This is a genomic window from Kribbella sp. NPDC050124 (assembly GCF_044460355.1).
In the GTDB taxonomy this organism is placed as follows: domain Bacteria; phylum Actinomycetota; class Actinomycetes; order Propionibacteriales; family Kribbellaceae; genus Kribbella.
Window position 1 is genome coordinate 110,860 of the sequence record NZ_JBITJU010000001.1, and the last position, 55,411, is coordinate 166,270.

Genomic DNA, 55,411 nt, shown 5'->3' on the forward strand with positions numbered 1-55,411 from the left:
TGCTGCCGTACTCCGCGGACGCCGAGGACGCGGCCCAGGAAGCGCTGCTGAACATCGCCACCAAGATCCACACGTACTCCGGGCGCAGCAGTTTCTCCACCTGGGTGCACTCGGTCGCGGCCAACTCGGCGCGGTCGACGTACCGGAAGCTGAAGCGCAGCGCGCAGGCGGCGCACAACCCGGAGACGATGGAGAAGCCGGACCCGCGCACCACCAGCGTGATCGCCGGCACCCGGCTGGACCTGCTCGAGGCTCTGGAGACCCTGGAGCGCGACCGGCCGCAGATGGTGACCCCGCTGGTACTGCGTGATGTCTACGGGCTGTCGTACGAGGAGATCGCCGCCGAGGTCGGCGCTCCGCTGGGCACGGTGAAGTCCCGTATCCACGACGCCCGCGAGGTCGTCCGCCCCCTGCTCCGCCCGAAGGACTGAGCACTCGGGGGTAGGTTTGGGGGCTCCCGCAGGCGGGCTGGGGTGTGCTCAGATGGGGGCATGAAGAAGCTCATCAACGAACCTGGTGATGTTGTGAGTGAGGCGCTGCGGGGGATGGCGGCAGCGCATCCGGACCGGCTGCGGGTGGATCACGAGAACCGGATCGTGTACCGCAAGGACGCGCCGAGACCCGGCAAGGTGGGGCTGATCTCCGGTGGCGGGTCGGGACACGAGCCGATGCACGGCGGGTTCGTCGGGCTCGGGATGCTGGACGCGGCGTGCGCGGGCGAGGTGTTCACCTCGCCGGTTCCCGACCAGATGATGGCGGCGACCAAGGAGGTCGACGCGGGCGCCGGTGTGCTGCACATCGTGAAGAACTACACCGGCGACGTGATGAATTTCGAGATGGCCGCCGAGCTCGCCGCGGCCGACGCCGGCACCGAGGTGCTGTCGGTGGTGACGAACGACGACGTCGCGGTCCAGGACAGCCTCTACACCGCCGGTCGCCGCGGGGTCGGTGTGACCGTGCTGCTGGAGAAGATCGTCGGCGCCGCCGCCGAGGAAGGCCGTCCGCTGCAGGCGGTCGCCGACCTGGCCAAGAAGGTCAACGACAGCGGCCGCAGCATGGGGATGGCGCTCACCTCGTGCACCGTCCCGGCGGCCGGCAAGCCGACCTTCGAGCTGGCCGAGAACGAGATGGAGGTCGGCATCGGCATCCACGGCGAGCCCGGCCGGCAGCGGTTGCCGCTGGCACCGGCGAAGGACATCGCGGCGATGCTGGTCGACCCGATCGTCGGCGACCTGCCGTACCAGCAGGGCGACTCGGTGATCGCGTTCGTGAACGGCATGGGCGGCACGCCGCTGATCGAGCTGTACCTGATGTACAACGAGGTCGCGCAGCTGCTCGACCGGGCCGGCATCACCGTCGCCCGCTCCCTGGTCGGCAACTACATCACCTCGCTGGAGATGGCCGGCTGCTCGGTCACCCTGCTCAAGGCGGACGACGAACTGGTACGGCTCTGGGACGCACCGGTGAACACCCCCGGCCTACGCTGGGGCGCGTGAGCATGGGAGTCGACAACTTCGTCAACTGGCTGCGCGACACCGCGGGAACCCTGCACGACAACGCGGCGTACCTGACCGAGCTCGACTCGGCGATCGGGGACGCCGACCACGGGGCCAATATGGACCGCGGGTTCCAGGCGGTCGTCGCGCTGCTGGACGAGTCCTCGTTCGACTCGGTCGACGAGTTGATGAAGAAGGCCGGGATGACGCTGGTCAGCAAGGTCGGCGGGGCGAGCGGGCCGCTGTACGGCACGTTCTTCCTGCGCTTCGGGACCGCGCTGGCCGGAGCCGACCTCACCCCCGCGACGATCGGCGAGGCCTTCAAGGCCGGGGTCGGCGGCATTCTCGCGCGTGGCAAGGCGGAGCTCGGCGACAAGACCATGTACGACGCCTGGGCGCCGGCCCTGGACGCGTACGACGCTGCCGTCGCGGGCGGATCCGATCTCGCCGAGGCCCTGAACGCCGCCGCGGAAGCGGCGGCCAAGGGGCGGGACGCGACAGTTCCGCTGGTCGCCCGGAAGGGTCGCGCGAGCTACCTGGGCGAGCGCAGCGCCGGGCATCTGGACCCGGGTGCGACGAGCACCACCCTCCTGCTGGAGTCCGCCGCGCGTACTCTCGCATGATCGGGATCGTGGTGGTGTCGCACAGCCACGCGCTGGCGACCGCCGCGGTCGGCCTGGCCGCCGAGATGGTTGCCGACGACAACCGTCCGGTGATCGCGGTCGCGGCCGGGCTGGACGAGAAGACCTTCGGCACCGACGCGATGGCGGTCTCGGAGGCGATCACGGCGGCCGACAGCCCGGACGGCGTACTCGTCCTCCTCGATCTTGGCAGCGCTGTGCTGAGCGCTGAAATGGCGCTGGAGTTCGTGGATCCCTCCTTGGTTGAGCGGGTGCGGTTGTCCAGCGCACCGTTGGTCGAGGGTTTGGTCGCCGCCGTGGTGACTGCATCAACTGGCGCCTCGCTCGACGCGGTAGTCGCGGAGGCGAGTCGCGGCCTCGCCGCCAAACAGGAGCACCTTGGCGACTCAAACGCCTTGCAGACCGAGGCTCTCGCCGCTTCTGACCAGACCATTGAAGTTGCAGTGAGCAACGAACACGGGTTGCACGCGCGTCCGGCGGCGCGACTCGTCGCCCTGGTCAACTCCTTCGACGCGGTGGTCACGCTCACCGACCTGGACACCGGCCGCGGCCCGGTAGACGCAGGCAGCCTGAGCATGGTCGCCACCCTGAACGCATTGCAGGGCCATCGGCTTCAGGTCGGCGCGAGCGGCCCACAGACCGCGGAGGCACTCGCCGCGATCGCGAACCTGGCCGAGCAGAACTTCGGTGACTCGCCACCCGCAGGTGACGCGACGGACAGTGCCGTGGGAGCCAGCGGTTCCGGGCTTGATGTGGCGATCGGGCCTGCAGTGGTTGTTGATGCGGAGGTCGATCTCAGCGGCTACAGCCCTGGCGACGACGAGCAGCGGCGGCTCGAGGAAGCCTTGGATGTGGCTGGTGGGCAGCTCGAGCGGCTTCGGGACGGCAGCACCGAGCACGGTGGCATCTTCGATGCTCAGTTGGCGATGTTGCGCGATCGGAAGCCGCTGGGAGACATCCGGGCGGCGATCTCGGCGGGCGAGTCCGCGGTCGCAGCGTGGAAACAGACGTACGACAAGCTGGCGAGGGTGTTTGAAGGGCTTGACGACGCGTATCAGCGGGAGCGGGCGCAGGATGTCCGGTCCGTGCGGGATCGGGTTCTGCGTGTGCTCACGGGTGACGTGGTGGAGGGGCCCGCGGAGGGGATCCTCGTTGTGCCTGAGTTGGATGCGGCGACGGCGGCGACTGTGGACGCCGGGCGGGTGGCCGGGATTGCGGTGCGGGCGGCTGGGACGACTGGGCACGGCGTGATAGTGGCGCGGTCGCGCGGGATTCCGTTGATCACCGGGATTGGTGACGTCGCCGTGCCGGCGGGCGCAATCGTGGCGTTCGACGCGCGGTATGGATCGTTCGAGGTCGCGCCCGACGAGGTGACGATCCAGGCCACGATCGCCGAGCGACGAGCCGAGCGCGACCAGGCCGCCGCGCTTGCCGATCGGCCCGCGACCACAGTAGACGGCCGGACGGTCGACGTACTCGTGAACGTCGGCTCCGTGCAGGATGCCGTCGACGCCCGCGGGGCGGACGGATCGGGTCTGGTGCGGACCGAGGTGCTCTTCGGCGACCGCCGTACGCCGCCGTCAGTCCTGGAGCAGGTCGAGCGGTTCCGGGCGGTCGCGACTGCGCTGCAGGGGAAGCCGATCACCATCCGCACCTGGGACATCGGGGGTGACAAGCCGTTGCCGTTCCTGCCGCAGGACCACGAGGCCAACCCGTTCCTGGGCGAACGCGGCATCCGCGTCTTCCGGCGCCGGCCACAACTGTTGCGCGAGCAACTGGAAGCGATCCGCCAGGTGGCAACGGAAACCCCGGTGCACGTGATGTTCCCGATGGTGACGACGGCCGACGAAGTCGCCTGGGCACTCGACGAACTCGGACCACGCCCCGACGGGCTCGAGGTCGGCATCATGGTCGAGGTCCCCGCCGCCGCCCTCCGGATCGAGACGCTTGCCAAAGGCCTCGACTTCGTCAGCATCGGCACCAACGACCTCACGCAGTACACAACCGCTGCCGACCGCACCAACTCGGCTGTCGCCCCACTGGCCGACGGTCTGGACCCCGCCGTACTGCAGCTGATCGACCACGTGGTCCGGAACGCCGGCGTGCGGGTCGCGGTCTGCGGAGACCTGGCCAGCGACCCACAGAGCGCCGTACTGCTGGCAGCCCTTGGTGTGCAGGAGCTCAGCGCGGTCGGACCGCAGATCCCCCTCGTCAAGGCGCTACTGCGCCAGACCGACCTCGCCCAGGTCCCAACAGCCCAGGCCCTCAAGGCCAGGGACGCCACAGAGGTGCGTCAGCTGGTACGGCGGTAGTACAGCAGCTCGACCAGGTTGAAGCCGGACGTCCGCGTCGCCTTGGTGGGCAGCGTGTAGCTCTGACCGGGCTCCAGATAGGTCACGTCCGGGCTGTCCAGGTCCAGGTCGACCACGAGCGCCGGATACGCACCTGTGTGCCACGTGTAGGACTCCCCTGCGTCCGGCGTGACGTGCTGGACGCGTACGTCGTCCTCGTCCACGACCACCTTGACCGGGACCTCGCCGACCTGCTCGAACCCGGCGTCGGCCGGCACACCGGTGATCCCGAAGTACGGGTCGCCGGACGCCTCCTCGCCCAGGTCGAGCACCTCGATCAGGCGGTTGACGTAGAGCGACTCGCCGTCGTTGGTGAGCATGTGCACCAGCGACACAGGCCGGTAGACCGAGCCGCCGACTGTCTCGTTGAGGTGGCGCGCCGGGCTGCCGTCGAGCCAGTCCATGTGACACGGGGATGTCGACAGGCAGAGCACGACGTACGGGTTGTGGTGCAGGTGCCAGCCCTGGGCCTCGCCGGGAGCGAGCGAGACCTCCCAGACGCGGACGCGTGAGTTCTTCAGCAGCACGCGAGTACCGATCTCACCGAGGACGACCTCGGTCCCGTCCGGGGCGAGGACAGTGGTGCCTGCAGTCATGGGGCGTTCTCCTCATCGATGGGGCGTTCCATGGCTACACCACCGAGCAGTACACCGTCCGGCATGGGCAGCTCGACGGTCTCGACCTCGGTGAATCCGAAGGCCCGGTACAGCGGTACGCCGGGCAGTGTGGCCATCAGTGCGAGTCGGGTGAAGCCCTCGGCCTTGGCAGCGTCGGCACAGGCGGTGAGGATCGCCCGGCCGAGTCCACGCCGGGTCCAGTCGCTGCGCACGAACATCGCCCGGATCCGGGCCGGCTCGGTCGCCGGGTCCAGGAGTCGCTCGTCGGCTCCCGCCGTACTGGCGTTGAAGAGCTTGTTGCGGCGACTCCAGCCGCCGCAGGAGACGACCTCGCCGTCGGCCTCGTGCACGTAGTACGTGCCGTCCTCGATCAGCGCCAGGTCCAGCGTGGTGATGTGGTCGGCCGCGCTCGCGGTCTGCTCGGCGTCGTAGTACGCCGGGAACAGGTCCAGCACCGACGCCCGCGCCAGCTTCGCGATCGCCGGACCGTCCGCACTCACCGCGAGCCGCAACACAGCCTCCACGGACCACAGGCTAGTTCCGCAACACCCGCACGGTGAAATGGATTGGCCCGGACCCCATCGGCCTCAGGGTCGGCGGGAGCGTTTGGACTTGCCTGCCGCCCACCGGTACGCCACCAAGGTCCACAGCAGCGCGGGCAGCCCGAAGATCGCCGCGGCGACCTCCCGGCCGAACACCAGCAGCACCAGCCCGGTCAGGAAGAACGGCGCAGCCAGCCAAACCGCTCCGGCGAACGCAGCCCACCGCCACCGACTCGGCTTCCGCGGCCCCGGCTGGTACAGCGACGGCGTCGGGAGCCCGGCGAAGACCGGCTGCAGATCCGCGTGCGTGACGGCGTCGTTCAGCCGGTCGATGCGCGCGTGCAACTCGTCCTCGTCCAGCCGCCCGACGGCGAACTGCTCGGCCAGCTCGTCGGTGCAGATCCGGCGCTCCTCCTCGGTCAGCCGGATAGGGGCCATCCTGCGCCGCGCAGCCGCGACCCGAGCCTCCTGCCCAGCCGCAGCCGCAAGCCCCATCAGCTCCCCCGGCTTGACCGGCCGCCGCTCCACCATCCGCCTCACCTCACTCGTCCCCATCGAGTGTGCCAGACCGTCCCCGACGCTCAACCGACTCGACAATCACATCAGCCAGCCTCGCCAGGCCTTCCGGATCCAACCGGGCCAGCTGTGGCAACGACTCGTACCAGGGCGCATCCAGCATCGCGCGAGCCAGCAATCGCCGGGCCCGCTCCGGCTCGGCAACCTCCGCGATCCGGCTCAATGCCGTCCCCCGATCCTCCGGATACCTGGCCCCCATCGCAGCCTTCTCCGCCTGTTCCAGCCAGCGCTTCACCCGGGCGTCGGCCGGGTCTCCCACGGTCTCCGCCAAGGCGCACAACAGCTCGGCAGACGTCGCGTCCGGCAGCTCCCGCTGTTCCTCGAGCCGGACGATCTTCTCCTCGGCGAACGCGAAGTTTCCGGCTTCGCCCGCGGCCCGGACGACAGCAGCTGACAAGCTCCGGCGAACCAGCGAACCGCCTCGGTCCGCGAGCCGATCCGCCAGCAGGTAGTCACCGCTCTCGGCGGCCGCTTCCGCCACCGACCGCCAGGCGAGGTTCTGATCCACATCGTCGATCGAGGCGATCAGTCGCTCGACCAGGGGCAGGTCCCCGGCGAGGACGGCGTCCTCCGCCCAGGAAGTGATGGCCCACCGCCGGTCTGAGTTCCGGACGATCCGATGGAATGCGGCCAGTGCCTGCTCCGGCTGGGACAGTTTGCGGTAGGCGTCGCCCAGAGTCCGCCACCCCCGGTCCGCCGCGTCGTCATCGGGCAACGACTCGACCCCGGCTTCCAACGGGGCTAGCAGCTCGGTGACTCGCTCCTCCAGACCCGCCACGACGGCCGCGGCGACGATGCGTTCCCAGATCGGGAGCCGGGCGCTGTCCGGGACAACGGCCTCCGACTCCGCGATCGCCTGCCCCACGAACTCCGTGACCTGCTCCGGCCGACCCTTCTCGGCTGCCGCCGTCATCCTGTCGACGAGAGCCAGCGCGCGATCCGCAGGGTCCGTCAACCGGGCGACCAATCGCTCGGCGTCGTCGTGTCCACCCCGTGCCGCCGCCCCGCGGACCGCGGCGAGCATCCGCTGCCGCCACTCGGGATCGGCCAGGCCGGCGACCAGCCTTTCCGCGGCTTCATGGCTGCCCGCAGCGGCGAGTGCCACCAGGGCGGACCGCCGCGCCGCGGCCTCCGCCGGCGGGATCCCGCTGCCGTCCGCCGCGGTCAGAGGTCCGCACAGCTCGGCAGCCAAGGCCTCGCCGTCCGCGCGGTGCCGGATGACGCGGACCAGCAGTTCTATCCGGCTCAGGGGGTATTGGACCCGCCGGGCAACGGCCTCGGCACGCTCGTCCTCCCCGGCCACGAGCAGCATCGAGACCAGCTGCCACTGGATCGGTTCCCGCCGATTCTCCGGGGAGATCACCAGCACGACGGCCGCGGCGCGTGCCAGGTCGCCGGACCGCGCCAGGATCTCGACCAACCGCTGCAAACCGCCGTAGGTAGGATGCTCGACCCCGCGTGCGGCGCCGTCCTGGACCCAGGTCGCGAGTTCGGCGCCCCGATCCGGCCGGCCGGCCGCGACAGCCACGGCCGCCAGCCGCACAACTTCCCGGTACAACCTCTCCTCGTCAACCACATCGACTTCCGGACCAGCCGCGAGCCGGTCCGCGATCGCCGCGCCCTCGTCGACGATCCTCAGGGCTTCGTCGTCGTCACCGGCAGCCTGTACCGCCGCCGCGACCTCGGCCAGCGCCTCGAGCCGGACGAAGTCATCGGCCAGGCCGACGACAAGGGCCCGCGCCCGCGGTAGGTCTCCCTGCCGCGCAGCGCGGCGGGCGAGGCCGGTCACCAGCCGGTTCCGGGTGCTTCTGTCCGTCACCTGGGCGAGCACGCTGCCGGCAGCGTCGAGACATCCGCCGCTGATCAGGCCCTGGACGAGCGCTTCCGTCGCCCGCTGCACTGCACCGTAGTCACCATCACGCCCGAAGCGCGATCGACCCGCGTCGATCAACGACAGTGCCCGAGCTGTGTCGCCGAGCCGGCCGAGAGTCTCGACGACGTCTCGCAGTCGCGACCAGAAGTGGTCCTCCGGAGTGAGACTCTCGAGCAGACGGGTCGCGGTGTCGACGATCGCGTCTGCTGCCGCCTGGTCACCGTTCCGATAGAGCCGCTCCGCCCCGTACATCAGGGTGTCGGGCAGCTCGACGGGCGCCTCGGCCGTCGGCTGCTCCGGACCCTGGCCAGGAGCTGCCGGTGAGATCGACAACTCCTGCTCAGCCCTGCGCCGATGCTGTCCGGTGAGACCGCCGATCATCGACTGCGCTCGCTCGGCCAACTGCCCGGCCAAGGCGCGGTCCCCGGCGATGTGCGCCTTCCACACTCTGCCGAGCAGAGCGAAGACACCCAGGTACGGATCACCGATCAGCTGCTGTGCCTGCTCCGCAAGGCCGTCGCCGACGTTCGCCAGTCTCGTCATCGCGTCCCGGACCTGCTCCTCATTGGTGGCTGCAGGCAACACTGTGAGAATGCGAGCGGTCAGTACGTCGATGCGCTCGTCGTCCCCGGCACGCTGGGCTTCCTCGAGGAACGCGATGAGCACGCGGAGAACCTGATCGGGGTCGTCGCTGGTCTGCACCAGGCGCTCGAGGCGGCGTACGTCGCCGATGTCGCGCAGGGCCTGCGTGACCCGGTCGACAGCTCGCCGCCGCTCGGAGTCGGCGCTGATGCCGTGGGCGAGCTCGTTCGCCTTCTCGTCCTCCCCGAGCCGGACCCACAGGGCCGGGAGATCCGTCGGCAGCCGCGAGCTTCGTTCCTCGAGGTGTTCGCGGTGCAGGGCCAGTCGGGCCAGGAAGCCCAGGTTCGGGCGGTCGGTGGCGAGGACAGCGTTCACGATGCCGGCGAGCTCGATGCGAGCGCCGTAGTCGCCGCCGGTGATGCTGAGCAGGCGGTCCATGCGGGCTTGGTCGGCGGTGAGCGCGACCGCGCGATCGAGGTCGCCGAGGTCGAGCAGCAGGCCCGGATAGCCGCGGAGCAGGTACTCGGGGGTGTCCGCGGGCCAGCCGTTCGCGGCGACCTCGTCCGCCCAACGCTTGAGGGACTCACGGTGGCCGACGAGTTCGGCCGGGTCGAGGGAGCGGAGCGTTTCTTTGCGGAGTTCTTCGTGGGCGAGGCCGAAGGTCTGGGTGTCGGAGGTCCACCGGCCCGGGCGGCTGATGAAGGTTCGGCCGATGGACGACTGGATCAGTTGGCCGATCTCGTGGCGGGTGCGTTCAGCCAGAGTGGCCAGGTCGGCGACAGTCAGACCACCACCGGCCGCGGTGAGCAGTCCGAGGACTTTCCGGGCGACGGGGTCGTTGAGGAGGCGGCGCAGTTCGAGGCTTGCGGTGGCCTGGTTGGCCTTTGCGTGCCGGGATGCGGTCAGGGTGTGGATGTTCGCGGCCGAGCGAAGCGGATGGTCGCCGCCGACCTCGGGGGGCAACGGCGGATGTGAACGGCCGGCGACGATCACCTTCAGACCCGGCACCGGATCCGGCGGGAGCAGGGACGCGATCGTGTACGTCTCGGAATCGACCACCACCCCGCGGTCCTCGTCCAAGCCGTCGACGACCAGCACGAGCCGGCGACCGGCGCGTCGGCTCAGCTCGGCAGCCTCGGCCAGCCGCGCCTGCAGGTGACGCGTCCGCACCTGGCCACGGGCGGCGTACGACGATCGCACGCCGAGCAGCGCATCGAGTTGCTCGGTCACCGCCTCGATGAACGCGTCTCGGTTGTTGTGCGGGTTGAACCGGCTGGTGATGAAGAACGAGACGGCGTCGACGTTCCGCGACGGGTGCAGGACGAACCAGGCGAGCAGGGCCGACTTCCCCGACCAGGCGTCCGCGACCCAGCGCCAGTACGTCGATTCGCCGTCCGCACAGAAGGCCGCCAGCGCGGCCAGTTCGGGCTCACGGTCGAGCAGTGCACGCGGCGCCAACTGCCGCACGTCCTCGAGATAGGCCACCCCTCGAGCCGGAAGCACACCCGCCGGCTCAGATCCCGCGAGCTCCGTCGTACCAGGCTCGGCGGCAGCCGTCTTCTCCTCCGCCGGCTCGACCTGGCGGCGCCGGAACAACGGCGCGACCAGCACAACGACCGCCACCACGAGGCTGAGCGCGCTGGCCACTTTGTCGGCCTTGTCGAGACCCACGGCGTACAGGTAGACGGCGAGGCCGCCGATGATCAGCACCGCAAGGGCACGCAGCAGCCAGACTCCTACCCGGCGCCGCCCAGCCAATCCGCCTCCATCGCCCGCTGCTCGCCGACGTCACGGCGCGATGACCGGCGGTGACGTCGCGTCCGCAGACTAGCCCAATCGACAGGTCGGCCCGGGCACACGAAGTACCCGGGCCGTCAGCCGCTGGTCAGCTGAGCGCGGTCGGGAGGGTGGCGGTCCAGGCGGTTCGGAGTTCGGTGAGTGGGATGTCGAACTGGTCCTGGACGTCGAGCGAGTCGCCGGTGATGACGCCGATCTTGGTGTGTGGGAAGCGTCGCGCCGTACACATGTCGGTGAACCGGACCTCTTCGGTGCGCGGTACGGCGACCACCGCACGGCCGGCCGACTCGGCGAACAGGAACAGGAACGGGTCGAGCCCGTCCGGAGCCCAGACGCGGGCGCCGACCCCACCACGCAGCGCGGACTCGACCAGGGTCTGCGCGACACCGCCGTCGCTGACGTCGTGCGCGGCGTCGATCAGCCCGTCGCGGGACGCGTTGATCAGGATGTCGGCCAGCTGCTGCTCGGCGGCCAGGTCGACCGCCGGCGGGCGGCCACCCAGGTGACCGTGGACGACGTGCGCCCACTCCGAGCCGGACAGCTCCTCGTCGGTCTCACCGAGCAGGTAGAGCTGGTGGCCTTCCATCTCCGCCGTGAAGCCGATCGGCGTACGGCGGGTGACGTCGTCGATCACGCCCAGCACACCGACCACCGGCGTCGGCAGGATCGGGGTCTCGCCGGTCTGGTTGTAGAACGACACGTTTCCACCGGTGACCGGGATGCCGAGCTCGATGCACCCGTCGACCAGGCCGCGGATCGCCTCCGCGAACTGCCACATCACCGCCGGGTCCTCGGGCGAGCCGAAGTTCAGGCAGTCCGTCACCGCGGCCGGGCGGGCGCCCGTGGTCGCGACGTTCCGGTAGGACTCGGCCAGCGCCAGCTTGGCGCCGGTGTACGGGTCCAGCTTGGCGAACCGGCCGTTGCAGTCGGTCGACACCGCGACCCCGAGGCCGCTGGTTTCGTCGACCCGGATCATCCCGCTGTCCTCGGGCTGCGCGAGCACCGAGTTGCCCAGCACGTACCGGTCGTACTGGTCCGTCACCCAGGACTTGTCACACAGGTTCGGCGAGGCGACCAGCTTCAGCAGCGTGTCCCGCAGCTCCGCGCCCGTGGTTGCCCGCGGCAACTTCTCGGCGCCGTCGGCCTGGAGCTCGTCCTGCCAGGCCGGGCGGGCGTAGGGACGCTCGTACACCGGACCCTCGTGCGCGACGGTCCGCGGCGGTACGTCGACCACCCGCTCACCGTGCCAGTCGATCTGCAGCCGGCCGGTGTCGGTGACCTCGCCGATCACGTCCGCCTGCACGTCCCACTTCGCGCAGATCTTCAGGAACGCCTCGACGTTGTCCGGCGTGACGACCGCCATCATCCGCTCCTGGGACTCGCTCATCAGGATCTCCTCCGGAGCGAGGGAGGCGTCCCGCAGCGGCACCTTGTCGAGTGAGACGAACATGCCGCCCTCACCCGCGCTGGCCAGCTCCGAGGTGGCGCAGGACAGCCCGGCGCCGCCGAGGTCCTGAATGCCCTCGACCACGTTCGCCTGGAACAGCTCGAGGGTGCACTCGATCAGCAGCTTCTCCATGAACGGGTCGCCGACCTGAACCGCGGGCCGCTTGGTCGGACCGCCCTCGGCGAAGGTCTCCGACGCGAGCACCGACACCCCGCCGATCCCGTCGCCACCGGTCTTGGCGCCGTACAGGATGATCTGGTTGCCGACGCCGGTCGCGTTCGCCAGGTGCAGGTCCTCGTGCCGCATCACGCCGACGCAGAGCGCGTTGACCAGCGGGTTGCCGAGGTACGTCGAGTCGAAGACGACCTCACCGCCGACGTTGGGCAGGCCGAGGCTGTTGCCGTAGCCGCCGATCCCGGACACGATCCCGGGCAGCACGCGCTTGGTGTCCGGCGCGTCCAGCGGGCCGAACCGCAGCGGGTCCATCACCGCGACCGGGCGCGCGCCCATCGCCAGGATGTCGCGGACGATGCCGCCGACCCCGGTCGCCGCGCCCTGGTACGGCTCGACGTACGACGGGTGGTTGTGCGACTCGACCTTGAAGGTGACCGCGTACCCCTCGCCGATGTCGATCACGCCGGCGTTCTCACCGATCCCGGCCAGCATCTTCCCGGCCGGCGTCTCCTGCGGGATCTCACCGAACTTGCGCAGGTGCACCTTGGACGACTTGTACGAGCAGTGCTCGCTCCACATCACCGAGTACATCGCCAGCTCGCAACTGGTCGGGCGGCGGTCCAGGATGTCCCGGATCCGCTGGTACTCGTCCGGCTTCAGGCCGAGCTCGGCCCACGGCTGCTCGACGTCAGGGGTGCTGCCGGCAACGGCAACGGTGTCGGTGGACATCAGGACTCCTGCACTAGGTGGGACTCAGGTGAAACGGTAGCGGGCTGCTCGGAGGCCACGAGGTGGGCCACCAGCAGTGGTAGGGCGAAACCGGTCATGATCGCGGGCAGCGTGACGCCGGCGTCGTTCAGCACCATGCCGACCAAGCCACAGGTCGACATCGCGAGCAGAGTGGGCCGGATCATCGGCAGACTCGTGTAGAAGGCCTTGTACTTCTCCGACGGCACGCGGTCCGGCAGCACGGTGGCCAGCATCGCCAGCACCACGCCGACGAGCATCGCCCAGCCGGATGGGCCGGCGAAGAACTGCACAGCCATGTCCAGCTTGCGGATCAGGATGTCGCTGACGTCGCCGTCGAGCAGCCGGGCCACGAACGTGCCGAAGTGGCTCCGCTGGTCCTCCGGCCGCAGGTAGTCGAGGAAGGCCACGGCAGACACCGCCAGTACGCCAGCCGCGCCCACACCGAGCAGTGCGCGCCAGGAGATGCTCCCGCGCCACGTCAGCCAGGCCATGAGCAGTACGGCGGGTGTCAGCGCGAGGATGCCGCCGAAGTCAGTCCCCCAGCCCGGGCGGCCGTCCACGACGATGGCAGCGCCCCCGATGACGAGCACTGCGAGCGCAGCCTGCTTCCTGCTCTGGTCGAGCAGCCTCTGTGCCGCCCAGCCCGCCATGATCAGCGCAGCGACCGCCAGCGTGGCGAACGTGGAGTTGCCGAAGCCGTAGAACCGCCCACCGATCACCGGCCCGTCGGTGAACATGCTGCCGAACTGCAGCGGCGTCCCGAGTACGCCGTCCACCAGCAAGATCCCGTACGCCGCCCCGGCGATCCCGAGGAATGCATAGCGTTTGAAGGCGATCTGAGCCACCGCAGCCAGCAAGGCGCTGATCCCGATCACCACGCAGTACAGGGAAAACGCAGGAGCCGGCCACCGCCACCACATCGTCGCCGTGGACAGGAACACCGCGATGAAGAACCCGCCCTGCGTCAGCAACGTGAAGACGAAGGTACGACGAGACAGCGGACTGCGCGTGATCACGAACCAGGCCAGCGCGATCAGCTCCGCGGCCAGGATCGTCAGCGACACCGCGAACAGCATCGGCCGCGGCTGCTCGAACCGCTCGTTGGTGTCGAGCCGCTCCTCGATCACGGCCGCTGCATCGGTGTGCCGGTCCCCGGTGAAGTGGATCTCGTTGCCGTCCAGCGGACCGGCCTTCTCCGACCCGGCCGGGTCGACGTCGGCGACGTCGCGTTCCTTGAGGATGGTCGCGGTCACGTCGGTCAGCTGGATCAGGCCCGGACGGCGGGTACTGTCACTGGTCAGCCAGCGCGGGCCGTCGTCCGGCGGCAGCTGCATGGCGACCAGCGGCTGCTGGTGCTCGTTGGCCATCGTCTGGCTGGTCCCGACCAGCAGGACCCAGCCGTCCGCGGCGCGCGCCTGACGGACCAGGTCGGCGACCTTCTTGCGGGCCTCGTCACGTCCTTCGCGCGGCGGCATCGGGCCAGCGTCGACGATGGCGTCGCCGCACTCGTTGCTCGCCAGCCGAGCCGCGTCGAACTCGGGCTGCCAGTTGGTCACCGATCCGTCGGTGCGGGCCAGCGCGACCGCAGCACCCGGGCCGAAGCCGCAGATCGCGTAGCCGGTCTGACCGAGGCGGCCGATGGGTGCTCCGGTGTGGTGCTCGGCCTGGCGGTCGACGTACGTCTGCCATCCCTCGACCTGACCGTTCACCACCGCCGGCAGTTCGCCACAGGGCTGGTCCGGGACGCTGCCCCAGGCCCGGGTGCCCGCACTGATCGTCAGCCAGCCGTCGACCGGACAGGTGTGCGGACCGGCCGACTTCACCGTGATCGAGCCGACGTGGGACTCGTTCACGAGTGCGGTCAGCTCAGGCGAGGCCTTCACGTCGTTCCAGGTCAGACCGGGGACGCCGATCACCACGACCTTCGCGAGCAGGCTGCTCGGCTGGGCGGCCGCCGTACCGGTGGTGACGAGCAGGACCGCCGCGGTGAGTAAGAGGGTGCGGACCAGGAGGCGCCGCAACCCGGTGGACCTCATCAGGAGGCGACGACGGCCTTCAGCACCGAGGTGAAGAAGCCCAGGCCGTCGGTTGTCGGGCCGGTCAGGGTCTCGACGCAGTGCTCGGGGTGCGGCATCAGGCCGACCACGTTGCCCCGCTCGTTGGTGATCCCGGCGATGTCGCGGTACGAGCCGTTCGGGTTCTCGCCCAGGTAGCGGGCGACGACCAGCCCCTCGCCTTCCAGCCGGTCCAGGGTCGCCTCGTCGGCGACGTACGAACCGTCCTGGTTCTTGAGCACGATGGTGATCTCGTGGTTGGCGTCGTAGTCGGACGTCCACGCGGTGCGGTTGTTCTCGATCCGCAGTGGCTGGTCCTTGCAGAGGAACTTGCGGTGGTGGTTCTTGATCAGGGCGCCGGGCAGCAGGTGCGACTCGCACAGCACCTGGAAGCCGTTGCAGATCCCGAGCACCGGGAGACCCTCGCCGGCCTTCTTGACGATCGTCTCCATCACCGGGGCGAACCGCGAGATGGCGCCGGCCCGGAGGTAGTCGCCGTACGAGAACCCGCCCGGCAGCACGACCGCGTCCACTCCGTGCAGGTCGGCGTCGGCGTGCCAGAGCGCGACCGGCTCGGCGCCGGCCACCGCGGCGGCGCGCCGGGCGTCGGCGTCGTCCAGCGAGCCCGGGAAGGTGACGACCCCGATCTTCATCAGGCGTCGACCTCGACGTGCAGGGTGTAGTCCTCGATCACCGGGTTGGCCAGCAGCGTGTCGGCGGCCTTGCGGATCTCGGCGACCCGCTCCTCGGTCGCCTCGCCGTCCAGGGTGATCTCGAACCGCTTGCCCTGGCGGACGTCGGCCACGCCGTCGAAGCCGAGCCGGCCGAACGCGCCGTGCACCGCCTTGCCCTGCGGGTCGAGGATCTCGGGCTTGAGCATGACGTCGACGACAACGCGAGCCACTGACTTACTCCAGGTCTCGTTCCGGGGTGACGCCTGAATCCTACCGACCGATGCCCAGTTCCCCCGCATCGGCCGGAATTCCGGACTATTCACTCAGTACATACACGCGGTGTATAGTCGCCGCATGGCCACTGCGGAGCTGGTGCTGGGACTGCTGTCACGCGGTCCTGCCCATGGGTACGACGTGAAGCGGGGTCATGACGCCTGGTTCCCGGACGGGCGTCCACTGGCGTTCGGGCAGGTCTACACAACGCTCGGGCGGCTGGAGCGGGACGGACTAGTCGAGGTGGTGGACAAGACCTCCGGCGGCGGTCCGGACCGGACGGTCTACGCGCTGACCAGCAAGGGCCGCGACCACCTCGCGGAGTGGCTCAGCGACCCGGTGCCACCGGCGTGGGGCAGTGCGGACGAGGTCCTGCGCAAGCTGGTCGCGGCGATCCGCACCGGTGGCGACGCGGCCGCGTTCCTGGCCCGGCAGCGCGCGAGCCATCTGCGCCGGATCCGGGAGCTGCGCGAGACACCCGCCGAGGACGACCCGACGTCACCGCTGGTCCGCGAGTACATCGTGGCTCACCTCGACGCGGACCTGCGCTGGCTGGACAGCGCCCTGGAACACATCTCCGAACAGAAGGAGCAGCGTCCATGAGCGCACTAGAGCTGAGTGGCGTCGAGTACTCCTACCGCCGCAACCCGGCGCTCAGGGGTGTGACGCTCCAGGTCGAGCCCGGCGAGGTGGTCGCGATCACCGGCGCCAGCGGCTGCGGCAAGTCCACGCTGCTGCACTGCGCGGCCGGCATCCTCACTCCGGACGCCGGCTCGGTCCGGGTGGCTGGGCAGGACCTGGCCGAGCTGCCGGAGGAGGAGCGCGCCCGGCTTCGCCGTACGAAGGTGGGCATCGTGCTGCAGTTCGGTCAGCTCGTGCCTGACCTCGCACTGGTCGACAACGTCGCGCTGCCGCTGCTGCTGGACGGGCATGAGCGAGCCGAGGCGCAGGAGACCGCGCTGGACTGGCTCAAGCAGGTGGGTATCGCCGACGAAGCCGATGCGGTGCCGGCTGAGCTCTCCGGCGGCCAGACCCAGCGAGCAGCCGTCGCCCGCGCTCTCATCACCGGACCATCCGTCGTCCTGGCCGACGAGCCGACCGGCAGCCTGGACAGCCGGGCCGGTCAGGAGCTGCTCGAGGTGTTGCTGCGGGCGTCGCGGTACCGCGGGGCCGCTCTGGTGATGGTGACGCACGACAACCTCATCGCGGCCTCGGCGGACCGGGAGATCAGGCTGCGCGACGGCGTCATCCAGCACGAGGTCTCGCTCTGATGACCCTCGAAACGCTCGTCCAGCTGGCTCGGTCGCGCACGCCCGCCGACCGCAGCCGCATCCAACTGGCCACAGCAGCCTTCGGCCTCAGTGGCGCGCTGCTGCTCGGCGCCCTGCGGATCGTGCGGCTAGGCGGGGGCGAACTGCCGGAGACCGTCTACAGCAACTACGTCGCCGAGAGCGGACTCCGCTCCGGACTGATCGCGATCCTGGTCATCCTCGCCGTACTCACCGGCGGTCTGGCCGTGCAGGCTCTGAGGCTCGGTACGGCGGCTCGCGAAAGGCGACTCGCTGCGCTGCGGTTGGCAGGTGCCTCCCGGAAGCAGGTGCGACAGCTGTCCGTGACCGACGCGGCAATGGCGGGGTTGGCCGGCGGACTGCTCGCAGGGCCGGTGTACCTGGTGCTCAGCCTGTTGCTGGGTGCGCTGCCGCGGATGGCCCGGATCCTGCCGGGTGCTGAGCTGCTGGACCTCCTCGCCTGGATCCCAGCGGTCGTCATGACGACAGCGGCCGGCGCACTGATCGGCGGCCTGCTCCACCGCGACCAGCTACTGCCGAGCACCGACCAACCGGAGCAGGTGCGCACCGGCATCATCGCCGGACCCGTGATGATCGTCCTCGGTCTGGTGACGGTTCGCTGGGCCGGGTACATCGCCTCGACCGTGCTCGTGGTCGGGCTGGCGCTGTTCTTCCTCAGCCTTGCCCCAGTGTGGATCCAGGCCCTCGGCCGCCGGCTCAAACGATCCGGTGACCCGGCCAACCTCCTGACGGGGGTCCGCCTGGTGACGGACTCCCGGTCGGCGAGCCGGATGGCGACTGTGCTCGCCTGCTGCGCCTTCCTGGTCGGCACGCTGGTCCACGGCACGATCGGCGTACTGGCGGAGAGCGACGAGCAGATGGCTGGGCGGACCGACTTCTACGTGACCGGGTACGTGCTCGGCGCGGTCGGCGTACTGCTGATCGTGTTGACCGGCATCGCCGCACTGGTCGTTGGTGTGGCCGACCAACTGGTCGACCAGCGTCGCCAGCTCGCATGCCTCACCGCACTGGGCGTGGACACGCGGTTCCTTCGCCGGGTGATCCGGAAGCAACTGACCGCAGTCGCCGCACCGGCACTCGCGAGCGGCATGCTCCTGGGCACGCTACTCGGGCTCGGCCGGCTGATAGGCGGACCCACCAGTCCGTTCCAGCCCACAGCACTGCTCGCCGCCGCCGGGCTGACCATCGCCGGCTGGCTGATCGGCCTGCTCGGCGGTGTCGCAGCCGGCCACCTGCTACGCAACCAAGTCCGGGACGCACTGGATCCCGAGAATCTGAGGGCAGCATGACTACGACTCTTCCTTTGGCCGTTGGGCCGGCGCTGCTGCTGGGCGTTCCGAACCGCATCACCCTGGTGCGTACCGTCGTCGCGATGGTGATCGCCGCCATCGCGTTCCGCACCGGCGCCCTGAGCTGGCTGGTGATCGGGTACGCCGCGTACTGGGTCGGCGACATGGCCGACGGCGCCGTCGCGCGGTACCGCAACGAGGAGTCCGTGGCCGGTGCGGTGTTCGACATCGTCTGCGACCGGGCCTGCTCGTTCCTGCTGGCGGCCGCGTTCATGGCCACGTTCCCGGCAACGATCGGACCGCTGGCGATCTTCCTGGTCCAGTTCGGCGTACTGGACACGATGCTGTCACTGGCCTTCCTGCTCTGGCCGGGCACGCTCAGCCCGAACTACTTCTACAAGGTCGACCGGCCGATCTGGCTGTGGAACTGGTCCAAGCCGGCCAAGGCGGTCAACACCGCGGCCGTGGTGATCTCGCTGATCATCGCCCACCAGACCGGCGCCCACTGGCTCCCGTACAGCGTCGCGATCGCCGCCCTGGTCGTGAAGGTCGTGTCCACCTACCGCCTCCTGACCATCCTCCGCGGCCGCCGCCCCGCCGTCCCGGCCGTCTGAGGGTTGGCTGTCAAGGGTGGAAGGGGGTCGATGGGGTGGGACCCTGGCCTGCCCCGGGAGTGGAGGTGGGGTGCGTGGCAACCTTGCTGACTGCCCTTAGCCTCGAGGTCATGTGGGTGTGGCAGCTGGCGCTGGCGGTGGGCTTCGGAATCGGGTCCGCCGTCGTGCCGGTGATGAACGCCGAGGCGTACGTCCTCGGCGTCGGCGTCTCCGGGGCGCTGGACCCGGTGGTCGCGGCGATCGGGGTGTCGGTCGGGCAGACGATCGGCAAGGTCGCGATGTTCCTGGCCGTCCGCTACCGCCCGGGGTACGCCGCCCGGAAGGCCAAGGAGCCGAAGGCGGTGAACCTGGACACCCGCTGGGGCCGCTTCGTCCAGTGGAACCGCGACGTCAGCAAACGCCTCCTCGATGCCATGAGCGACCGCCGCCTGGGCGCCCCCGTCACCTTGCTGAGCGCGTCCGTCGGCATCCCACCCCTGTACGGCGTCGCCCTCATCGGCGGCGCCTCCCGCATGGGCGTGATCACGTTCGGCCTGTCAGTCCTCGTCGGCCGCGCGGCGCGCTTCATCCTCCTCGCGCTCGGCGTCAGCCTGGTGTGAGGGCAGCGGACCGCCACGCCATCACAATCGCGCACTAGCCGGCGCTCCCCGCGCGCGTCCGGCCCCACGGCCACATTGTGATGGCTTGGCGGTCCGCTCACCCCTCGAACGTGCGCCCGGTCAACTGCTCGTACGCGTTGATGTAGGCGGCGCGGGTGCGCTCGACGACCTCCGCGGACAGTGGGGGCGGGGCCTCGCCGGACGTGCGGTCCCAGCCGGAGTCGAACTGGAGCCAGTCGCGGATGATCTGCTTGTCCAGCGACGGCTGCGGCCGACCCGGCTCCCACTGATCGGCCGGCCAGAACCGGCTCGAGTCCGGCGTCAGCACCTCGTCGGCGAGCACGATCGTCCCGTCCGCCCGGGCCCCGAACTCGAACTTCGTGTCCGCCACGATGATCCCGCGCTCCGCCGCCATCGCGTGCGCTCGGGTGTAGATGTCCAACGTGGTGTCCCGCAGCGCGGCCGCCGTCTCCGCGCCCACGGTCGCGACCACAGCTTCGTACGAGACGTTCTCGTCGTGTTCGCCCAGCTCGGCCTTGGTCGCCGGGGTGAAGATCGGCTCGTCCAGCCGCGACCCCTCGACCAGCCCCGGCTTCAGCGGGATCCCGCACACGCTGCCGGTCGCGTTGTAGTCGAGCAACCCGGAGCCGCTCAGGTACCCGCGCGCCACGCACTCGACCGGGAACATCGCGAGCTTCTCGCAGATCACCGCCCGCCCCGCGACCTCGGCCGGTACGTCGGTGGACAGGATGTGGTTCGGCACCCCGAGCACCTCGAACCACCACAGGCTCATCGCGGTGAGCACCTTGCCCTTGTCCGGGATCGGCGTCTCCAGCACCCAGTCGAACGCGCTCTGCCGGTCGCTGGCGACCATCAGCAGCTCGCCGGACTCCAGCTCGTACAGGTCCCGGACCTTGCCGGAGTGGATGTGCTTGGCGCCGGGAATCTCAGGGGCTGTGGTCACGCCCCCGATTGTTCCACCCGCCGCCGCCTGGTGCGGACCTGCACCACTCACCAAGTGCTACCGGAGCCCGGTGATGCCGCCCGCATGAGCGTGAACTGCTCGGTTCAGCCGTGGTTGGTGAGTGGTGCAGGTCCGCCAGTCATCGTCGCCGCAGGGCCACCAGCTTGCCGCCGAGTGCGAACACTCCGTCCCGGATCGCACACACCACCCGGTTCTCCACCTGACCGACCCGGCCGACGCCGCGCGACCGCTTGATCAGCTTCGTGGTCGCGGGCCGGCGATCGCGGTCATACGCCTGGAGCGCCGTACTCAGGTCGCCGGGCTCGGCCAGGTGCCTCGCGAGTGCGCCGGCATCCTCGATCGCCGAGCAGGCACCGCGGCCGAGGTTGGGCGTCATCGCGTGGGCGGCGTCGCCGAGGAGTACGACGCGACCGCGCACGAACGGGACCAACGGCGTCGACAGGTCGTAGATGTCGTTCTGCAGAACGGATTCCGGCGGCGTGCCCGCCAGGATCGCCGGGATCGGATCGTGCCAGCCGGCGAAGTCCGCGGTCACCGTCGCGTGGTCGCCACCCTGACCGGCCGGCTGGTTGGCCGTCGCGTACCAGTAGATCCGCCCGTCGATCAGCCGCGCGAACCCGAACCGTTGCCCGCGGCCCCAAGTCTCGCCACCACCGTCGTCGAGCCGCACGTCGGCAATCCCCCGGTACGCCGTGTAGCCCGAGTACTGCGGTCCCTTGAACTCCGGATAGAGCGCCCGCCGTACGATGCTCCGGATCCCGTCGGCCGCGACTACCAAGTCGGCCTGCAATTCGTCGTTGATCGTCACGCCGGTCGCGTCCTGCGTGAGCTTCGTAACGGTGTATCCGGTCCGGACCGTGATCCCGGGACCGAACTGATCCGTGATGAGCTCGTGCAGCTGCGCGCGGTGGATCATCACCGGTATCTCGACCCCGAGATCGGCCGCCTCCACCACCCACTGGCCGCCGGGCTTGCGCATCCCGGCCGGGTTCGACTCCACCGCCGCCTTCTCGACGCCCTTCACCCCGAGCTCTTCCAGTACGGCGACCGCCGACGGCCAGACCGAGATCCCGGCGCCCACCTCACCCAACTCCGGCGCCCGTTCCAGCACCGTGACCTGCCATCCGCACCGCTGCAGCGCGACAGCCGCCGTGACCCCGCCGATTCCCGCTCCCACCACGATCGCCGTACCCATGATCTAGACTCTACATCTGTAGAGTCCAGTTGAGAAGTGTCCGTTCGGAGATGGGAGACTGACCAGCGTGACGAAGCAGGTGCCGCTCGGCGCGGATCGGCGGGAGGCGATCGCCGACGCCGCGATCCATCTGGTCGCAACGCGCGGGCTGCGCGGGCTCACTCATCGCGCGGTCGACATGGAAGCCGGTCTGCCGCCGGGCTCGACGTCGTACTACCTCCGGACCAGGAACGCCCTGCTCACCGCCTGCGTGAACCGGATGCTCGCCCGCGATCTGGCCGCGTCGCCGAGCGTCGACGCGGGGGCGTCACCGGCCGACCTGCTGATCGAGCTGGTCGTCGGCTTGGCGCGAGACCGGCCGGACGACCTGGTCGCACGGTACGAGTTGTCGCTCGAGGCCAGTCGTCAGCCGGAGCTGCGGGCCGCGATCGACGAAGGCGGGCGGCAGTTGCGGGCCATGCTGGCGCAGTTGCTCGGCGGACTCGGCGTACCGGATCCTTTGGAAGCTGCGTGGCCGGCGGCGGCGATGTTGGATGGTCTGCTGTACGACCGCGTGGCCGGCGCCGGGGCCGCGATGTCGCAGGAGGATTTCGAGGGCGGCGTACGGCGCTCGGTCACGGCACTGCTGGACGGACTCAGAACCGGTCGGTGACCGTGACGAAGGTGAAGTAGCAGACGCCGAGCAGCATGCCGACGTGGCCGAGCACGGACAGGCCGGCCCCGGAACCCCACGCGTCCCCCTTCGTGTCCTCGGAGTGCCGGCCGCCGCTGGGCAGCCAACGGGCCAAGAGCAACAGTCCGAGCGCGGTCAGCAGCCACCACCCGGCAAGGATCAGCAGCGCGATCTCACGCCGACCGGTGACCAAGGCAATGACCCACCCGAGCAGCGTGAACACGCCGACGACCGTGTGCAGGCGCAGCAGGGCAGCGGAGTACCCGTGCCGGCCGGCGCCATGACCGGTGCCGTCGACAACGGTTCCGCCGAGGCGGACGCGCGTCAGCAGTACGACGACCGCACCCAGGGCGGTCAGGAACCAGGTGACGTTCGACCATTCCATCCCCCGATCCTTACCCCACCAACCCCCACCCCCAACCGTCCCCGCGTGTCGCAACCCACAGTCACCACTTTCCCGGCCCGCCCGGCCCAACCGGAAGCAAGTCCCAGTTGGGCCGGACTACCACCACCCAAGGGATTACCGCGCCCTGCGATGCCGCCCGAGTGGCGTCACCTGGCGGGCAGGGTGTCCGCCCTCAAACCCACCAGGCTGCTTGAGTGGACTCAGCTCGACTGCCCCGTTCGTTCATCTCAGCTGGTCTGCGTCTGCCCCGAGCCGTCGCCGGCACCGGTACCGGGCTGAGTGCCTTGCCCAGGCACAGTCCCCTGCCCAGGCAAGGTCCCCTGCCCTTGCCCGGTGCTCCCCTGCCCCGGAACCTGTCCTTGCTGCCCTTGCTGTCCGGGGAACTGACGACCACCTCCACCAGGCCCACCAAACTGATTCTGCTGAGTGTCGAACCCATCCCACGCGTGCCCAACCGCAGCACCCCCAAGAAACGCCAACACAGCCAACAAAGACCCCGCCCCAGCCAACACCAGATTGCTAGGCCGATTCCCGCCCTTCCCATCCCCCTGCTCCCCAACACCAGGAGCCCCGTACACCCCGCCGTACGCAGCCGCACCCCCGGCACCCCCAGCCGCCCCGGCCGATCCTGCGTTCGCCTGCGCACCCACCTCAGCAGCCGACGTGGTGGGGAACCCAGCGGTGCCACCGGAGCCGGACGCCTTGTCTGCACGAGCGGCCTGCCACTGCGCCTCGCCGTCGGGCACCTGCGCTCCGGCTGACGCGCCGGGCAGGCTCGGGCCGGCCAGGTGCGGGCCTGGAGTGCCACCCGCACTCGGGGTGGGGCCGATTGGGTGGTTGGTGGAGCGGTGAGTGGGGCCTTCGGGGGTTGGGGGGTTGGTGTTCTGAGTCATATCAAGTGCTCCGGTTCAGCTCGTGGTGGTTAGGTCGTAGACGGTTGTGTTGCCTACTGTTTGGGATTGGAAGGTTTCGGATACCCAGGTGGCTATTTCGTTGGAGGTGCCGTTGCGGCCGCCGCCGAAGCCGCCGGTTCCGCCGACGAAGTAGTGGATTTTGCCTTGGGCAACCAGTTCCTTGAACTCGGCCAGGGACGGCGCCGGGTCGGTGCCGTTGAAGCCGCCGATTGCCATGATGGGCTCGCCGGAGGCGATCTGCAGGGGCGCGGCGCCGTTCGCGGTGACCGCGGCGGCGGCCCACGTGTAGCCCTTGGCGCCGTTCTGCAGCAGCGTGATCAGCTCACTCGACACTCCACTGATTCCGCCCCCACCGAGGAACCCACCGACCCCACCAGTCCCCCGCCCAGTGGCCCCATTCCCGGTCGTCCCAGGCTGACCGGTCGTCCCCGGCACACCCGTCGTGCCGTTGCCAGTCGTCCCGTTCCCAGGACCGCCGGCGAACCCAGGCGGCGTGCCCATCCGACCCATGCCACCGCCAGGCCCACCACCCATACCGCCACCCGAAGGTCCAGCCGACGGCAGTGCGCCTGCGTGGGCGGTGTTGATCGTGTTCACCGAGTACGCCGTCGGTCCGGCCAGCGCAGTCACCGCGAGCAGCGTCGCCGCGAAGACCCCAGCCCGCCGAGCCGCAGTACGATGCAGCTGCAACTCCGGCAGGATCATCACCAGACCAGCCCCGAGTACGCCGGTCAGCAGCACGACCCACCGCAGCCACGGATGCCACGAAGGCGTCTGGTTCAGCAGCGCGAAGCCCCATCCGCCGGTCAGCAGCGCACCACCGGCCAGTGTTGCCCGCGGCAACCACTCGGATCGCCGCCGCCAGAGAACTGACATCGCGGCACCGATCAGCGCACCGATCGCCGGCGCCAGCGCGATCATGTAGTAGCTGTGGATGATCCCCTGCATGTAACTGAACGTCAGCCCAGTCACAACCAGCCAACCACCCCACAGTACGGCGAACGCCCGCGTCTTGTCCGTCCGCGAAGCCTTGCCCGAGGCGACGATCAGCACGATCGTCGCGAGCAGCGCCGCCGGCAGCAGCCACGCGATCTGCGAGGCGAACTCACCACCGAACAGCCGCTGCAGCCCGGTCGCACCACCCCACCCCGCGCCACCGGTCCCGCCGCCAACCGACCCGGTCTCGTTCCCGTTCAACCGGCCGAGGCCGTTGTAGCCCAACGTCAGCTCGAGAATGCTGTTGTTCTGCGAACCACCGATGTACGGCCGCGCCGACGCCGGCATCAGCTCCACGATCGCGATCCACCAGCCGGCGCTGACGATCAGCGAGACCAGCGCCAGCACACTGTGCACGATCCGCTTCCCGAGCGCCGGCTTCCCAGCGATCAGATACGCCAGGCCGAACGCCGGCAGGATCAGGAAGGCCTGCAGCATCTTGGTCAGGAACCCGAAGCCCACGAAGGCACCGGCCAGCATCATCCACCGCGCCGCGTGCTTGTCCGAGTCGATCGCCCGGGTCACCGCCCAGGCACCGGCGCAGAGCAGCAGGATCAGCAGCGCGTCCGGGTTGTTGAACCGGAACATCAGTACGGCGACCGGCGTCAGCGCGAGGATCGCACCGGCCAGCAGGGCCGCGTTGGCGGAGAACCAGCGCCGGACCGACACGTAGACGAAGCCGACACTCGCGACGCCCATCAGCGCTTGAGGGATCAGCATGCTCCAGATGCCGAAGCCGAAGATCCGCCCGGACAGGCCCATCACCCACAGCGATGCGGGCGTCTTGTCGACGGTGATGAAGCTGGACGCGTCGAGCGACCCGAAGAACCACGCCTTCCAGCTCTCGGACCCGGCCTGCACCGCGGCCGCGTAGTACTCATTGGCGTAGCCGTTCTTGGACAGGCCCCACAGGTACGCGATCGCGGTCAGGACGAGCAGGCCGCCGTACAGGATCTTGTCCCGGCCGATCGTGTACGGCGTGGCGACCGCACGTGGTCCGGCCCGGCGTGGTGTCGCCTCGACGGGATCAGTAATCGTGGCCATCAGTTGCTCCGGGTCTGGTCGAGAACCGCCGGCGGTTCGAAGGTTGGCAAGGTGGGCGCGTCGTCGTCGAAGACCCACGTCTGGAAGAGGCTGAACCGGACCACGGTCGCGGCCAGGTTCGCGAGAGTGAGAACGGTGATCTCCACCGCCTGGTGCGGTACGGCGACCGCCGTGTGCAGCAGCCACAGCGAAGACGCGGTCAGCGTCCAGCCGATGCCGAAGGTCACGAGTCCACGGAGCTGATGCCGCCAGCGGTTCTCCACGCCACGGACTCCGAACGTGACCCGGCGGTTGAGTGCGGTGTTGCCGACGGCGGTGATGAGTAGCGCGAGCACGTTCGCCACCTGGGCGGGCATGCCTTGCCGCAGCACGAGATAGAGCAGCGCGTACGCCGCCGTGCTCAGCACCCCGATCGCGCAGAAGCGCAGCACCCGCGCGGCAAGCGCCGTCCGGGGATCGAGGATCCGGGGCCGGCCGAACGCCAGCCGCACCGGCTCGAGGTCGACCTGACCGCGGCCGAGAGTCCGCATCAGCCGCGAGATCCCCCGCAGATCCTCGCCGACCGTCCTGGCGATCGCGACACGCGAGTCGAGGTCGTCCACCCAGTCCACCGGTACTTCGTGGATCCGCAGCCCGGCCTTCTCCGCCAGCACCAGCAGCTCGGTGTCGAAGAACCAGCTGGTGTCCTCGATCAGCGGCAGCAGCTGCTGCGCCACGTCGGCGCGGATCGCCTTGAACCCGCACTGGGCGTCCGAGAAGTGTGCACTCAAGGTTGCCCGTAGCAATAGGTTGTACGACCGGGAGATGAACTCCCGCTTCGGCCGCCGAACCACCCGCGAGCCGTTCGACAACCGAGTGCCGATGGCAACGTCACTGTGGCCGGCGAACAGCGGCGCCACCAGCGGCAGCAACGCGTTCAGGTTGGTGGACAGGTCGACGTCCATGTACGCGAGCACGTCCGCGGTGCTCTCGGACCAGACCTTCTTCAGCGCGCGGCCGCGGCCGGACTGCTCGAGCCGGACGACCCGGACGCCGTTCAGCTCGAGGGCGAGCAGCGCGGCGATCTCGTAGGTCGCGTCGGTGCTTCCGTTGTCCGCGATGCAGACCTCGGCCGGAAAGGGGAAGGCGGAGTCCAGGAACTCACGCAGCCGCCTGATGTTCGGACCGAGGTCGTTCTCCTCGTTCTTGACGGGCACGACGATCTCGACCCGAGGATGACCTGAAATCTGCATGGCACTGATGCTGTCCGGTGAACCTGAGCCAGCCCCTGCGCTCACCTGGCAGTTTCCTGGGAGTCGGCGACATGCGCCCATCCGCGAGCCGCCGTCGTCCGAAATAGAGTTGAGGTTCCGTCATCACTGCCCGGGGGGTTGGTCATGGTCGTGTCCGCTGCTCAACGTTTCGCCCGGATCGCCACCGCGGAGCGGCCCTCGGACGCCAGGGTTCTGATGCGGCGCGCGATCGTGCTCGGCGCGAGCATGGCCGGCCTGATGGCGGCGCGGGTGCTCAGCGACCACGCCGACGAGGTGCTGGTGATCGAGCGGGACACCTCCGAGGAGTCCAGTTCGCCGCGGCCCGGCGTACCGCAGGGCAGTCAGGTGCACGCGCTCCTGCCGGCCGGCCACACGCAACTCGACCGCTGGTTCCCGGGCTTCACGGCCGAAGCGCTCGCCGCCGGCGCGACGAATCCGGACCCGGAGACGATCCGGAACTACGTGAACGGCGACCTCCGCCCGCTCCCCCCGCGAGACGCGCTCGGCATCTCGCTGGTGAGCACCCGGCCGTTCCTGGAATCCCTGGTACGGCGACGCGCGCTTGCGATCGGCAACATCAAGCTCGTCCACGGGCGCGCGGACGGCATCGAGTTCACCGGCGACCGAGTGAGCGCAGTCCGGTACCAGCCGACCGAGGGCGCAGAGCTCGTCATCGAAACCGCCGACCTGATCGTCGACGCGACCGGACGGTCGAGCCGGCTGAGCGACTGGTTGAAAGCAGCCGGCTGGCCGCAGCCGCCGATGCGGCGGATGCCCATCAAGCTCAACTACGCGAGCGCGCTGTTCAAGCAGGACCCGAACATCTCCGACATCGGGATCTCGATCGCCCAGAACCAACCCGGCAGCGGCCAGCCACCGCGACAGGGCGGCGTCCTCGCGGTCGAAGGCGACCGCTGGCTGGTGCTGGTGGCCGGGTACGCCGACGACCGGCCGACCCGCGATCTCGAGGACTTCCGGAAGCGCTGCCGGGTCGACTTTCCACCGGCGTTCGGGCAGATCGCTGACCACGGCGAGCTCATTGGTGAGGTGATGACCTATCACCAGGCCGACAGCCGGCGCCGCGACTACGACAAGCTGGAGCGCATCCCGGCCGGCCTGATCGTCGCCGGGGACGCGGTCGCGTCCTTCAACCCGGTCTACGGCCAAGGGATGACGTCGGCGACACTCCATGCCTCGTGCCTGTCGGCGTACCTGCGCTCCAACCCGTCGCTCGACGAACCGGCGACGGCTTACTTCGACGACGTACGCGTCGTGGTCGACGCCGCCTGGCAGGTCTCGACGTTCGCCGACCTCGCGCTACCGCACGTCGACGGGCCGTACCCACGCGGCTATCGCCTCGTGAAGGCGATCTCGGGCCTCGTCTTCCAGGCTGCAGCGGGCGATCCGCACGTCAACGTCCAGTTCAACCGGGTCACGACGATGCTCGACCATCCGAGCGCCCTGGCCCGCCCGCAGACGCTGCTACGCGCTCTCCGCTGGAAGCTGCTCCCGGGTATGGCGTAGCCACAGCAACCCGAGGACCGGAAGGACCAGCGGGACGAAGCCGTATCCCTGGCCGAAGTGCGACCACACCGTGGCGTCCGGGAAGTCCTCCGGTACGGCGTAACTGAAAGCGCCGATCGCGATCACGCCGACAAGCTCGATCAGGATCGCGACCAACGCGATCCGGCGGGAGACCTTGGTCGCCTTGGCCAGCGCGAACGTCGCCGCGCAGTAGATGACCGCGGCAACGGCCGACAGGATGTACGCGATCGGGGCCTCGTCGAACTGGGTGGCGATCTGCACACTGGCCCGTGCGGTCGCGGACAGCGCGAAAACGCCGTACACCAGGATCAGGATCCGGCCCGGACCGTGTCTGGTCGCCGCTGCGTCGGTCATCTCAGGTGGTCCAGATCACGTGCAGGCGCTGCTCCACCACCGGGATCACCAGGCACGCGAACGCCAACGCGCCCGCGCCCCACCGGCTGCTCTCCGCCAACGCCCACAGCGCGCCGAGCGGCAGCACGATCAGCCCGCCGATCAGGTAGCCGACGAAGAAGACACCGGAGACGTCCCGGTCGGTGCCGGCCAACTGGACGATGCCGATGACGAGCTGCGCCAGCAGCCCGACCTCGATGACGCCGAGGATCGCCAGCAGCGTCCAGTTGATCCGCTTGTCGCGCGCAGCCAGCACGATGGCGAACACCATCGCGGCCAGCGAGAGGGCGACCAGCGCCCAGGTGAGCGGTTCGAACACGAGCTAGAGAATGTCACCCGGGGTGTAGGCGGCGGCCTCGGGGTGGCGCTTCGCGAGCTCGTCGATCTTCGCGACCACGGTGTTCACCTGGTCCACGGCCGCGCCGGTGAAGGACAGCGGCTCGCCGACGATGCCGACGATCTGCTCCTCGGTGAGGCCGAGCCGGCCGTCCGTCCCGAGGCGGTGGAACAGGTCGTTCGCCGCCAGGCCCTTGCGCAGGTCGAGGGCGGTGGCGACCGCGTGCTCCTTGATCACCTCGTGGGCGGTCTCCCGCCCGACGCCGTTCTTGACCGCGGCCATCAGCACCTTGGTCGTGGTCAGGAACGGCAGGTACCGCTCCAGCTCCCGGCCTACCACGGCCGGGTAGACCCCGAACTCGTCCAGCACGGTGAGGAAGGTCTCGAACAGCCCGTCCAGCGCGAAGAACGCGTCCGGCAGCGCGACCCGCCGTACGACGGAACAGAAGACGTCGCCCTCGTTCCACTGGTTGCCGGCCAGCTCACCGGCCATCGAGGCGTACCCGCGGAGGATCACCGCGAGGCCGTTCACCCGCTCGCAGGACCGGGTGTTCATCTTGTGCGGCATCGCCGAGGAACCGACCTGGCCCTCCTTGAACCCCTCGGTGACGAGCTCGTGCCCGGCCATCAGCCGGATCGTGGTCGCCAGGCTCGACGGTCCCGCCGCGAGCTGGACCAGCGCCGAGACCACGTCGTAGTCGAGCGACCGCGGGTACACCTGGCCGACACTCGTCAGCGTCCGGCTGAACCCGAGGTGCTCGGCGATCCCGGTCTCCAGCTGCGCCAGTTTGGCCGGGTCGCCGCCGAACAGGTCGAGCATGTCCTGCGACGTACCCACCGGGCCCTTGATGCCGCGCAGCGGGTACCGCTCGATCAGCTCCTCGATCCGGGCGATCGCGACCAGCAACTCGTCCGCAGCCGAGGCGAACCGCTTGCCCAGCGTGGTCGCCTGCGCCGCCACGTTGTGCGACCGCCCGGTCAGCACCAGCGCCGCGTGATCTGCCGCCTGCTGGCCGAGCCGTACGGCGGTCGCCACCGCGCGATCGCGGACGAGTTCGAGACCGGCCCGGATCTGGAGCTGTTCGACGTTCTCGGTCAGGTCGCGGCTGGTCATGCCCTTGTGGATGTGCTCGTGCCCGGCGAGCGCGCTGAACTCCTCGATCCGCGCCTTCACGTCGTGCCGGGTGACCCGCTCCCGGGCCGCGATCGACTCCAGGTCGACCTGGTCGATCACCCGCTCGTAGTCCTCGACCACGCCGTCCGGCACCGCGACACCGAGCTCCTTCTGAGCCTTCAGCACCGCCACCCAGAGCCGCCGCTCGAGCACGATCTTGTGCTCCGGCGACCACAGCTGGGCCATCGACAGACTGGCGTAGCGGGACGCGAGAACGTTGGGAATCCGGGGCTTGCTCGAACTTGGCACGAGCCCCATTGTCCCAGAACCTCAACCTTCGACAGTCAGCAGTCCACAGACCTGCTCGGCGGCATTCGCCGTACAGAGCAGATAGGTGCCGTCGGCGGCGATCTCCGGCACCACCACGCGATCCGGCCCGGGTCCGCTGATCCCGACGTCGACCCAGCCGGCGTCACGTGACCACTGCGGCGTGTGCCCCACCGGGTCACCCCAGTCGGACGTCAGGTAGTACAGGACTTTGTCCGGCTCGGTCGGCTTCGCCAGCTGGAACGCGATCCCCCGCGGCGTCGCCTCCGGGAAGGTCAGCGCCACGATCTGCCCCGGTCGCGCGGTGGCCGGGGTGATCGTCATCCCCGTCGGATGGCTCGGTGGGTTCTCAGCCACGTTCTCGGCCCGATCCCACGGCACCACCGCACCGACGACTGCCGCCGCCACAACGACAGCCGCCACCGCGGACCATCCCGCCGTACGCCGACGTCGCCTGGCAGCCGCCGTGGTCAGCACTGTGTCGAAGTCCGCACTCGACTCCGCAGACCGGCGGTCGGCGAGCACCTGCAACTCCTGCTTCAGATCAGGCATGGTCGTCACTCCTCAACGCCGCGCCCAGCGCCTCCCGGCCCCGAGCCAGCCGCGACTTCACGGTGCCCTCGGCGATCCCGAGGGTGTCTGCCACCTGCGCGACGCTCAGATCACAGACGTAGTAGAGGACGACGACCTGTCGCGTCGGCATCGGCAGCCCGGCCAACGCTTGCTCGAGATCACCGCCGTACGCCTCCGCCGGATCAGGCGCAGCTTGCTCGCGCGGCAGCCGGTGGAACAGCCCGGTGAGGCGGCTGCGGTCGCGGTGCCGGTTGGCAGCCAGTCGTACGGCGACCAGGCGCACCCAGGCCTCCGGAGCGTCGTACCGCGAGACCTTGCCCCAGCGCGGCACCAGCCGGACGAACGCCTCCTGAACAATGTCCTCAGCCTCGGCGCGCGACCCAGTCAGCAGCGAGACCACGCCAACCAACCGAGGCTGCTGCGCGGAGTAGAACTCCCGCAGCCCGTCGCCGTCCGCCGTCCCCATACCTCAGTACACCCCGGGACGGCAGCCGCGGTTCCGTCCGGGAGCTAGACGGTGACCTCGCCGCGGGAGGCCTTGAGGGCGATGTCGGTGCGGTGCTGGGAGCCCTTGATGCGGATCTGGCCGATCGCGGCGTAGGCGCGCTGGCGGGCCTCGTCGAGGTCCTTGCCGGTGGCGCTGACGGCCAGGACGCGGCCGCCCGACGTGACGAGCTCGTCGTCCTCGAGCGCCGTACCGGCGTGGAAGACGCGGACGTCGTCCCCCTCCGCCTGGTCGATGCCGGCGATCACGTCGCCCTTGCGCGGGCTGGCCGGGTACTTCTTCGCCGCGACCACGACCGTCACCGCGGCAGCGTCCTTCCAGCCCAGCGGGCCGTGGTCGGCGAGCCTGCCGGTCGCGGCGGCGTACAGCAGACCGCCCAGCGGCGTCTTCAGCAACGGCAGCAGCGCCTGCGTCTCCGGGTCGCCGAAGCGGCAGTTGAACTCGATCACCCGGACTCCGCGGGAGGTCAGCGCGAGACCGGCGTACAGCAGGCCGCTGAACGGCGTGCCGCGGTGCCGCAGCTCGTCGACGGTCGACTGGAGCACCTTCTCGGTGATCTCCGCGACCAGGTCTTCCGGTGCCCAGGGCAACGGTGTGTACGCGCCCATGCCGCCGGTGTTCGGGCCTTCGTCGTTGTCCGCAAGGCGTTTGAAGTCCTGCGCGGGCTGCATCGGCAGCACCGTCGTACCGTCGGTGATCGCGAACAGCGACACCTCCGGGCCGTCCAGGTACTCCTCGATCAGCACCTGCTCACACCCGGCCGCGTGCGCGAGCGCCTCGTCCCGGTCGGAGGTGACGACGACCCCCTTGCCGGCCGCGAGACCGTCGTCCTTGACCACGTACGGCGGCCCGAACGCGTCGATCGCCTCGGCGGCTTCCGCAGGCGTCGTACACACATAGGCGCGGCCGGTCGGCACACTGGCGGCAGCCATCACGTCCTTGGCGAACGCCTTCGAGCCCTCGATCTGGGCGGCGTCCTGGGACGGGCCGAAGACCGCAATCCCGGCCTCGCGCAGCGGGTCGGCCAGCCCGGCCACCAGCGGCGCCTCCGGTCCGACCACGACCAGATCGGCCGCCATCTCGCGCGCCAGCGCGACGACCGCATCGTGGTCGGAGATGTCCACCGAGCGGCAAACGATCGTTTGCCCGTCGTAGACCGGCCGCAACACGGCAATGCCAGGGTTGCCCGGAGCCGCGACGACCTGCTCGACCTCTGAGTCCTGGGCCAATGCCCACACCAACGCATGCTCCCGGCCACCGGAGCCAACCACCAAAACCTTCACGGGCCATCAGCCTAGGGCACCGGACTGTCGATCTACACATTCGCTGTTCGTGTAGTGGATACAGGGTTCTTGTAGCGGAAGGAGTCGAGATGTCCGAGGTACTGGTGACTGGGCTGGTGATCGGGGAGTCCGCGCGGTGGCATGACGGGCGGTTCTGGTGTTCCAACTGGGGTGCTCAGGAGGTGCTCGCGGTCGACACGGACGGTAAGCGGGAGGTGATGGTCCGGGTGCCGACGACGATTCCGTTCTCGATCGACTGGTTGCCGGATGGGCGTCTGCTGGTGGTGTCGGGGCCAGAGGGGCTGCTGCTACGGCAGGAGGCCTCTGGTGACCTGGTGACGCATGCGGACCTGTCGTCGTACGGCGGTCTGAACGAGATCGTCGTCGACGGGCGCGGCAACATCTACGTGAACGGCGGCTGCGACTTCCACCCGGCGTCCGGTGAGCGGCCTGGTTTCATCGTGCTCGTCACCCCGGACGGCGCCGTACGGCGGGTGGCGGACGAGCTCGCCTTCCCCAACGGCATGGTCGTCACCCCGGACAACTCCACCTTGGTGATCGCGGAGTCGTTCGGCGGCGTACTCACGGCGTACGACGTCGCCGACGACGGCAGCCTGTCCAACCGTCGCGTCTGGGCACCGCACCCCGGCGACGGCATGTGCATGGACGAGTCAGGCGCCATCTGGACCCCCGGCTGGACCGAGCAGGGCGAGTCGGCCTGCCTGCGCATCGCCGAAGGCGGCGAGATCCTCGAGACGGTGCCGCTGGAGCATGCCGGCTTCGCCTGCACGCTGGGCGACGGCACCCTCTACATGCTCACCGCCGACTGGCACATGCAGGAGTCCTTCGAGTCCAACCTCGACCGGCTCCTCTCCACTCCCACCGGCCGCCTGCTGACCCACGCCGTACCCACCCCAAAGGCAGGCTGGCCGTGACCCGCTAGCGAAACCACACCACAGCGGTGATCCACGCCAGACCGCCGCTGACCAGTCCTGCCGACGCTCAGGTCGCGGAAGCGCTTGCGCAGTGGGATACCGCGGTCCATCAGGATCAGCAGCTGGCCACTGACGAGTACGGCCATCACCACGAGGAGCAGGTAGGCGACTGTGCTCATCTACTAGTAGCGCCAGTAGTAGCGGGCGTCGGCGTGCCAGGTGACGGGGACTGTGGTGCGGTTGGTGAACGCCATGCCGAGGCCGCGGGCGATCTCGATGGTGCGGGAGAGCTGGAGCGAGTACGGGTGCTGGTTGTCGTCCCACCACTGCTCGAACTGGGTGATGCAAGTCTGGCCGGTGAAGTACAGGTTCGAGCAGGGGTGCGGCGGGAGCCATTTCTGCAGGTGGCGGAACTTGACCGTGGTGGAGCCGTTCGGCGGCTTGATGGTGCCTTGGGCATCGAGGCAGTAGCCGGTGCTGGGGATGTTCCACTGGACGTAGTGCTGGCGGCCGGCGGCTGACGGGAGGTCGGTCAGGTTGTTGCAGTTCGCGTCACCGATCTTCTCCGAGGTGACCCGCTGGATCTGGGTCAGCGGGCGGCCTGCGCCGTCGTTGTAGCCGTCGAGCAGGACCCAATCGCCGTCGTGGATGAAGCGCTCGGCGGACTTCGGCGGCCAGGCCTTCGGGTCGCCCCAGGAGATATCGGACTCGGTGGCGCTCAGCGGTGTCCACGCCCACTGACCGGCCGCAGACTGGCCCGCCCAATACTGTCCGGCCGCCTTCTCGAACATCAGCGAGTACTGCCCGTAGTTCTCCCCGGACGTCGCCGCGGCGGAGGCGCCGACGGGGAGGGAAGCCGTGAGTACGACGGCAACCAGCAGGGCCAGCTTCTTCCGCATGAAGTGCGAGGTTGGTGCCGGTTGGGTGCATGTTGAGTTCCTGGTCCGGTCATCCCGACCGGGGCTAGGCTCGCGTCATCGAGTCCCACCGAGGGGGATGGGACGCTCAACGAGGAGCTGACATGCCGGAGCCAGTCACCAGCACGATCGACGTCCCCGGAGCCACGCTGACATTCGACGTCCGCGGCGATCTCGGCAACCAACCCGTGCTGTTGCTGATCGGATCGCCGATGGGTGCGAGCGGCTTCCCGACGCTCGCGTCGCACCTCCCCGACCGAACGGTCGTGACCTACGACCCCCGCGGCGTAGAGCGGAGCGTGCGCAGCGACGGCACGAGCGAGCTGTCGCCGGACGACCATGCCGCCGACCTGGTCGCGCTGATCGAGAAGCTCGACGCCGGACCGGTCGATCTGTTCGCCAGCAGCGGCGGCGCGGTGAACGCCCTGGCGTTGCTCGCTCAACGTCCTGACCTGATCAAGACTCTGGTGGCGCACGAGCCGCCGCTGGCCGGGATCCTGCCGGATGCGAAGGCGGCGACCGCCGCGGTCGAGGACATCTACCAGACCTACCAACGCGACGGGATGGGCGCGGGGATGGCGAAGTTCATCGCGATCACCAGCTTCAAGGGCGAGGTGCCCGACGACTACACCCAGCAGCCGGCGCCCGACCCCGCGATGTTCGGCCTCCCGACCGAGGACGACGGCTCCCGCGGCGACGCCCTGCTCGGCCAGAACCTCCGCGGCTGTACGTCGTACCAACCCGACTTCGACGCCCTCGCGAAGGAGACCGACAGGCTGGTCGTCGCCGTCGGCGCGGAGTCCGAAGGCGAGCTCGCCCACCGCGGCGGCCAAGCCGTCGCCGAACGCCTCGGCCTCAGCCCGGCCGTCTTCCCCAGCAACCATGGCGGCTTCCTCGGCAACGAGTACGGCATGCCCGGCAAGCCCGAGGAGTTCGCCACCAAACTCCGGGAAGTCCTCGCCCGGTAGCCGGACGCGGCCGCGGTGAACAACGGGTCCTGGCCCGGGGTGGATGCGGCATCTGCTTAGCTGGTGGGTATGACTGACAAGCCAGAGATCGACTTCCCGGAGGGGCCGCCGCCGGCGGACCTGGAGATCACCGACATCACGGTCGGCGACGGTGACGAGGCCAAGGCCGGGTCGCGGGTGAACGTGCACTACGTCGGTGTCGCCCACTCGACCGGCGAAGAGTTCGACGCGTCGTACAACCGGGGTGCCCCGCTGGCCTTCCAGCTCGGCGTCGGCCAGGTCATCCAGGGCTGGGACACCGGCGTCCAGGGCATGAAGGTCGGCGGCCGCCGCAAGCTCGTCATCCCGCCGCACCTCGCGTACGGCGACCGTGGCGCGGGCGGCGCCATCAAGCCCGGCGAGACCCTCATCTTCGTCGTGGACCTCGTCAGCGTCAGCTGACCGTCACCCCCCACCACCGCGCGGGTGGTGCAAGCGCGCCAGCCGCGCGGGTGGGTGGAAACGAGCCAGCCTCGCGGGTGGTGGAAGCGGGACATCAGCCCCCGGGTGCGTCAGAATGGCGCAGCCGGGGGTTTTCCGTGGCTGCTAGTCCGTAGTTGTACTCATCCGCCTCGCCCAGCGGTCGGTTTGACTGGGAGGCATGACGACGATGGTTGCCACCACGGTCCCCGGCACGCGGATCAACTGGGTCCGGTACGCCGCCCTGGCCGCGAAGATCCTGCTGTTCGGGTTGTTGCTGTCGGCCCTGATCTGGCCGGACCTCAGCGGCATCAAGGGCAAGGCCTCGACCGCCCGGCTGATCGTCTACCCGATCGGCGCGATGGCGCTGCCCCTGTGGTGGTGGGCGTACGGCCGGACGCGCAGCAAGTTGCACGCCGGCTTCCCGTGGCGGGCCGACCTGCTGATGACGCTCCCCTGGCTGATCGACCTGATCGGCAACCGGCTCAACCTGTTCGACACGGTCAGCTGGTGGGACGACGCCATGCACTTCATCCTCTGGGGTCTGCTCACCGCCGGCGTCCTGATCGCCTTCGCACCCCCGACCCTGTCCCGCGGCTTGACCGCCTTCGTCGCCCTCGGCTTCGGCGCCACCGCAGCAGTCGTCTGGGAAGTCGGCGAGTACTTCGCCTTCATCCGCAACTCCTCCGAACTCCCGACCGCCTACACCGACACCCTCGGCGACCTCGCCCTGGGCACCCTAGGCGCCCTCCTGGCCGGCCTGATCCTCTACCAAACCCGCCGCCCCGGCTGACCGTCTAGCGTTCGCTCGGCCGACAGACGCCGTTGGCCGCAGCACTGGCAGCCAATGCCTGAGCAGCCGCACCCGCCGAAGCTGAAGTCGAGACTGCGGAATCAACCAACCCAGTGTCCTCCGGCCGGTCCGTGCGAGTGGTGTGACGGCCCAGGGGGACAACCATCGGAGTGCCGGCCACCGGATCCGGGATGACCTTGACCGCCAGGCCGAAGATGTCGTGGACGACTTCCTCGGTGATGACCTCGCTCGGGTTGCCCTCGCAGACGATCGCGCCGTCCTTCATCGCGATCAGGTGGTCGCCGAAGCGGCAAGCCTGGTTGAGATCGTGCAGCACCAGGACGATCGTGCGCTCTTCGGACTTGTTCAGGTCGACCAGCAGATCCAGCACCTCGAACTGGTGCGTCAGGTCGAGGAACGTCGTCGGCTCGTCCAGCAGGAGGATGTCGGTCTCCTGGGCAAGCGCCATCGCGATCCACACCCGCTGCCGCTGCCCGCCGGACAGCTCGTCGATCGGCCGGTCCGCGATCGGCAGTACGTCGGTCGACGTCATCGCCGCCGCGACCGCCTCGTCGTCGGACTTGGTCCACTGCCGGATCCACCGGGTCCGCGGGTAGCGCCCGCGCCCGACCAGGTCGGCGACCGTGATCCCTTCCGGTGCGGTCGGCGACTGCGGCAGCAGGCCCAGCTTGGTCGCGACCTCACGCGTCGGGATCGACTGGATGCTCTTCCCGTCCAGCAGGACCGTTCCGCGCGAGGGCTTCAGCAGCCGGGCCAGCGTCTTCAGCAGGGTCGACTTGCCGCACGCGTTGGCGCCGACGATGACGGTGATCTTCCCGGTCGGGATCCGCACCGACAGGTCGTGAATGATCTCCCGCTGGTCGTACCCGACCGCCAACCCGTCAGCCGCCAGACTGTGGTCCACAGAGTTCTCCATCTCTCAGCCACCACTCCCCACCCGGTTGGCCCGGGCCAGCAGGAACATCAGGTACGGCGCTCCGACCACACCGGTCACCACCCCGACCGGCAGCTGGGTGTCGCCGAACGCGTGCTGCGCGATCAGGTCCGACAACGACACCACCAACGCACCAAGCAACGCGGACGCGATCATCGCCGGGCCCGGCGAACGGGTCAGCCGGCGCGCGATCGGCGGCGCCACGAACGCGACAAAACCGATCGGTCCCGCCGCCGCGGTCGCGACTGCGGCGAGCAGTACGGCGATCACGATCAACCCGAGCCGGGGGAGCTCGACCCGCAGCCCCAGCCCGTACGCCGTCTCGTCGCCGAGCTGCAGGATCCGCAACTGGTGAACCAGGAACATCATCAGCGGGGTCAGCACCGCCAGCGTGATTCCCAGCGACCGGACGTTCGACCAGTCCCGCCCGTTCAGGCTGCCGGTCAGCCAGATCAGCGCCTGCTGGGCGATCTCGACCCGCGCCTTGGTCAGCAGGTACGACGTGATGCTGGTGGCAATCGCACCGATGCCGATCCCGATCAGAATCAGCCGGTAGCTCGACACCCCTTGCCGCCAGGCCAGCACGTACATGATGAAGGCGGTCAGCACCGCCCCGGCGATCGCCAGCGCCGACACCGCCACGCCGGTCAGGCCGAGCGTGACGATGGCGAACACGGCGAACGCGCTGGCGCCGTACGTGACGCCGATGATGTCCGGGCTGGCCAGCGGGTTGCGGGCGATGCTCTGGAAGATCGCGCCGGACATGCCGAGGGCGGCGCCGACCATCAGACCGGTGAGTGCCCTGGGCAACCGAAGTCGGTTGACGATGAACTCGGTCGCGCGGTCGCCGCCGCCGAACAGCGTCTTCACGACGTCGACGACCGGGATCTTGAAGTCACCCAGCGACAGCGAGACGCAGAAGGCGGCGAAGACGAGAACGGCGAGTACGACGATCACGGCGAGCGAGCGAGCCTGCCGGACCGCGCGGGCACGGGCGATGACCTGAACTGCTTCGGCTGTCGTGGTCACAGGTCCGCCAACTTCCGCCGCCGTACCAGCGCGATGAAGAACGGGGCGCCGATCACCGCGGTGACGATGCCGACCTGCAGCTCACCGGGCTGGGCGACGACCCGGCCGAGGACGTCGGAGCCGAGCAGCAGGATCGGCGCCAGCACCATCGAGTACGGCAGGATCCAGCGGTAGTCCGGGCCGGTCATCAGCCGGGCCACGTGCGGAATCGTCAGCCCGATGAAACCGATCGGTCCGGCAGCGGCGGTGGCAGCGCCACACAGCAGGACGACGATCACCGCGACGAACAACCGGGCCAGACCGACCCGCTGGCCGAGCGACTTCGCCACTTCGTCGCCGAGCGACAGCGCGTTCAGGACCCGGCCCGAGACCAGGGCCAGCACGATCCCGATCAGGATGAACGGCGCGACCTGCGTGGCGATGTCCGAACCCCGGCTGGCCAGCGATCCGACCGCCCAGAACCGGAACTGGTCGAAGGTGTCGACGTCACCGATCAGCAGCGCCGTGGTGAGTGACCCGAGCATCGCTGTCATCGCCGCCCCGGCCAGCGCAAGCTTCACCGGAGTCGCACCCTCCCGCCCGAGCGAGCCGAGGAGGTAGACGGCGATCGAGGCCGCGGCCGCGCCGGCGAACGCCAGCCAGACGTACGACGTCAGCGTCGACAGCCCGAGCCAGTAGATGCCCGCGACAACGAACAGGGCAGCGCCACCGTTCACACCGAGGATGCCCGGGTCCGCCAACGGGTTTCGGGTCACGCCCTGCATCAGCGCGCCCGACAGACCGAGCGCCGCACCGACCAGCAGGCCGATCACGGTCCGCGGCACGCGCAGTGACCGGATGATCACGTGGTCGGTGTTCGCGTCGTTGTAGTGGCGCAGAGCATCGAACACGGTCGAGAGCGGGATCTGCTTCGAACCCACCGCGATGCTGAGCAACGTCACCAGCACCAGCAGGGCGATGCAGCCGAGCAACCCGAGGAAGAGTCTGGCCCGCTTGGTACGCCGCGGACGCGCCGGCGCAGCGGCGTCGGGACCTGTGGACTCGGCCACAGCAGTGGGCGGGGGCATTGGACTTTGGGATCCTCTTAGGTAAGGCTAACCTCTAGACGCCTCAGAATAACCCGGCCGTCCGCGGGTCTGCATCTGAGCCTCCCCCTGCTCAGTTTATGGAGAAACCAAACATGACGACTGTGCTCGAGCGGCCGATCGTGTTCGACTCGGTCCTCGCCACCGTGGCGGCGGTCGACGACCTCAGCCCGCACCTGCGCCGCGTGACCTTCGTCGCACCGCGGATCGCCGAAGCCGTGACGGCAGGCCCGGACCAGCGGATCAAGGTCTTGCTCGCACCGCCGAACGGCGGGGAGCTCGAGCTCCCGGTCGGCCCGGACTGGTACACCCAGTGGTGCGCACAGCCGGCCGACGAGCGTTTCATCATGCGGACGTACACGGTCCGGGCGCTCCGTCCGGAGGTCGCCGAGATCGACATCGAGTTCGTCCTGCACGGCGTCAACGGACCCGCGTCCGCGTGGGTCAGCGAGGCGCAGCTCGGCGACCAACTCGGCCTGATCCTGCCGTTCGCCGTCGACACCACCAGCACCAAGGGCCTGCTGCACTCCGGCGTCGACTACGTCCCGCCGGCGACGAGCATCCGCCGGGTGCTCGTCGCCGACGAGACCGCTCTGCCGGCGCTCGCCGGGATCCTCGAGCAGCTGCCGGCCGCGGTCCACGCGACGGTCTTCGTCGAGGTGCCCGACACCCGCGACGCGCGCCCGCTGCCGACCCCCGGCACCGCAGACATCACCTGGGTCGTGACCGGTGCGACGTCGTTGCTCGAGGCACTCAAGACGGCCGAGCTCCCGTACGACGCCGACTACGCCTGGGTGGCCGGCGAGTCGTCGATGATCAAGTCAGTACGGCGCCACCTGGTCAACGCGGCCGGGATGCCGAAAACCGCGATCTCGTTCCAGGGCTACTGGAAGCGCGGCGAAGCCCAGATCTGACCTGCACTGGCGGGTTATGTCACCGCTGGCGGGCTGCAACACGTCATCGGTCTCACAACCCGCCAGCGGCCGAGGAGCTCCGCGCTCCCCGGCCGCAGATTGCGGGAACTCAGGACGGGTTCTCGGCGTGGGTGAGGGTCTCCCAGGCGACGAAGAGGCTGTTGGTTCCGGCGGGACGGCGGGATTCGGTGATCGCCTGGGTGTTCGTCATCGCGATGCCGAGCCGGGTGTGCAGGGCGTTGAACCCGACCTCGGTGATCGGGCCGAGCCCGCGATTCACCGAGCCCTTGCACAGCCAGGACGGCACCGGCTCGAGGTTGCGTTCCCAGCGGGACTGGAAGCCGAGCGCGTGCCGCAGCCGCTCACCGAACTCCGGGTACAGGTCGATGCCCTGGATCCGTGACGTCTCCAGCACGTGCGAGATCGACGAGATGCCGTAGCCGGTGTGGGTGAAGTCGCGGCAGGTCTCTTGCGTCAGCCCGTTCACGAACGTCTCCTGGCCGTGCCAGTAGGCGATGATCTTCTCCCGGGTGTTCAGGTTCTGGCTCGGTTTCGTCTTCGGAAGCGGGCCGTCGGACTCCAGGTAGACGAAGGCCGGCACCCGGACCCGGTAGAGCGAGATCGCCTTGTCGTAGACGGCCCGGTCCTCGAGGAACACCCCGATGCCCTGGATCGCCACGGTCATCGTCAACTCCCAGTTCCCGTTGGAGTTGGAGCCGTTGATGATCTCAGGCAGGTAGACGTTGCGCAGCATGGTGGCGAACCGGCCCGAGTTCGGCCAGTTCCCGTACACGTGCTTGATGATCTCGGCGGCCTTCGGCCAGGACGACGCCGACCAGGCGGTCTGCAACGGCGCGTTGCTGTTCGTGTGGTCCTGGATCGTCGCCGACCAGGCGTCCATGAGCTGGATCGCCTTCTGGGCGTAGCGATCGTCACGGGTGATGTACCACAGCACCGCGTCGGTGTACGCCGCGATGGCGTCCTGGCGCTCGTCGGTGCAGCCGAGGTTCGGGTTCGAGTACGGGCCGCACTCGACGACGGCTCGCGGCTTCGGCGTCCGGCTCAACGAGGCGTAGCTGCTGTTCTTGGCCTGGTTGAACGCGTCCGTCCACGGCTGCGCGCCGGCCTGCACCTTGGCCCGGACGAAGTCGAGCTGGGCCCGGCTGACACCGACACCGGGATGGGTGAACACGGCGGGCGCTTGCGGAGCCATCAATTCGGCCTTCGGTGTGGCGGCTGCGGGGCTGCTGAGGGTCACGGCAACCAGCGCAACACACGCAGCAGCCAAGACCAGCGTCTTCTTTCGCATGGCGGATGTCCTGTTCTACGGGGCGGTAGGACACTGCGTTTCCCCTACTAGCGCAGGGTCTTTGCGAAAGTCTGACGACGGACGGTGAGCAGGTCAATATCCCGGCGAGCAGGAATTTCACCACGGAACAACCCGCCGAAAAGTCCCACCATCCGTGGAACAAAGCGAGGTGTTGTCCCATGAAACGACGCCGGTTCCCGGCCCTCGGAACAGCCGTCACGGCCGACTGGCACTACCCTCCGTAGCCACTACCGCAGCCCGGGGGTTAGCGCGCCTGGGTCGCCAGCTCGCCGGAGCGTACGCCGGCGGCGTCCAGCAGGGCCGCTGCCGTGGCGACGCCGACGCCGCCGAGGGGTTGTGCCCGAACGACCGCGCGAGCGCTGACGCCGTCGAAGATGATGGTCAGCTGGATCGCCAGCGTGCCCGGGTCGTCCGCGCCCGCCTTCACCAGCTCACGGTGGAAGAAGTCGGTCGTCTGCTGCTTGAAGTGCCGCGCGACCACCGAGCCCGGGTGTTCCGGGTTCTTCAGCTCGACCGCCGTACTCACCATCGGGCACCCGAGGTAGTTGCCTTCGGCAGCCATCCGGTCCTGTCGCTCGAACACGGACAGGATCCGGTCCCGGGGCGGCCGGTCGTCCTCCGGCCCCGGGTGCAGCAGGCCCTGGTACGACGGGCCGCGGCTGGCCAGGCTCTCCGCGATCAGCTCGTCCTTGGAGCGGAACAGCTGGTACATCGACTTCTTCGACACCCCGGCCGCCTTGCAGAGCGCGTCCACCCCGATGCTGACGCCGTCGCGGTAGAAGAGTTCGCCCGCGGCATCCAGGAGCCGCTCGCGGGGTGTCGCCGAGGTGGTCATGGAACGAGAGTACCGGGTGGATTTGCGTGCGGAAACCGATCGGTTTACGCTGATGGAAACAGATCGGTTTCCATCTTTGGAGTCAGACATGACCACACTCGAAGGCGCCGTCGTCCTGGTCACCGGCGGCCAGCGCGGGATCGGCAAGGCGATCGTCGACGACCTGCTCAACCGGGGCGTCGCCAAGGTCTACGCCACCGCGCGCAACCCCAAGCCGAGCAGCGATCCCCGCGTCGTGCCGCTGCCGCTGGAGATCACCGACCAGGCCTCGATCGACGCCCTGGTCGCCGCGGTCCCGGACGTCACCGTCCTGATCAACAACGCCGGCGCGAGTTCGCCGAACACCTACCTGGACACCCCGATCGAGGCCGTCCGGGACGTCTTCGAGGCCAACTTCTTCGGCCCACTCAACCTGACCCGCGCGCTGGTCCCGGTGATCGAGCGCAACGGCGGCGGCCACATCCTGAACGCGCACTCGGCGCTCTCCTGGGTCGCCCTGCACGGCGCGTATGCTGCGACCAAGGCAGCGTTCTGGCTGCAGAGCAACGCGATCCGGCTCGAGCTGCTCGACCGCGGCATCGGCGTCACCGGTCTGCACATGGGGTACGTCGACACCGACATGGTGACTGCGGTCGACGCACCGAAGTCCCGCCCTGAGGACATCGCCAAGCAGGCGCTCGACGGCATCGAGTCAGGGGCGCACGAGGTGCTCGCCGACGACACCGCCCGCGGCGCCAAGGCGCTGGTGTCCCAGGACCTCACCGCGGCCTACCTGCAACTCGTCAACTGATCGACACACGCTCGACAATCTTCGGTAAGGACGTTGCGTAAACTGGACCAGGATGATTGACGTCCTCGCCGTTGTCCGTCCCGAAGATGCCGTCACCGACTTCCTGTCCGTCCTGGACCCGGCCCACGGCCATGAGGTCCACCTGCTCGCCGCCGAGCGCGGCATCTACCTGAAGCTGCCCGCCGGCGTACCGCTCGAAGGCCGGCTCGCGGCGATCGCCGCACTCCAGGCCAGTTCCGGGGAGAGCGACAAGCCGTTCTCCCCGGCGACTGCGGCCGCGGCGATCGCTCGCGAGGCGGGAGCTGTCCCGTTCACCGTGTGGACGCATCACCCGTCGGACATTCGGACGGCCCATGGTCGATGGGCCCTGGACCTGACGGCTGCGGTCGAGGGTTCGGTCCGGTACACGATGGCGGTGGGTACGCCGCCCGTCGTACTCGACCCTGTCGAGGTCGCGGCCTCGCCGTACGAGCAGGAGCGGCTGGACGCGACGGTGCAGTGGCTGCGGCGGCACTTCGATCCTGCCGCGGGGCGGGTGATCGAGGTGGGCGCGCATGTGGGCGCGTTGACGCAGCGGCTGCTGGCGGACGGGTACTCCGTTGACGCGACCGAGCCGAACGAGGGCTTCCTCGAGCGGCTGCGCTCCAACGTGAGTGGCGACGTTCGGATCCATCCGCACAGCTTCGAGGACCTCGCGACCACGGCCAGGCTCACGGGGTCGGCGTACCTGCTGATCGAGGTCTTGTACTACGGCCAAGACCTGAGCCTGCTGAATCGGTTCCCGACCGATCACCTGTTCGTGGCGCTGGAAGCGGGCGAGCTCGCGCGGCAGGTCTGGCCGGCGGCGTGGTCGGTGGAGGAGGAGATCGAGCTCGTTCCGCCGCGGTTGGAGGATCTGTCCGGCGCGCTGCTCCGCAAGCGAGGCAGCCGCGGGGTGCTGCTACGGCGTCAGTTGCCTGCAGCAACCAGGTAGAGGTCGCGGTCGCGGGTGTACTCCATCGTGGCCGCGATGCCGTCAGCGACCTCGGCGGAGAACTCGCGCTCGACGACGTGCAGCGCGAGATCGATGCCGGCCGTGATGCCGCCGGCGGTGACCAGGTCGCCGTCGTCGACGACGCGGTTCGTCTTCACGTCCGCGCCGAAGGCCTCCAGCTCGGCCCAGGCGTTGCGGTTCGTCGTCACCGCTCGTCCCTTCACCAGGCCGGCTTCGGCGAGCAGCATCGAGCCTGTGCAGACGGCGCTGATGAAGCGGAGCTGCGGCGCGAGTTCGGCGATCCGGGCGGTCATCACGCCGCGTCTCGCCTCGGCCCACGAGCCTTTCTCGGCGCGGTTCAGCCAGCCGCCGCCGGGGACGAACAGCGCGTCCGGCGTACCGAGTCCTTCCGGCGCCTTGAACTGCAGGCCGTGCAGCCCGGTCACCTCGACCGGCCCATCGAGCCCGACCAGGGCCAACTCGAACTCGGTCCGCTTCGAGGCGTGACTCCACACCTCGAACGGCCCCATCACATCCATCTCGTCAACCCCGTCGAACACCAGCAACTCGATCCGCATACCCCCACCCAACCGCTTCGCCGTACCACCGACCAGTGACCGCTTGGCCGCCCTTCGCAAGGATCCAGCCACAAACCTCAGCCCAGCACGTCGGTGGCCTTCTGCGTGCGCGCCGTCGGAATTGTCGGTGCATCAAGACGATTACCTCTGACGTCATCGGGGCCAGATTGGTCTGCTGCCGACGTACCGTAGATGGCATGTCAGCGACAGGGGGACCTTCTTCCTCACCGGTGGAGGAGGTGGAGGAGCGGGTCGGGCCGTACCGGTTGGTGCGGCGGCTCGGGCAGGGCGGCATGGGTGTCGTCTACCTGGCCGAAGGAGCCGAGCACCAGGAAGTCGCACTCAAGGTGCTGCGGCCACACGTGGCCCACGACCCGATCGCCCGCGCCAGATTGCAGCGCGAAGCGACCACACTGCGGAAAGTGAATCACCCCGGGGTGGCCGGGATCCTCGACTACGACCTGGAAGGCGACCAGCCGTACCTGGTGACACGGTTCGTCCCGGGGCGGCCGCTGGACGAGCAGGTGGACGACCGTGGACCACTGACGCCGAGCAAGTGGCTGCCGGTGGCCGGCTGCCTGGCCGAGTCGCTGCAGGCGATCCACAGCGCCGGCGTGATCCACCGCGACCTCAAGCCGGGCAACGTGATGATGTTCAACGGCCGCCCGGTGCTGATCGACTTCGGCATCGCCCAAGCTGCAGACGACCTGCGCCTCACGCAGACCGGTCTGGTGATCGGTACGCCGGGCTACCTCGCACCGGAGCTCATCGAGGGCGAGACGGTGTCGGAGTCGGCGGACTGGTGGGGCTGGGCCGCCACGGTGGCATTTGCGGCCACTGGACGACGCCCGTTCGGCAAGGGACCGTTCGAAGCCGTGCTGGCCCGGGTGCACAGCGGTCACGCCGACCTGGATGGGCTGGACCCACGGCTGAAGTCTCTTCTCGCGGCAGCGCTCTCTCCGGACCGGCGGGACCGGCCGACGCAGGACGAGATCATGACGGGTCTCAACCGGTACGCCGAGGGGCGCGACGCGTTCGTGCCACGGGAGAAGCCGACGGTGGTGGTTGCTCCGCCGACTGTTCAGCTGAGTCCGCCTACTGCGCAGATGACTCGGGTCATGCCGGAGGAGTCCTCGGGGCCTGGGGAGCCGTCGCCGGCTGAGGTGGCGCAACTCGTGCCGCCGGTGATCCCACCGTTGTCCGCGTTCGCGCCGATCCGGGACAAGCTCCGCGACGCCGCCGCGAATCGCAAGGCCGCAGCAGCGGCTGGTGGCGCGGTCGCCGGTGGAGCCGTAGTCGGCGGTGCGGCCGGTGGCGTTGCTGGTGGTCTGGCGGGGGCTCCGGTGCATCCGGCGACGTACAGTCCGGCGCCGATCGCAGCCGCTCCAGCCGCCATGCCGCTCCCCTACCAAGGCGCTTCCGGCTACGCCCCTGCGCCGTACCAGAGCCCGGTTCCGGCGCCGTACCAGCAGCCACAGCCGCCCGATCGTAGGGACCCGTACCAGGCCAACCCGTACGACGGGAAGCCGCAGCGGGCTCCCGCCACCGGCAAGCGCACAGCTGTGGTCGTCGGCTTCATGGTGGCGTTGACAGGGCTCGTAGCGCTCTACCCCGGCCTCGGCTCGCTCGTGGCGATCGTGCTGTTCGTGATCGCGCGTACGGTCGACCGCTCCAGCACCGCACTCATGCGGCGACGCCAGATGCGCGGCCGGTCTGGGCGCTCCGACGGTGTGGTCGCCGCGGCATCCACTCCGCTGCAGCTGGTCACCTCGACCCTGATCACGCTGCCGTGCCTGATCCTGCCGCTCCTGACCGGAGTCGTCATCGGGGGCATCGTCACCGGAATGGTCGGTGTCGCCAACGGCGTGGACTGGCAGCCGCTGTCAGCGGTCGGCTTCGGCAGCGCGGCGCTCACTGCACTCTTCTTCGCCTGGTGGGGCCCCGGCGGCAGCTCGCTGCGCCGGGGAGCCCACATCGCGGCCCGCAACGCCTTCCGCCCCCGCTGGCTCTCCGCCACCGTCGCCGCCGTACTCCTGGCCCTCGGCGGTCTCGCCTTCTACAACGCCACCCAGGGCGAAGGCTCCACCTGGGCCCGCACCCCAATCGAGACCCCCGACATCAACACCCGCCCCACCCTCGACGACCTCCGGCAGGCCCCGTTCATCCGAGACCTGCCCTTCATCGGCCGCTGAAGCACGAACTGCTCGTCGGCGCAGGTCAGAGAGTGATGATCGGCACCTTCCACCGGTTGTTGCCACGCCACGCACCGTTACGCGCGGCCTCGGCGAGGTGTGCGATGTCCCCTCGGTCCGAAGTCACACATGTCGCTGCCGACTCGAAGCAGCAGGCCACGACCTGGGCGTCGACCACGTCAGCCCGATCGGCGACAGCCAGCAACTCGCCCACTCGAGTAGCCAGATCCTGGGTGAGCGGCACCACCTCACAACCGTCGATCAGCCTCCGAAGCCCGCGCTGCTTGTGACCTCGCCAGACCTGGGCAAGCACTGCGGCCGGCACGCTCGGCTCGACACCGCGCATCAGAGCCCGCAGATGGATCGCCCACAGGCGCGGATCGTCGCGCTCGGCGGCAATCAGCGCGCCGGCGTCATAGACCAAATGAGTCACGCCGTCGTGCCCTCGCCTGCACCGTCGTCGGCCGCCTCACGGCGAGCCTCGTCCAGCGCCCGATCCGCCCAGTCGAGCTGCTCTGCCGTCAGCTCACCGTGCTCGGACTCCCATTCCGACACCGCTTCCAGACCGCGGTACAGCCGTTCGCTCTTCGCCACCAATTCGTTCACGTAAGCCGACGGTGTCGTCTCCGCGTCCCGAGCCCGGCGTTCGACGGCTGCCCACAACTCCTCGTCGAAGGACAAGGTCTTCTTCTTCACCGACATACCACGATGGTATGACTGCGGTATGACCAGAGCAAACCGCCGAGATCGCCCCGGCGGTTTGCGGTGGTCTCACAGCTGGACGATCTGGCTGCGCTCGGGGCCTACGCCGATGGCGGAGATTCGGGCGCCGCTGAGGGATTCGACGGCGCGGACGTAGGTTTGGGCCTCCTTGGGGAGGTCCTCGAAGTTGCGGCAGCCGGAGATGTCGTCGGACCAGCCGTCGAACTCCTCGTAGACCGGGACCGCGTGGTGGAAGTCGGTCTGGGTCATCGGCATCTCGTCGTGCCGGACGCCGCCGACGTCGTACGCGACGCAGACCGGGATCGTCTCGCGACCGGTCAGCGTGTCCAGCTTGGTGAGGACGAAGTCGGAGACACCGTTCACGCGGGCGGCGTAGCGCGCGATGACCGCGTCGTACCAACCACACCGGCGTGGGCGGCCGGTCGTCGTACCGAACTCCGCGCCCTGCTGCCGCAGCCACTCGCCGTCGGCGTCGAGCAGCTCGGTCGGGAACGGGCCCTCGCCGACCCGGGTCGTGTAGGCCTTGACGACCGCCATCACGCGGTCGATCCGGGTCGGCGGGATGCCGGAGCCGGTGCACGCGCCCGCGGAGATCGCGTTCGACGACGTGACGAACGGGTAGGTCCCGTGGTCGACGTCGAGCAGGGTCGCCTGGCCGGCCTCCATCAGCACGGTTTTGCCGTCGTCCAGCGCCTTGTTCAGCAGCAGGCTGGTGTCGGCCACCATCGGCTTGAGGCGGTCGGCGTACCCGAGCAGCTCGTCCAGCACCTCGGCGATCTCGACCGCGCGGCGGTTGTAGACCTTCACCAGCAGCTGGTTCTTCTGCTCCAGCGCGCCGGTGACCTTCTGCTCGAGGATCTTCTCGTCGTACAGGTCCTGGACCCGGATCCCGATCCGGTTCATCTTGTCGGCGTACGTCGGCCCGATGCCACGTCCCGTGGTCCCGATCCGGCGGCTGCCGAGGAACCGCTCGGTCACCTTGTCCAGCGTCCGGTTGTACGGCGGGATCAGATGAGCACTCGCGCTCACCACGAGCCGGGACGTGTCGACACCACGGGCCTGCAGCGCGTCCAGCTCCTCGAACAGCACACTGAGGTCGACCACGACCCCGTTGCCGATCACCGGGGTGACCCCCGGGGTCAGGATTCCGCTGGGCAGCAGGTGCAGCGCGTACTTCTCGGACCCGATCACGACCGTGTGGCCGGCGTTGTTGCCGCCGTTGAACTTCACCACGTAGTCGATGACCTCGCCCGTGTTGCCGAGCAGATCGGTCGCCTTGCCTTTGCCCTCATCGCCCCACTGGGCGCCGACGAGCACGATTGCGGGCATCTCAGCCCTCCTCTTCACGCGCCGGCCCGGCGATCTCACGACGCCGCGGCAGCCAGACGCTGGAAACGGTGAAGCCCGGAGACGTTCACCGGACATTCATCCGGCGACGCATCCAGGCTCTTGCGACCAAAGCCTACCGGAACCCGGTCCGGCCGCCCGATCACCGTCCACAGCGCTGAAGCGATCACTTGAAGTAGGTGTTTCATCACCTAACGGGTTGCCAATTTGCGTGATCGCGTGCACACTCTTAGTCAGCGGCCCGCCGAAACTGCCGCAGGGGACGGTTCCGGCGGGCCGCTTCCTCGTTCTCGGACGAGGAAGGTCTTGGTTCCGGACTCGTCCGGTCTGCGAGGAACGCCTTCTACTGCAGCTCTTGCGGGTTCGAGGCCAGCCATTCCTTCACCCGCCGATCGGCCTCCTCGCGCGACACGTCCTCGACCTTCGTCAGGATCGCCCAGCGGTGCCCGAACGGGTCGATCACCGTCCCGTACCGGTCCCCGGTCATGAACGTCTGCACCTGCTCCACCGGCGTCGCCCCCGCCTCGACCGCCTTCGCGAACGTCGCGTCCACGTCCGGCACGTAGTGCACCAGCGACGAGTGCACCCACTCACCGTTCGGCGCCCGCAGCCCGATCTGCGGCATCTGGTCGCTCAGCTGCAGCATCGAGTTCCCGAACTTCAGCTCCGCCTGCCCGACCCGCCCGTCCGGCATGTCCTGCCGGCTCACCACCTCGGCCCCGAACACCGCCTGGTAGAACTCGATCGCCTTCGGGCCGTCCGGCACGGCGAGGTACGGCGTCAGCGAGTGATAACCGTCGGGGATGGGCCGAACTACAGTGTCTCTGTCCGTGTTCGTCGTCATATCGGTTAGTCAACGCGTCCGCCGCCGTACCGGTCTTGTAAGAAAGCGACAGGCAGATTGAGCACCCCTCCCGAGGGCGAGAAGGGCATCCTGCATCCGCGGGAGCAGGCCCGGCACCGGACGCTGAGCCGGCTCGCCGCCGGGCCGGAGATCGGCCGCTTCGTCGAGTGGTACTGGATCGTCGAGTGGGACCTGGACGAGCCGTACACCGCGGAGGTGCTGCCGTTCCCCAGCGTCAACGTGACGTTCGAGCAGCCGGGCGGCGGGTTCGTGAACGGGGTCTGCACGCGCAAGTTCGAGCGCGAGCTGATCGGTCGCGGCCGGGTGTTCGGGGTGAAGTTCTGGGCCGGCGGGTTCGGTGCGGTGACCGGGCTGGATGTTGCGTCGTTCCGCGACCAGGTGCTGCCGTTGTCCGCGGTGTTCCCGGACGGCGATCGACTGGCCGACCTGGTGTTCGCCGAGGAGTCCGACGTACGGCGTCGTGCGGTGTTCGAGGCGTTCTTGCGCGACCACCTCGTGCCACCGGATCCGTCGTACGAGCTGGTGCGCGACATCGTCACCGCGATGGCGGCGGACCGCTCGGTGGCGCGGGTGGACCAGATCACCGAGCAGTTCGGCGTCCCGATCCGCACGCTGCAACGCCTCTTCCGGCGGTACGTCGGCGTCGGCCCGAAGTGGGTGCTGCGCCGGTACCGCCTGCACGACGGTGCCGAGCTGCTGGCGCAGGGCGAGGTAGCCGAGCTGGCAGAGTTGTCCGCCTCGCTCGGCTACTTCGACCAAGCCCACTTCTCCAAGGAGTTCAAGCAGCAGATCGGCCTGACCCCAGCCGAGTACGCCGCCCGCGCCGCCGCCGAACGCCAGATCACCTACCGCTGACCTTCACCACATACGCCATCGCAGCCGCGAGCAGCGTGGCCAATAGCGCGACGGCGTACCCGTGGTGGGCGGTGTGCGCGTCGACCACGCGGCCGGCGAGTGCCGCGCCGACCGCGATGCCGGCCGCACTGCCCGAGTTCAGCCAGGTGAAGGCCTGTGTGAGTACGGCGGATTCCACTTGCGACTCGGCCAGTACGGCGGACAGCGTCTGGATCGGCGCGATGGCCAGGCCGGGGAGCGCCAGCGCGATGCCTACCGCTGCCGGGGTTTCGACGAACAGCAACGGGATCGTGCCGATGCTGAGGGCGACCATCGCCAGCACGAACTGACTGCGTGCGGGCATGCGCCAACGCCTGGCGCCGTACGCGAACCCGGCGGCAAGGCCAACCAGACTGGTGATGCTGTAGAGCGGTCCGGCGAGTGACGGCGTGCTGCGGTCGACGGCGTACGCGGTGACGGCGACCTGCATGCTGCCGAAGAAGATGCCGATACCGATGTTCGTGGCAACCAAGGCCAGGAACGCCTTGTGTAGCAGGCGCTCCGGGTCCTTGGTGGCTTCACGTGTCGCCGGCGGTGGCGCCGTACTGCGTTGGAGCGCCAGCGCGAAGCCGCCGGCCAGCACCAGGCTCGTGGCCAATGCAGTGCCGACCACTGGGCTGCTGAGCGAGCTGACCGTGCCGATGAGCGCCGGGCCGACCATGAAGGCCACTCCGACACCGAGGGCTTCCAGTGCGAAGGCGGACGACAGGAGAGGGGAGCCACGGAGTGCATGTGACCAGCGAGCTCCGGTCTGCGCACCTACTTGGGGCAATGACCCGCCTGTGAGGACGCCAGCGGCGACCAACGACCACAGTGGTGCGTGGCCGAGGGTGAGTCCGATCAGCAGGGCGACAGCTGCCGCATGCACCACGAGGGTGATCGGCAGCATGCGGGTCTGACCGAAGCGGTCGATGAGTCGGGCGACCTGTGGACCGGCCAAGGCCTCTGCGACGGCGAAACCACCGGTCACAGTTCCGGCTGCGGCGTACGAGCCTGTGGATCCGTGGACCAGCCAGACGATGCCCAGACTGGTCATGGCGAGACCGATGCGAGCCGGTGCGGCCGCGAGGTAGAACTTCCACGCCCCGGGAGTACGCAGCGCCGCCGCGTAGCTGGATGTGGGCGTACTGATCCGTCCGGTGAGAGCCGGCACGGTGTACCTTCCGCTGCCCGAAGGGGCGGGGACCGACCGTGGGCGTCCAGCTTCACCGGTCCGTCGAGTCCGCCTACAACCGTCCATGTTCGGCAGGAAGCGGGGACGCGCGCCGCCTGCCGGCTATGTCAACGGGCAGAAACCTTGTCGTTCAGGTTGACGCGGTCATCCTACCGGCTTCGAGCACGGGCACAGAGTTGCTGCTGTCCACCTCGGCCGCGATCGCGACGTCCTGCGGGAAGCCGTACTGCGTGAGCTCGCGGCCGCCGGCGCATTCGTGCAGGACGCTCGGCAACGCGCTGGCCACGTCCTCGTAGGCAGCGGCCGCAGCCCGCGCCTCCGGCGACATGCCCTCTCTACCGAGCGCGCTCAGGAATCCGCCGGCGCCCCAGAGGTCCTCGACAGCCGGTCGCAGCGAGCCGTCCTTCCAGCGCTCCCCGGCCGCGATCGCCACGACCTTGAGCTCCGGGTCCTCGGCACGACGCTCGTTCACCCAGTCGGCGGCTGCTTGTCGGTTACGCAGCGAGACTGCGATCACCGTGGACCCGCTGTCGCTGAGCTGCTGCGCGATCGTCGAGCCGTTCGGGGACGGCAGCACCAGGCGCTTGATCCCTCGGGCCTGACGGATGGTGGCCGGTGACAGACTCACGTCGCCCGGGCCGGCTGCGGATCGGCCGACGGCGAGGACAGCGTCGTACTGCTTGGCGTACGCGACGGCGGACTCGTCACGCCAGCGGTACGGGTAGACGTCGATGCCGAGATCGGTCGCGACCGTCACGGTGGTGGTGAAGGAGAGGACGTCCACGACGGCCACGATCGCGCCGGCAACCACGTCGGCGCCGACCGGGCCCCAGTCGAAGCCGACTCGGAAACCGTCCTGCGCATAGGGGCTGGTCACCCGACGCATCCTGCCGTCGAGCCACCAGCCCCACAACCACGTTTCAGCTCAGCGCGTCTGCAGCAGTCTGGGACGAGTCCCGCAGGAAGGTCGCGCAGCGCTCGGCCTCGTCCTTCTCCTCGATGATGGCGGCCGCCTTGCCGAGCACGGCCAGGCAGCGCAGGAACCCGCGGTTCGGCTCGTGCTCCCACGGGATCGGCCCGTGGCCCTTCCAGCCGTTGCGGCGGAGCAGGTCCAGACCGCGGTGGTAGCCGGTCCGCGCGAACGCGTACGCCTCGATCGTGCGCCCGTCCGCGAGCGCCGCCTCGGCCAGCTGACTCCAGGCCAGCGACGAGGTCGGGAACTTGGCCGCGACGTCCACCGCCGCGGCCCCGGCGGCGAGTTCCGCCGCGGCCGGGTCCACGGGGAGTAGTGTCTCGGGTGGACCGGAGAGCAGATTGTTCAATTCCATAAGCACATCTTCGCCGATCACGCAGCCGTACCGGCACGTGACCGTCTGGCGAAATCCGTTGACCGTTCACCGACCGGCCACGGATGCTTGAGACCCTGCGTCAAACCGCCGTGGTTCCCAGCTACGGCCGGAAGGAGGCACCGGATGAGCGTCATCGTCCTGAACGCGTCGTACGAGCCGCTGCACACCGTGTCGATCCAGCACGCCATCCGGATGCTGGTCCGCGAGGTCGCAGTGGTGGAAGAGGCGCACGGAGAGCGGACCATCGGCCCTTTTCCGGTCCCCCGCGTACTGCGCCTGGTGCGGTACGTGGTGACCCACTGGCGCTACGCCGCCGGCCGGATGAAGTACAGCAAGCACGGAGTGTTACGGCGGGACAAGTTCCGGTGCGCGTACTGCGGTCTCGAGAACGCCGACACCATGGACCATGTCCAACCCAGATCCAGGGGCGGCCGCACCGAGTGGCTGAACGCCGTGGCCGCCCATGCCGCCTGCAACGAGCGGAAAGGCAACCGCACCCCGTCCGAGGCCGACATGCCCCTCCTCTGGCAACCCTGGGTACCAACCCGCGCGGAGCTCGTCATATGAAGATGACGGGCTTTTTTCATGCCCGCCGCGGGGTCCGCTGTCCACAGGTTTGAAGTGGGGGTCGGATCGGGGGGCTGATCACGGCACTTTCTAGGCATGAACCCTCAACTCGCCGTGATGGCCACCATCCGCGGCGGGGTGTTCACCCGCGCCGACGCGCGTGCGTGTGGCTACCCCGACCCGGACATCGACACCCTGCTGGAGACCGGCGGCTGGCGCCGGATCCGGCCGGGCACCTATGCCGCGCGCCGGGCGCTCACGCTCGTCACCGATGAGGTCCTGCACCTGCGCAAGGTGTACCGCGTGCTCCGCTCCGGCGGTCCCAGCGTGTTCGCCAGCCACCAGTCGGCGGCGGCGCTGCATGCACTGCCGCTCTGGGGCCTCGACCTGGCTCGCGTTCACGTCACCTCGCCGTACGGCCGTGGCGGCTGCGTCGGCGGGGTGCACCGGCACATCCGCGACCCCGTCGGCCCGGGCATCCAGGTCTGGAACAAGCTGCGGATGGTCTCGCCCGCGCGAGCCATCGTCGAGGTCGCCG

General features: G+C 69.2%; 55 protein-coding genes (2 of these 55 running past the window's edge). 22 read left to right on the plus strand and 33 right to left on the minus strand.

Annotation, left to right across the window (positions count from 1 at the left end; translation table 11 throughout):
- The 4 genes in view from ACIBL3_RS00595 to dhaM are tightly spaced (at most 60 nt apart) and all read left to right on the plus strand, a layout consistent with a single transcriptional unit that may run on beyond the window.
- On the plus strand, positions 1-431 hold the 3' portion of the coding sequence (locus ACIBL3_RS00595) for an RNA polymerase sigma factor (RefSeq protein WP_396351021.1). The gene continues 130 nt to the left of window position 1, outside the view; the window shows 431 of its 561 coding nt (coding positions 131-561); its start codon lies off the left edge, out of view; it ends in the stop codon at positions 429-431.
- A 60-nt stretch (positions 432-491) separates the two neighbouring features.
- Positions 492-1,496, plus strand: a complete 1,005-nt coding sequence (dhaK, locus tag ACIBL3_RS00600) for a dihydroxyacetone kinase subunit DhaK (RefSeq protein WP_396351022.1) — start codon at positions 492-494, stop codon at positions 1,494-1,496.
- Positions 1,497-1,498: 2 nt separating this feature from the next.
- A complete protein-coding gene (dhaL, locus tag ACIBL3_RS00605) occupies positions 1,499-2,119 on the plus strand; it encodes a dihydroxyacetone kinase subunit DhaL (protein WP_396352289.1) in 621 nt (206 codons plus the stop codon).
- A complete protein-coding gene (dhaM, locus tag ACIBL3_RS00610; protein WP_396351023.1) occupies positions 2,116-4,449 on the plus strand; it encodes a dihydroxyacetone kinase phosphoryl donor subunit DhaM in 2,334 nt (777 codons plus the stop codon). The genes dhaL and dhaM overlap by 4 nt, the downstream gene beginning before the upstream one ends.
- Here the strand turns inward: dhaM and ACIBL3_RS00615 are convergent.
- From ACIBL3_RS00615 to purS, 8 genes are all read right to left on the minus strand, one after another.
- A complete protein-coding gene (locus ACIBL3_RS00615; protein ID WP_396351024.1) occupies positions 4,431-5,084 on the minus strand; it encodes a hypothetical protein in 654 nt (217 codons plus the stop codon). The two genes, dhaM and ACIBL3_RS00615, sit on opposite strands and share 19 nt — an antisense overlap.
- On the minus strand, positions 5,081-5,629 hold the full coding sequence (locus tag ACIBL3_RS00620; RefSeq protein WP_396351025.1) for a GNAT family N-acetyltransferase: 549 nt from the start codon (positions 5,627-5,629) through the stop codon (positions 5,081-5,083). Before ACIBL3_RS00620 ends, ACIBL3_RS00615 begins: the two co-directional genes overlap by 4 nt.
- Positions 5,630-5,692: 63 nt before the next feature.
- Positions 5,693-6,178, minus strand: a complete 486-nt coding sequence (locus ACIBL3_RS00625) for a DUF1707 domain-containing protein (RefSeq protein ID WP_396351026.1) — start codon at positions 6,176-6,178, stop codon at positions 5,693-5,695.
- 10 nt (positions 6,179-6,188) lie between these two features.
- Entirely contained in the window at positions 6,189-10,436 is a 4,248-nt protein-coding gene (locus tag ACIBL3_RS00630; protein WP_396351027.1) for a hypothetical protein, read from the minus strand.
- 127 nt (positions 10,437-10,563) lie between these two features.
- Positions 10,564-12,825 carry a phosphoribosylformylglycinamidine synthase subunit PurL gene (purL, locus tag ACIBL3_RS00635; RefSeq protein ID WP_396351028.1) on the minus strand — a complete coding sequence of 754 codons (2,262 nt, stop codon included), beginning with the start codon at positions 12,823-12,825 and terminating at the stop codon, positions 10,564-10,566.
- Positions 12,825-14,882 (minus strand): hypothetical protein, encoded by a 2,058-nt coding sequence (locus ACIBL3_RS00640; protein WP_396351029.1) that lies wholly within the window; start codon positions 14,880-14,882, stop codon positions 12,825-12,827. The genes purL and ACIBL3_RS00640 overlap by 1 nt, the downstream gene beginning before the upstream one ends.
- Complete coding sequence (purQ, locus tag ACIBL3_RS00645) at positions 14,882-15,553, minus strand: phosphoribosylformylglycinamidine synthase subunit PurQ (RefSeq protein ID WP_396351030.1); 672 nt, start codon at positions 15,551-15,553, stop codon at positions 14,882-14,884. The genes ACIBL3_RS00640 and purQ overlap by 1 nt, the downstream gene beginning before the upstream one ends.
- Positions 15,553-15,804 carry a phosphoribosylformylglycinamidine synthase subunit PurS gene (gene purS, locus ACIBL3_RS00650; RefSeq protein WP_360514988.1) on the minus strand — a complete coding sequence of 84 codons (252 nt, stop codon included), beginning with the start codon at positions 15,802-15,804 and terminating at the stop codon, positions 15,553-15,555. Before purS ends, purQ begins: the two co-directional genes overlap by 1 nt.
- Positions 15,805-15,928: 124 nt before the next feature.
- Between purS and ACIBL3_RS00655 the strand changes: the two genes are divergently transcribed.
- The 5 genes from ACIBL3_RS00655 to ACIBL3_RS00675 all read left to right on the plus strand — a co-directional run bounded on the left by ACIBL3_RS00655 (position 15,929) and on the right by ACIBL3_RS00675 (position 19,659).
- Positions 15,929-16,450, plus strand: coding sequence for a helix-turn-helix transcriptional regulator (locus tag ACIBL3_RS00655; RefSeq protein ID WP_396351031.1), 522 nt, complete (start codon positions 15,929-15,931; stop codon positions 16,448-16,450).
- Complete coding sequence (locus ACIBL3_RS00660) at positions 16,447-17,118, plus strand: ABC transporter ATP-binding protein (protein ID WP_396351032.1); 672 nt, start codon at positions 16,447-16,449, stop codon at positions 17,116-17,118. Before ACIBL3_RS00655 ends, ACIBL3_RS00660 begins: the two co-directional genes overlap by 4 nt.
- Positions 17,118-18,446, plus strand: a complete 1,329-nt coding sequence (locus ACIBL3_RS00665) for a hypothetical protein (RefSeq protein ID WP_396351033.1) — start codon at positions 17,118-17,120, stop codon at positions 18,444-18,446. The genes ACIBL3_RS00660 and ACIBL3_RS00665 overlap by 1 nt, the downstream gene beginning before the upstream one ends.
- Positions 18,443-19,060 carry a CDP-alcohol phosphatidyltransferase family protein gene (locus ACIBL3_RS00670; RefSeq protein WP_396351034.1) on the plus strand — a complete coding sequence of 206 codons (618 nt, stop codon included), beginning with the start codon at positions 18,443-18,445 and terminating at the stop codon, positions 19,058-19,060. Before ACIBL3_RS00665 ends, ACIBL3_RS00670 begins: the two co-directional genes overlap by 4 nt.
- A gap of 110 nt (positions 19,061-19,170) precedes the next feature.
- Positions 19,171-19,659: a hypothetical protein gene (locus ACIBL3_RS00675; RefSeq protein ID WP_396351035.1), complete on the plus strand. Its 489-nt coding sequence runs from the start codon at positions 19,171-19,173 to the stop codon at positions 19,657-19,659.
- A 97-nt stretch (positions 19,660-19,756) separates the two neighbouring features.
- Here the strand turns inward: ACIBL3_RS00675 and ACIBL3_RS00680 are convergent, their stop codons facing one another.
- The gene (locus ACIBL3_RS00680) at positions 19,757-20,623 is read right to left on the minus strand and encodes a phosphoribosylaminoimidazolesuccinocarboxamide synthase (RefSeq protein ID WP_396351036.1); all 867 of its coding nucleotides are present in this window, start codon (positions 20,621-20,623) and stop codon (positions 19,757-19,759) included.
- Between the two features lie 139 nt (positions 20,624-20,762).
- Positions 20,763-21,839, minus strand: a complete 1,077-nt coding sequence (locus ACIBL3_RS00685) for an FAD-dependent monooxygenase (protein WP_396351037.1) — start codon at positions 21,837-21,839, stop codon at positions 20,763-20,765.
- Positions 21,840-21,906: 67 nt separating this feature from the next.
- Here ACIBL3_RS00685 and ACIBL3_RS00690 point away from each other — a divergent pair, with 67 nt between their 5' ends.
- Positions 21,907-22,491, plus strand: a complete 585-nt coding sequence (locus ACIBL3_RS00690; protein WP_396351038.1) for a TetR/AcrR family transcriptional regulator — start codon at positions 21,907-21,909, stop codon at positions 22,489-22,491.
- On the opposite strand, the gene ACIBL3_RS00695 is transcribed toward ACIBL3_RS00690, so the two are convergent.
- The 3 genes from ACIBL3_RS00695 to ACIBL3_RS00705 all read right to left on the minus strand — a co-directional run bounded on the left by ACIBL3_RS00695 (position 22,475) and on the right by ACIBL3_RS00705 (position 27,104).
- Positions 22,475-22,897 carry a hypothetical protein gene (locus ACIBL3_RS00695; RefSeq protein ID WP_396351039.1) on the minus strand — a complete coding sequence of 141 codons (423 nt, stop codon included), beginning with the start codon at positions 22,895-22,897 and terminating at the stop codon, positions 22,475-22,477. The two genes, ACIBL3_RS00690 and ACIBL3_RS00695, sit on opposite strands and share 17 nt — an antisense overlap.
- 929 nt (positions 22,898-23,826) lie before the next feature.
- Entirely contained in the window at positions 23,827-25,872 is a 2,046-nt protein-coding gene (locus ACIBL3_RS00700; RefSeq protein ID WP_396351040.1) for an ArnT family glycosyltransferase, read from the minus strand.
- Complete coding sequence (locus ACIBL3_RS00705) at positions 25,872-27,104, minus strand: glycosyltransferase (RefSeq protein ID WP_396351041.1); 1,233 nt, start codon at positions 27,102-27,104, stop codon at positions 25,872-25,874. Before ACIBL3_RS00705 ends, ACIBL3_RS00700 begins: the two co-directional genes overlap by 1 nt.
- Positions 27,105-27,248: 144 nt before the next feature.
- On the opposite strand from ACIBL3_RS00705, the gene ACIBL3_RS00710 reads away from it, so the two are divergent.
- A complete protein-coding gene (locus ACIBL3_RS00710; RefSeq protein WP_396351042.1) occupies positions 27,249-28,649 on the plus strand; it encodes an FAD-dependent oxidoreductase in 1,401 nt (466 codons plus the stop codon).
- On the opposite strand, the gene ACIBL3_RS00715 is transcribed toward ACIBL3_RS00710, so the two are convergent.
- The 6 genes from ACIBL3_RS00715 to purD are packed head-to-tail and all read right to left on the minus strand — an operon-like array spanning position 28,608 to position 33,201.
- On the minus strand, positions 28,608-29,024 hold the full coding sequence (locus ACIBL3_RS00715; RefSeq protein WP_396351043.1) for a hypothetical protein: 417 nt from the start codon (positions 29,022-29,024) through the stop codon (positions 28,608-28,610). The genes ACIBL3_RS00710 and ACIBL3_RS00715 overlap by 42 nt on opposite strands.
- Before the next feature lies 1 nt (position 29,025).
- Positions 29,026-29,382 (minus strand): hypothetical protein, encoded by a 357-nt coding sequence (locus ACIBL3_RS00720; protein ID WP_396351044.1) that lies wholly within the window; start codon positions 29,380-29,382, stop codon positions 29,026-29,028.
- A 3-nt stretch (positions 29,383-29,385) separates the two neighbouring features.
- Positions 29,386-30,831, minus strand: coding sequence for an adenylosuccinate lyase (gene purB, locus ACIBL3_RS00725; RefSeq protein ID WP_396351045.1), 1,446 nt, complete (start codon positions 30,829-30,831; stop codon positions 29,386-29,388).
- A gap of 12 nt (positions 30,832-30,843) precedes the next feature.
- The gene (locus tag ACIBL3_RS00730; protein ID WP_396351046.1) at positions 30,844-31,392 is read right to left on the minus strand and encodes a hypothetical protein; all 549 of its coding nucleotides are present in this window, start codon (positions 31,390-31,392) and stop codon (positions 30,844-30,846) included.
- Positions 31,385-31,879, minus strand: coding sequence for a SigE family RNA polymerase sigma factor (locus ACIBL3_RS00735; RefSeq protein WP_396351047.1), 495 nt, complete (start codon positions 31,877-31,879; stop codon positions 31,385-31,387). Before ACIBL3_RS00735 ends, ACIBL3_RS00730 begins: the two co-directional genes overlap by 8 nt.
- A 44-nt stretch (positions 31,880-31,923) precedes the next feature.
- Positions 31,924-33,201: a phosphoribosylamine--glycine ligase gene (purD, locus tag ACIBL3_RS00740; RefSeq protein ID WP_396351048.1), complete on the minus strand. Its 1,278-nt coding sequence runs from the start codon at positions 33,199-33,201 to the stop codon at positions 31,924-31,926.
- 89 nt (positions 33,202-33,290) lie between these two features.
- Between purD and ACIBL3_RS00745 the strand changes: the two genes are divergently transcribed.
- On the plus strand, positions 33,291-34,136 hold the full coding sequence (locus ACIBL3_RS00745) for an SMP-30/gluconolactonase/LRE family protein (protein WP_396351049.1): 846 nt from the start codon (positions 33,291-33,293) through the stop codon (positions 34,134-34,136).
- 182 nt (positions 34,137-34,318) lie between these two features.
- Here the strand turns inward: ACIBL3_RS00745 and ACIBL3_RS00750 are convergent, their stop codons facing one another.
- A complete protein-coding gene (locus tag ACIBL3_RS00750) occupies positions 34,319-35,035 on the minus strand; it encodes a hypothetical protein (RefSeq protein ID WP_396351050.1) in 717 nt (238 codons plus the stop codon).
- A 122-nt stretch (positions 35,036-35,157) separates the two neighbouring features.
- On the opposite strand from ACIBL3_RS00750, the gene ACIBL3_RS00755 reads away from it, so the two are divergent.
- The 3 genes from ACIBL3_RS00755 to ACIBL3_RS00765 all read left to right on the plus strand — a co-directional run bounded on the left by ACIBL3_RS00755 (position 35,158) and on the right by ACIBL3_RS00765 (position 37,273).
- Entirely contained in the window at positions 35,158-36,021 is an 864-nt protein-coding gene (locus tag ACIBL3_RS00755; RefSeq protein ID WP_396351051.1) for an alpha/beta fold hydrolase, read from the plus strand.
- A gap of 69 nt (positions 36,022-36,090) precedes the next feature.
- Entirely contained in the window at positions 36,091-36,462 is a 372-nt protein-coding gene (locus ACIBL3_RS00760; protein ID WP_396351052.1) for an FKBP-type peptidyl-prolyl cis-trans isomerase, read from the plus strand.
- Between the two features lie 199 nt (positions 36,463-36,661).
- Complete coding sequence (locus tag ACIBL3_RS00765) at positions 36,662-37,273, plus strand: hypothetical protein (RefSeq protein ID WP_396351053.1); 612 nt, start codon at positions 36,662-36,664, stop codon at positions 37,271-37,273.
- A gap of 4 nt (positions 37,274-37,277) precedes the next feature.
- On the opposite strand, the gene ACIBL3_RS00770 is transcribed toward ACIBL3_RS00765, so the two are convergent.
- From ACIBL3_RS00770 to ACIBL3_RS00780, 3 genes are read right to left on the minus strand one after another with little or no spacing between them, the layout of a single operon-like run.
- Positions 37,278-38,210, minus strand: coding sequence for an ABC transporter ATP-binding protein (locus ACIBL3_RS00770; RefSeq protein ID WP_396351054.1), 933 nt, complete (start codon positions 38,208-38,210; stop codon positions 37,278-37,280).
- 3 nt (positions 38,211-38,213) lie between these two features.
- Positions 38,214-39,257 (minus strand): FecCD family ABC transporter permease, encoded by a 1,044-nt coding sequence (locus ACIBL3_RS00775; RefSeq protein WP_396351055.1) that lies wholly within the window; start codon positions 39,255-39,257, stop codon positions 38,214-38,216.
- Positions 39,254-40,324, minus strand: a complete 1,071-nt coding sequence (locus tag ACIBL3_RS00780) for a FecCD family ABC transporter permease (RefSeq protein ID WP_396351056.1) — start codon at positions 40,322-40,324, stop codon at positions 39,254-39,256. Before ACIBL3_RS00780 ends, ACIBL3_RS00775 begins: the two co-directional genes overlap by 4 nt.
- Positions 40,325-40,437: 113 nt before the next feature.
- On the opposite strand from ACIBL3_RS00780, the gene ACIBL3_RS00785 reads away from it, so the two are divergent.
- Entirely contained in the window at positions 40,438-41,256 is an 819-nt protein-coding gene (locus ACIBL3_RS00785) for a siderophore-interacting protein (RefSeq protein ID WP_396351057.1), read from the plus strand.
- A 109-nt stretch (positions 41,257-41,365) separates the two neighbouring features.
- Here the strand turns inward: ACIBL3_RS00785 and ACIBL3_RS00790 are convergent, their stop codons facing one another.
- On the minus strand, positions 41,366-42,565 hold the full coding sequence (locus tag ACIBL3_RS00790) for an alginate lyase family protein (protein ID WP_396351058.1): 1,200 nt from the start codon (positions 42,563-42,565) through the stop codon (positions 41,366-41,368).
- Between the two features lie 265 nt (positions 42,566-42,830).
- The gene (locus tag ACIBL3_RS00795; protein WP_396351059.1) at positions 42,831-43,421 is read right to left on the minus strand and encodes a TetR/AcrR family transcriptional regulator; all 591 of its coding nucleotides are present in this window, start codon (positions 43,419-43,421) and stop codon (positions 42,831-42,833) included.
- Between the two features lie 88 nt (positions 43,422-43,509).
- On the opposite strand from ACIBL3_RS00795, the gene ACIBL3_RS00800 reads away from it, so the two are divergent.
- Together ACIBL3_RS00800 and ACIBL3_RS00805 are read left to right on the plus strand one after the other, a co-directional pair.
- Positions 43,510-44,211, plus strand: coding sequence for an SDR family oxidoreductase (locus ACIBL3_RS00800; protein WP_396351060.1), 702 nt, complete (start codon positions 43,510-43,512; stop codon positions 44,209-44,211).
- Positions 44,212-44,263: 52 nt separating this feature from the next.
- The gene (locus tag ACIBL3_RS00805) at positions 44,264-45,184 is read left to right on the plus strand and encodes an SAM-dependent methyltransferase (RefSeq protein WP_396351061.1); all 921 of its coding nucleotides are present in this window, start codon (positions 44,264-44,266) and stop codon (positions 45,182-45,184) included.
- Here ACIBL3_RS00805 and ACIBL3_RS00810 read toward each other — a convergent pair.
- A complete protein-coding gene (locus ACIBL3_RS00810; protein WP_396351062.1) occupies positions 45,160-45,762 on the minus strand; it encodes a DJ-1/PfpI family protein in 603 nt (200 codons plus the stop codon). The two genes, ACIBL3_RS00805 and ACIBL3_RS00810, sit on opposite strands and share 25 nt — an antisense overlap.
- 197 nt (positions 45,763-45,959) lie before the next feature.
- Here ACIBL3_RS00810 and ACIBL3_RS00815 point away from each other — a divergent pair, with 197 nt between their 5' ends.
- The gene (locus ACIBL3_RS00815) at positions 45,960-47,954 is read left to right on the plus strand and encodes a protein kinase (RefSeq protein ID WP_396351063.1); all 1,995 of its coding nucleotides are present in this window, start codon (positions 45,960-45,962) and stop codon (positions 47,952-47,954) included.
- A gap of 25 nt (positions 47,955-47,979) precedes the next feature.
- Here ACIBL3_RS00815 and ACIBL3_RS00820 read toward each other — a convergent pair whose 3' ends face one another.
- The 4 genes from ACIBL3_RS00820 to ACIBL3_RS00835 all read right to left on the minus strand — a co-directional run bounded on the left by ACIBL3_RS00820 (position 47,980) and on the right by ACIBL3_RS00835 (position 50,868).
- Positions 47,980-48,387, minus strand: a complete 408-nt coding sequence (locus ACIBL3_RS00820) for a PIN domain-containing protein (protein WP_396351064.1) — start codon at positions 48,385-48,387, stop codon at positions 47,980-47,982.
- Entirely contained in the window at positions 48,384-48,656 is a 273-nt protein-coding gene (locus tag ACIBL3_RS00825) for a hypothetical protein (protein ID WP_396351065.1), read from the minus strand. The genes ACIBL3_RS00820 and ACIBL3_RS00825 overlap by 4 nt, the downstream gene beginning before the upstream one ends.
- 69 nt (positions 48,657-48,725) lie before the next feature.
- Complete coding sequence (locus tag ACIBL3_RS00830) at positions 48,726-50,006, minus strand: adenylosuccinate synthase (protein ID WP_396351066.1); 1,281 nt, start codon at positions 50,004-50,006, stop codon at positions 48,726-48,728.
- A gap of 361 nt (positions 50,007-50,367) precedes the next feature.
- Entirely contained in the window at positions 50,368-50,868 is a 501-nt protein-coding gene (locus ACIBL3_RS00835) for a VOC family protein (RefSeq protein WP_396351067.1), read from the minus strand.
- Positions 50,869-50,925: 57 nt separating this feature from the next.
- Here ACIBL3_RS00835 and ACIBL3_RS00840 point away from each other — a divergent pair, with 57 nt between their 5' ends.
- Positions 50,926-51,744 carry a DUF6597 domain-containing transcriptional factor gene (locus tag ACIBL3_RS00840; RefSeq protein ID WP_396351068.1) on the plus strand — a complete coding sequence of 273 codons (819 nt, stop codon included), beginning with the start codon at positions 50,926-50,928 and terminating at the stop codon, positions 51,742-51,744.
- On the opposite strand, the gene ACIBL3_RS00845 is transcribed toward ACIBL3_RS00840, so the two are convergent.
- From ACIBL3_RS00845 to ACIBL3_RS00855, 3 genes are all read right to left on the minus strand, one after another.
- Positions 51,731-52,936, minus strand: coding sequence for an MFS transporter (locus ACIBL3_RS00845; RefSeq protein ID WP_396351069.1), 1,206 nt, complete (start codon positions 52,934-52,936; stop codon positions 51,731-51,733). The genes ACIBL3_RS00840 and ACIBL3_RS00845 overlap by 14 nt on opposite strands.
- Before the next feature lie 151 nt (positions 52,937-53,087).
- Positions 53,088-53,843 carry a 2-phosphosulfolactate phosphatase gene (locus ACIBL3_RS00850; protein ID WP_396351070.1) on the minus strand — a complete coding sequence of 252 codons (756 nt, stop codon included), beginning with the start codon at positions 53,841-53,843 and terminating at the stop codon, positions 53,088-53,090.
- A gap of 34 nt (positions 53,844-53,877) precedes the next feature.
- Positions 53,878-54,285 carry a DUF3151 domain-containing protein gene (locus tag ACIBL3_RS00855; protein WP_360514874.1) on the minus strand — a complete coding sequence of 136 codons (408 nt, stop codon included), beginning with the start codon at positions 54,283-54,285 and terminating at the stop codon, positions 53,878-53,880.
- A 144-nt stretch (positions 54,286-54,429) separates the two neighbouring features.
- Here ACIBL3_RS00855 and ACIBL3_RS00860 point away from each other — a divergent pair, with 144 nt between their 5' ends.
- Positions 54,430-54,873, plus strand: a complete 444-nt coding sequence (locus ACIBL3_RS00860; RefSeq protein ID WP_360514871.1) for an HNH endonuclease — start codon at positions 54,430-54,432, stop codon at positions 54,871-54,873.
- 96 nt (positions 54,874-54,969) lie between these two features.
- Positions 54,970-55,411: the beginning of a type IV toxin-antitoxin system AbiEi family antitoxin domain-containing protein gene (locus ACIBL3_RS00865; RefSeq protein WP_396351071.1), read on the plus strand. The gene runs 542 nt beyond the window's last position; 442 of the gene's 984 nt are visible here — the first part of the coding sequence; the start codon lies at positions 54,970-54,972; its stop codon lies off the right edge, out of view.

Coding starts and splice junctions, on each gene's coding strand:
- ACIBL3_RS00815 (WP_396351063.1), top strand. CDS start 45,960: ATGTCAGCGACAGGGGGACCTTCTTCCTCACCGGTGGAGGAGGTGGAG.
- ACIBL3_RS00705 (WP_396351041.1), bottom strand. CDS start 27,104: ATGCAGATTTCAGGTCATCCTCGGGTCGAGATCGTCGTGCCCGTCAAG.
- dhaL (WP_396352289.1), top strand. CDS start 1,499: ATGGGAGTCGACAACTTCGTCAACTGGCTGCGCGACACCGCGGGAACC.
- ACIBL3_RS00810 (WP_396351062.1), bottom strand. CDS start 45,762: ATGCGGATCGAGTTGCTGGTGTTCGACGGGGTTGACGAGATGGATGTG.
- ACIBL3_RS00750 (WP_396351050.1), bottom strand. CDS start 35,035: ATGCGGAAGAAGCTGGCCCTGCTGGTTGCCGTCGTACTCACGGCTTCC.
- ACIBL3_RS00765 (WP_396351053.1), top strand. CDS start 36,662: ATGACGACGATGGTTGCCACCACGGTCCCCGGCACGCGGATCAACTGG.
- ACIBL3_RS00855 (WP_360514874.1), bottom strand. CDS start 54,285: ATGGAATTGAACAATCTGCTCTCCGGTCCACCCGAGACACTACTCCCC.
- ACIBL3_RS00700 (WP_396351040.1), bottom strand. CDS start 25,872: ATGGCCACGATTACTGATCCCGTCGAGGCGACACCACGCCGGGCCGGA.
- ACIBL3_RS00805 (WP_396351061.1), top strand. CDS start 44,264: ATGATTGACGTCCTCGCCGTTGTCCGTCCCGAAGATGCCGTCACCGAC.
- ACIBL3_RS00800 (WP_396351060.1), top strand. CDS start 43,510: ATGACCACACTCGAAGGCGCCGTCGTCCTGGTCACCGGCGGCCAGCGC.
- ACIBL3_RS00685 (WP_396351037.1), bottom strand. CDS start 21,839: ATGGGTACGGCGATCGTGGTGGGAGCGGGAATCGGCGGGGTCACGGCG.
- ACIBL3_RS00760 (WP_396351052.1), top strand. CDS start 36,091: ATGACTGACAAGCCAGAGATCGACTTCCCGGAGGGGCCGCCGCCGGCG.
- ACIBL3_RS00835 (WP_396351067.1), bottom strand. CDS start 50,868: ATGACGACGAACACGGACAGAGACACTGTAGTTCGGCCCATCCCCGAC.
- ACIBL3_RS00790 (WP_396351058.1), bottom strand. CDS start 42,565: ATGCGAAAGAAGACGCTGGTCTTGGCTGCTGCGTGTGTTGCGCTGGTT.
- ACIBL3_RS00780 (WP_396351056.1), bottom strand. CDS start 40,324: ATGCCCCCGCCCACTGCTGTGGCCGAGTCCACAGGTCCCGACGCCGCT.
- ACIBL3_RS00745 (WP_396351049.1), top strand. CDS start 33,291: ATGTCCGAGGTACTGGTGACTGGGCTGGTGATCGGGGAGTCCGCGCGG.
- ACIBL3_RS00860 (WP_360514871.1), top strand. CDS start 54,430: ATGAGCGTCATCGTCCTGAACGCGTCGTACGAGCCGCTGCACACCGTG.
- ACIBL3_RS00675 (WP_396351035.1), top strand. CDS start 19,171: ATGTGGGTGTGGCAGCTGGCGCTGGCGGTGGGCTTCGGAATCGGGTCC.
- purL (WP_396351028.1), bottom strand. CDS start 12,825: ATGTCCACCGACACCGTTGCCGTTGCCGGCAGCACCCCTGACGTCGAG.
- ACIBL3_RS00665 (WP_396351033.1), top strand. CDS start 17,118: ATGACCCTCGAAACGCTCGTCCAGCTGGCTCGGTCGCGCACGCCCGCC.
- ACIBL3_RS00710 (WP_396351042.1), top strand. CDS start 27,249: ATGGTCGTGTCCGCTGCTCAACGTTTCGCCCGGATCGCCACCGCGGAG.
- ACIBL3_RS00825 (WP_396351065.1), bottom strand. CDS start 48,656: ATGTCGGTGAAGAAGAAGACCTTGTCCTTCGACGAGGAGTTGTGGGCA.
- ACIBL3_RS00735 (WP_396351047.1), bottom strand. CDS start 31,879: ATGGGGACGGCGGACGGCGACGGGCTGCGGGAGTTCTACTCCGCGCAG.
- dhaM (WP_396351023.1), top strand. CDS start 2,116: ATGATCGGGATCGTGGTGGTGTCGCACAGCCACGCGCTGGCGACCGCC.
- ACIBL3_RS00625 (WP_396351026.1), bottom strand. CDS start 6,178: ATGGTGGAGCGGCGGCCGGTCAAGCCGGGGGAGCTGATGGGGCTTGCG.
- ACIBL3_RS00640 (WP_396351029.1), bottom strand. CDS start 14,882: ATGAGGTCCACCGGGTTGCGGCGCCTCCTGGTCCGCACCCTCTTACTC.
- ACIBL3_RS00655 (WP_396351031.1), top strand. CDS start 15,929: ATGGCCACTGCGGAGCTGGTGCTGGGACTGCTGTCACGCGGTCCTGCC.
- ACIBL3_RS00795 (WP_396351059.1), bottom strand. CDS start 43,421: ATGACCACCTCGGCGACACCCCGCGAGCGGCTCCTGGATGCCGCGGGC.
- dhaK (WP_396351022.1), top strand. CDS start 492: ATGAAGAAGCTCATCAACGAACCTGGTGATGTTGTGAGTGAGGCGCTG.
- ACIBL3_RS00850 (WP_396351070.1), bottom strand. CDS start 53,843: ATGCGTCGGGTGACCAGCCCCTATGCGCAGGACGGTTTCCGAGTCGGC.
- ACIBL3_RS00695 (WP_396351039.1), bottom strand. CDS start 22,897: ATGGAATGGTCGAACGTCACCTGGTTCCTGACCGCCCTGGGTGCGGTC.
- ACIBL3_RS00715 (WP_396351043.1), bottom strand. CDS start 29,024: ATGACCGACGCAGCGGCGACCAGACACGGTCCGGGCCGGATCCTGATC.
- ACIBL3_RS00785 (WP_396351057.1), top strand. CDS start 40,438: ATGACGACTGTGCTCGAGCGGCCGATCGTGTTCGACTCGGTCCTCGCC.
- ACIBL3_RS00615 (WP_396351024.1), bottom strand. CDS start 5,084: ATGACTGCAGGCACCACTGTCCTCGCCCCGGACGGGACCGAGGTCGTC.
- ACIBL3_RS00770 (WP_396351054.1), bottom strand. CDS start 38,210: ATGGAGAACTCTGTGGACCACAGTCTGGCGGCTGACGGGTTGGCGGTC.
- purQ (WP_396351030.1), bottom strand. CDS start 15,553: ATGAAGATCGGGGTCGTCACCTTCCCGGGCTCGCTGGACGACGCCGAC.
- ACIBL3_RS00730 (WP_396351046.1), bottom strand. CDS start 31,392: ATGCCTGATCTGAAGCAGGAGTTGCAGGTGCTCGCCGACCGCCGGTCT.
- ACIBL3_RS00755 (WP_396351051.1), top strand. CDS start 35,158: ATGCCGGAGCCAGTCACCAGCACGATCGACGTCCCCGGAGCCACGCTG.
- ACIBL3_RS00660 (WP_396351032.1), top strand. CDS start 16,447: ATGAGCGCACTAGAGCTGAGTGGCGTCGAGTACTCCTACCGCCGCAAC.
- ACIBL3_RS00670 (WP_396351034.1), top strand. CDS start 18,443: ATGACTACGACTCTTCCTTTGGCCGTTGGGCCGGCGCTGCTGCTGGGC.
- ACIBL3_RS00830 (WP_396351066.1), bottom strand. CDS start 50,006: ATGCCCGCAATCGTGCTCGTCGGCGCCCAGTGGGGCGATGAGGGCAAA.
- purB (WP_396351045.1), bottom strand. CDS start 30,831: ATGGGGCTCGTGCCAAGTTCGAGCAAGCCCCGGATTCCCAACGTTCTC.